The organism is Streptococcus intermedius SK54 = ATCC 27335 (assembly GCF_000413475.1).
Taxonomy (GTDB): domain Bacteria; phylum Bacillota; class Bacilli; order Lactobacillales; family Streptococcaceae; genus Streptococcus; species Streptococcus intermedius.
Window position 1 is genome coordinate 172,627 of the sequence record NZ_ATFK01000006.1, and the last position, 42,237, is coordinate 214,863.

Consider the following 42,237-nt stretch of genomic DNA (forward strand, 5'->3'; position numbering starts at 1 on the left):
TATATCCTTGATAAATGGGTGAATAAAATTAAAAATCATGAGTATGCAAATTTTTACTACAAATTTCTAGCTTATGAATATATTATTACGCTTCTTAGTTTTTCTTATTTATCTAAAGAGGAGCAAAAGAATTTTAAAGATCAGTTGCTTCAATATAGTTTTTTACTCCAATATAGAGATGATGTGAAATATAGATTGGCAGCGATGTCTATTAAACTATTTGGTGTTTCAATCTGCTCTTATCTATTAAGAAAATATCAAAATATTCGATTAAAACGGGGCCAGAAATGATTTCTTTTCTTTTATACTGCACTTTTATAATTTTAGGGATTCTTGTACCTAAAAATAAAATAATCTTTTTAATTCAATTATCTTTAATTTTTACTTTAGTTGCGTTTAATTATCAAGGATATGACATGTTAGAGTATAATTACATGTTTCAAGTTTTTGGTAAGGCAACTACCATTCCCATTGGTGGTGAATTTATATATAGATGGTTGATGCAGTTATTTTTTGCGAGAGGATTTTCGTTTTTTGATTTAAATCTTATTACATCTATCATTGCAACTATTATTATTGCATGGTTTATGCTTAAGCATACTAAGAGACCTTCTTTGGCAATGAGCATGCTTATGATTTATCCAATGTTTGATTTAGGAATTCAAAAACGTAATTATATTGCAATGGCTGTGATGCTAATTGCTCTTACAGAATTATTTGATGATAAACCGTTTTCTAAAATCAGATATTTTTTCTGGAATCTGCTTGCAATTGGATTTCATAGCACCTATTTGATTTATCTTCTTTATCCACTTTATAAGTTTATTTCAAAGTTTAATCCTAAAACAATCTTTTTCATTACTCTGGTCACAGGTGGAGTGCTCATTAATTTTGCTCCTAGTTTGGCAGGTATCTTTTTTGACAATGCTAAGGTTTCGTTGTATTTTTCAGACAATAGCATGAGACTTTCCCTTTTTAGTGCATTAGCATTTATTGTTGTACAAATTCTGTTTATGATATTTATATGGTATATGCAAAGAAGAGAGAAAACGGTGCTATCAAATTTAAGTAGAGACTTAATTTTGTACACGGGAATTCCATTACCGCTATATTTCTATAATTCTAATTTTATTCGACTTTTCCGGAATCTGCTTCCCTTGCATTATTTGGCGTTAGCTAATAGTAAGGAATTTTCGTATCCTACATTCCTCAATATGAAAGTACTGCCATTTTTATTTATTATTTATGAAATAGGTGTCTCTATATTATTTTATGCTATTTCTGGAGTGGGTTGGGAAAAGCTAATCGTTCCATTATTTAAGTATAACTATATATTTCAATTGATAGGTTAGGAAGTGTTATGAAAGATAAAAAGTGTTTATTAATCGTTCCTTATTTTGGTAAATTTAATAACTATTACCAATTATTTTTGAACTCTATAGCTAATTTACAGTCTTTTGATTTTTTAATCGTAACAGATGATAAACGTAAGTTCATAAATCCTCAAAATGTAACTTGCCTTTATATGAGTTTTGAAGATTTAAAGGAACGAATTGCTCAAAAAATGGGTTTTTCATATCCGTTGTCACACCCACAAAAACTGTGTGATTACAGACCAGTATATGGCGAGATTTTTGATGACTATGTTAAAAATTATCAATACTGGGGTTTCTGTGATATTGATTGTATCTATGGCGATTTGGATAAGTTAGTTGCTCCGTTAATGGAAGAGCATTATGATAAAATTTTTAATTTAGGCCATCTAACTTTGATAAAAAATGATCTTGCTAATAATAAATTATATAAAAAGTTTATTAATCCCCAAAACGGTGAATCTCCTATTTTTTCAACTGAAGTTGGAATGAAATTTGATGAAGAGTATGGCGAGTATAGCATCAATCGGCAATTTGTTAGAGAAAATAAATTAATCTATTCTCATCAATTGGGTGCAGATATTTACACAAAGGCAAATAGATTTTATCTACACGACTATGATTTTCAAACCAATAAGCACCAGCTGATAAAAGAAGAAAATCTTTTTGTTTATAGTAATGGCAAAGTATTTAATATACAGGTCTCAGATGATCAGATTGTTAAGCAGGAATTTGCATATATTCATTTACAAAAACGATTGATGACTGTAGCTATAGAGCTATCTAGTAAAGAATATAAGATTATTGGAAATAGATTTGAACCCTTGGAGATTCCATTAAACGAAATTACGACTACAAATTATAAAGATATTCGAAAGCAATCTTTCACCAACCATTATTTAAAATTACGCTTTAAAAATTTGAAAACAAAGATTAAACGATATATAAAACATAATACAAAATAGGAGTGTTTATTTGAAAAGGTTTATCCGGAATTTGTCATATTCTCTATCTGGCAATATATTGTCTATGTTAACTTCAACAGGGATATTGTTATTTTTGCCTAAAATTATGGGGATTGAAGATTATGGTTACTGGCAGCTTTATATGTTTTATCTGGTATATACGGGGTATTTATCATTTGGAACAAATGAAGGAGCTTTTATCAGATATAGTGGTAAAGATTACTCAGAGTTACCAAAAGAGTTGATTAGCTTTCAGTATCAATTTCTGTTGTTTATTAACATTGCTATTGGCTTTATCGGTTTTATTGCTCTATTCTTTTTTCAATTGAGCTTTACCAGACTTGTCACATTTTGGGCAGTGATTATTTCAACTATTTTAATTACACCGCGATATTTTTTGTGTAATATTTTGCAAGCTACTCATCACTTTAAAGAGAATACCCTTTCTGTGGTGGTTGAAAAAATAACTTTTTTAGTATTATTTGGTCTTCTCATTATTTTAGGAAAGCTTTCCTTGCTATCCTTATTGGTGATTGATATTTTATCAAAAGTTTTTTCTACTGCTTATATTTTCAATAAATTATCAGATAGTATTTTTCTTATAGTTAAGTTTAGTAAGGCCTCTTACTTAGAATTTAAATTAAATTTGATTCTTGGTATAAAAATAGTTATCTCTAATCTATCAGGGCTTTTAATAATTGGAATTCCAAGATTCTTTATTGAATTTTACTGGGGAGTTGTAGCATTTAGTAAAGTATCTTTAGTTGTAAGTTTTGCTAATTTAGTTATTACATTGATTAATTCGGTTGGATTTGTGTCTTTACCTTCTCTCGTAAAAGTCGATGAAAATCTTTTAAAAAAACTTTATCAACCTACAACTGAATTATTGTCTTTATTGTTAGGTGTGGTTTTAATTTTATATTATCCCCTTGCGTGGTTTATAAATTACTGGCTTCCAAATTATCAAGGGGCTATTTCCTATATGGTTTTTATTTTTCCTATTATTCTTTTCGAAAGTAAGATGGCTTTACTCTATAATACCTATCTTAAGATTTTTAGAAGAGAAGACTTTTTGATGTGGATTAATCTTTTTACAGTTTTTTTAACGCTAATATCCTGCAGTCTTTTATTACTATTAAATAATAGTATGCTTTTATTCTTTATTTTACCATTTATTTACTCTTGTAGATCCTTTTGTGTGGAATATTACATTCGTAAACTTGTTGGAAGCGGCTTTGCGTTTACGATAGTTTTAGATTTTCTGATTTCACTTATTTTTATGGGAATCAATTTATGTATAAGAAACGAAATGGCAATAGTAGTTTATATAACATTTCTTGTAGTAGTTTTAGGCATTGTTTTTAAAGAAGTGAGTAAATTATTTAGGCTTATTAAACCTGTTTAATATAAAATTTCTTTTAAAAAGTGATAGATTTTATTTTTTCTCTTTTGTTATAATGTTATGATAGCTAGATGTAATGTTTCTCCTTAATGGTAACCATAATGATAGGTAGGAATAAGGGATCAAAATATAAACTTACATTGGCGTAAAGAGAAATAATCGAGGCTAGGAAAAACTTCCTAAATAAAAAAACTTAAAATCAACGTTAACTTGATTTTAAGTTTTTTTATTATTTAATTTTGACTAGAAACGGAATTTTTCTTCAACCTCGATTATTTCTCAATATAGCAGGCAGTTAGATTATAATAACAACAGATTAATTTTCTTCTTTTTCTGTACGTTTTATTTCGATAACAGCCGGCAAGGTCAAAGCTTCCCAAAATTATTTAAGAGTAGTTTCAAATGCTTGCTTGGAAATATTTTGACTGCTTAATTTTCGTTCAATCAGGCGTTCATCTAGCTGAACAGAAAATGCTAATATAAAGGATTGACGGTCAATTACTTGCTTGTAGAGGCTGAGATAAATAGTGGAAATAGGTTTGCTATTTAACATAGTGAGTTATGGATGGGAAGTCTAGGATTTTGTTGCTAAAGAGTGGCTCTATTTGTTAGCAGTATAAATAGAATGAGCAGGGAGGATTAAGTAATATGTGTTTTTTGTGAATAATATTATAGTAAAAAAGAAATATTGCCGATATTTCATTATTTTTCTTTAACATAATGAAATGATAATTTCTATTTAAGAAAAATTTTAACTTCTCCTTACAGATAGTTAATAGGAGCTTGCTATACTTTAGTCAACCATTAAAAATAAATCAAAGGAGTAAATAATATGGTTGACAAAAATCATCGTCCAAATAATGAAAGATATACAAAATGGTCTATTCGCCGCCTGAGCGTAGGTGTGGCTTCGGTTGTTGTAGCAAGTGGGTTCTTTATTCTCATTAGTAATCCTGTAAATGCACAAGTTGGTTCGCAAAACAAGGTGGTGACAACAACCCCTTCAAATAGTCCGACAGACTTGCAAAAGCCGATAGTAGATGCTAATACAAAACAAACTGAAAAATTAACAACTGATAAGAAAGAAACACCAGATACAACGAAGCCGTCACAAGAACAAGCTGGCAAGGTAAATCAAACACCAGATAAGCAAGTTCAAGAGCAGAAAGAAGTTACAAAAGAAAACAAAGTAGGCAAAACAATTGCTGAGGTTGCTAAGGAAATTCAAAAAGCAACTGAAAAAGTAGTAAAAGAAGCTACTTCAAAGGAAGAGAAAGATTCTTCATTGGATCAAGTGAAGCAATCAGTTGCAGATAATATTAAAAGTAATATCAATGTTCCTGCCTCTTACCTTGATAATGCTACTTATCCAGGACCTTTTACAGCAGGTGTGAATCAAGTAATTCCGTATGAACTTTTTGGTGGAGATGGGATGTTAACACGTCTTCTCCTCAAATCATCAGATGGAGCGCCATGGTCTGATAATGGCACAGCAAATCATGTAGGCTTGCCTCCTTTTGCTAACATTCCGAAGGGTAAGTATTTTTATCAGGTATCGCTTGGAGGAAATGCTGCAGGCAAGCAAAATAAAGAATTGTTGGATCAATTGAAAGCGAACGGTACACAAAGTTACACCGCTACCGTAACAGTTTATGGTTCAAAAGATGGAAAAGCTGATTTAAGCAATGTCATTGCGACTCGTCAAGTGACGATTAACCTTAATAGTTTGAAATCTAAAGCAGACCCTTCATTAGAGCAAGCGAAGAAATCTATTTCAGAAAATATTAAAGAAAGTACGGATGTTCCGGCTTCCTTCTTACAGAATGCGAACCATCCAGGCCCATTTACAGCTGGTGTGAATGAAGTGATTCCGTATGAACTCTTTGGTGGAGATGGGATGCTAACGCGTCTTCTACTCAAATCCTCAAATGGAGCGCCATGGTCTGATAATGGCACCGCGAATCATGCAGGCTTGCTTCCGTTTGCAGGCATTCCAAAAGGCAAATATTTCTACCAAGTTTCATTAGATGGCAATGCAGCAGGCAAACAAGGTAAGGCGCTTTTAGACCAACTGAAGGCCAACGGAACTCATACTTATACTGCTACTGTTAAGGTTTACGGTGCAACCAAAGATGGCAAGGCCGACTTGAACAACGTGATTGCGACTCGTCAAGTAAAATTGAACTTAAATGGTACAACAACAGCAGACCAAATTAAGAAATCCGTCTCAGAAAACATTAAAGAAAGTACAGATGTCCCAGCGTCCTTCTTACAAAATGCGAACCATCCAGGACCATTTACAGCCGGTGTGAATGAAGTGATTCCGTATGAACTCTTTGGTGGAGATGGGATGCTAACGCGTCTTCTACTCAAATCCTCAAATGGAGCACCATGGTCTGATAATGGCACAGCGAATCATCCAGGTTTGTTGCCACTAGCAGGCTTGGGTAAAGGTCAATATTTCTACCAAGTTTCATTGGATGGCAATGCAGCAGGCAAACAAGGTAAGGCGCTTTTAGACCAACTGAAGGCCAACGGAACTCATACTTACACTGCGACCGTTAAGGTTTACGGTGCAAAAGATGGCAAGGCTGATTTGAACAATGTAATTGCGACTCGTCAAGTAAAATTGAACTTAAATGGCACAACAACAGCAGATCAAATCAAGAAATCTGTTTCAGAAAATATCAAAGATAAGATTGATGTTCCAGCAAGCTACTTGAAAAATGCAGTCTTTCCAGGACCATTTACGGCTGGGGTCAACCAAGTGATTCCATATGAACTCTTTGGTGGAGATGGGATGTTAACACGTCTTTTACTTAAATCTTCAAATGGAGCACCATGGTCTGATAACGGTAAGGCAAATCATCCAGGTTTGTTGCCACTAGCAGGCTTGGGTAAAGGTCAATATTTCTATCAAGTTTCATTGGATGGTAATGCAGCAGGTAAACAAGACAAGGAACTGTTAGAACAGTTAAAAGCCAATGGGACTCATTCGTATAAAGCAACTGTCACAGTTTATGGTGCAAAAGATGGAAAAGCTGATTTAAGCAATGTCATTGCAACCAAATCTGTCACAATTAACCTTAAAGGTGAAAAGAGAAATGATCCTTCAGGTCAAAAACAAGAAGGTCAAAATAATCAAACACCAAGTCAAGGTAAAGCAGCAGATCATAATGGTAATAAGCACTCAGCTAAAGGCGCAACACCTTCTGCGACATCTTCAAAAGGTGGACAAGCTAAAACGAGTAAAAAATCACTTCCTAATACAGGCCAAAAATCTTCTCTTGGTTTGACAGTTCTAGGGCTTCTTGGATTAAGTACAGCAGCTATTCTAGCACTTGTCGGCATGAAACGCAGAGAAAAGAAATAAATCTCGCACTTTGTGAGCGATAACGCTTGAATCAAGTATAGAAATAGTGTTATACTTTTTCATGGTATAACACTATTTTTTACAATAGAGGTAAGAAAATGGCAAAGAGAATTTTATTAGTAGATGATGAAGTAGAGATTACCGAGATTAACAAACGTTATTTAATACAGGCTGGTTATGAAGTGAATGTAGCGCATGATGGACAGGAAGCTTTAGAGATTTTTCAGAAATATTCGATTGATTTGATTATTACAGATATTATGATGCCCAATATGGATGGCTATGATCTGATTGGGGAAGTACAATACCTTTCTCCAGAGCAGCCTTTCCTTTTTATCACGGCTAAAACATCTGAGCCAGATAAGATTTATTCTCTCAGTATGGGGGCAGATGATTTCATCACCAAACCTTTTAGTCCGCGAGAGTTGGTGTTGCGAGTCAATAATATCCTACGTCGTATTCACCGTAGTATGGGAACGGAAGAAACACTGCAACTGGGTGATCTGGTGATGAATCACGAAACGCGCGAAGTAAGTGTTCATGATCGTCCGCTAGATATCACCATCAAATCGTTTGAGTTGCTATGGATTCTTGCTAATAATCCTCAACGTGTTTTTTCTAAAACAGAGCTTTATGAAAAGGTGTGGCAAGAAGACTTTGTGGATGACACAAATACGCTCAATGTTCATATCCATGCTTTGCGGCAGGATTTAGCGAAGTATAGTACTGAAAAAACGCCCACTATTAAGACTGTTTGGGGATTGGGCTATAAGATAGAGGTTTAAAATGAAATTAAAACACTTTATTATTGTGGGGTATCTCATTTCCACAACTATCACAGTTGTTGCAATTGTTTGGTCAGTCAATACCATGCTAATTGCAAGAAGTGATATTTACTTCATTATTGGAATCAGCATTTTAGCAAGTATTACAGGAGCATTAGTTAGTCTCCTTCTCTTGAGCCGCATTTTTCTATCTTTGGATAAATTAAAACAGCTCATCAAAGGTATACCGAATAAGAAATTTGAAACGGTAAATACTATTAAAAATCCAACTGAATTTAAAGAATTAGCAGATGCCTTTAATGAAATGTCAACGGATTTACAAAATACTTTTGCTTCTTTAGAAGAAAGCGAGAGAGAAAAGGGGTTGATGATTGCTCAGCTTTCGCACGATATTAAAACCCCTCTGACATCTATTCAAGGAACGGTTGAAGGAATGTTAGATGGTGTTATTACGGCAGATGAGCAGCAATATTATCTTAAAACCATTAGCCGTCAGACAGATCGGTTGAATAAGTTGGTGGAGGAGTTAAGCTTTATCACTTTGAATACGATGAGTCGGCCAGATGTACCGCTTGAAAAAGAAGAAATTTTTCTGGATAAGCTGTTGATTGACATTATGTCCGAATTTCAGCTGTTGATTGATAAAGAAGATCGAGACATTCAAATTTCTGTTCAGCCAGAATCAGCTAAAATTATGAGTTATTATGATAAGTTATCACGGATTATTCTTAATCTGGTCAGCAATGCTTTTAAGTATTCAGAGGCTGGAACAAAGTTGAGTATTGATGCAGTGGTTGAAAATCATCGGTTGAAAATTAGTGTTACAGATGAGGGACAGGGAATTCAGCCAAATGAACTAGAAAATATATTTAAACGGTTGTATCGCGTGGAGTCTTCACGCAATATGAAAACTGGTGGACACGGCCTAGGGCTTTATATCGCCCGTGAACTAGCTCATCAATTGGGTGGCGATATCTTTGTAAAAAGTGAATATGGACAAGGTAGCAGTTTTTCTCTTGTAGTAGATTTATAAAAAATAGAGCGAGATAGACTATGGGAATGAGTATTCCTGGTCTATCTCATTTTTTGTTGTTCAGATAAGATGACTTCAAAAAGCAGATTTCCGACTAAATTGAACATCAAACGTGAGCGTAGTTTTTCGCGCTTTTTGGGAGCATCATAGACAAAAATCATATGATCACTGATTTTAGAGAGAAGATGGTTTCCTAAAGTAGTAATTGTAAGAACAGTTGCCCCTTGTTCTTTTGCCTGTAAGATACTGTGGTTAACGTCTTTGTTGCTGCCACCGAGCGAGAAGACAATAATCACATCTTTTTGTGTGGCAATATCTTTAATCCTATCAATACTGTATTGCTCGAAGTAGTCATTAGACCAAATGTTGATAAGTTTTAGTTTTCGATTAAAATCAGTCATAGCCATATAGCTAGATCCTACTCCGATACAGAAGATCCGTCTGGCTTCGAGAATTTTGTGGGCAAAGATTTTAAAATCTTGTTCAGATAAGATGGATAGGGTATGTTCAAATTCAACATGGATTTGTTCTTTTAATTGTTCAAAAGAAGTGCGCTCTAACTTGGTTTGATTTTTTTTCAGCTCTTTTGATAAACGCAGATCATAACGTAATTCATTATAAGTTTGATAGCCTAACTTTTTACAAGCACGAATAACGGTAGATGAGGAGATGAACAATTCGTTGGAAATGGTTTTCAGCGTAAGAGATTCAATTTCTTTCTGACGCATGAGGTAGTCAATGACCTCTTGTTCGTTTACAGATAATCGATCATAGTGTTGTTTTAAATTTTTTAGAAACATATAGCCTCTTTCTAATTGTCGTTTAAAATAAAACGTTTTCTAGTAAAATTTTACCGAAATAGTAAAAAATAATCAAGATAGAAACTTCTGTTCAAAAAAGCGTTTTCAAGTTTATTTTTGTTAAAATGAGAACAGAAAACATAAGGAGTATAAAAGATGAAAGAGAAGAATAAATTTATCTCTGCCTTTGAGCAATTTGGACGCTCATTCTTACTCCCTGTTTCGGTCTTGCCCGGTGCAGGGATTATTCAAGGTATTGGTACAGCTTTTACCAATGAAAACACGCTTAAGATGTTCCCATTCTTGAACAATGCTATTTTTCAGTTTGTCATGAAATTTTTCATTGCGCTTGGTGGTACAGCTTTTAGCAACTTGCCTGTTATTTTTGCAGTCGGAGTTTCAGTTGGTCTTGCAAAACGGGAAAAAGGATCAGCAGCTTTATCTGGTTTGTTAGGTTTTCTTGTTTTGCACAACGTTTTGAATTTCTTGTTGAAAATCAGTGGAAGACTGGTCAATACTGCTAACTTATCAAGCGGTGCAGCCAAACTTGCCCTGTCAAATGCCATGCAGACAAAAGTCCTCGGGATTCAAACCATGGACCTCAGTGTGTTTGGAGGGATTATCGTTGGGGTTTCTGTCTACTTCATTCACAAGTGGGCTGTGAAGCAAGAATTGCCAACTATGATTGGCTTCTTCAGTGGACCACGTTTTGTACCAATTGTCACTATGGTGGCTATGTCCTTTGTGGCTATCGCAATTTTCTTTATTTGGCCAACTATTCAAGCAGGCATTAGCGCAGTGTCTATCCTCGTTTTGAAATCAGGTCCGATTGGTACTTTCTTATATGGATTGATTGAGCGGGCTCTCTTGCCGTTTGGTTTACACCATGGCCTCAACTGGCCGGTTCGTACGACAGAGCTTGGTGGTTCATGGACAATTGGTGGTAACCATGTCGTCGGTACGGTCAATGCCTACCTTGCTTCTTTAGCGGATTCTTCGATCAAGTCTATTGACCCATCTATTACGCGTTTCAATGGTGGTAAATTTGTTTACTTCATGTTCGGTCTTTCTGGTGCTGCTTATGCTATGTACAAGACAGCTTCTCCAGAAAAACGTAAAGTAGCAGGTTCGCTTCTCTTTGCAGCAGCTGGAACTTCATTCTTGACTGGTATTACAGAGCCAATCGAATTTACTTTCCTTTTTGTGGCACCAATGCTTTACGCTGTGCACGCTGTTTTGGCAGGTTCTGCTTTGTTTGTTATGCACATGCTGGGTGCTGGTGTAGCAACTCCTACCGGACATGGTTTCATTAACCTTGTAATCTACGGTGTGTTGCAAGGGCCTAAAACGCACTGGTGGCTCGTCTTCTTAGTAGGTATCCCTTATTTCTTCCTTTATTATTATGTTTTTAAATTTATGATTTTGAAATTCAACTTTAAGACTCCAGGTCGAGAAGATACGGATGAAGTCAAGTTGGCAAGTAAGCAAGAAGCGCGTGGTAAATACGGCTTGAAGATTCAAAATGTCGGTCAAGCAGCTCCGCAGGATACAGCACCTACTCCAGAAAAATCTGAAGGGAAAGAACTTAGCAAGCAAGAAAAAACGCACCAACAGGCTCTCGGTTTGATTGCAGCCCACGGTGGTCCAGAAAATATTGTTGATGTCAATGCTTGTATCACTCGTTTGCGGATTGATGTCAAGGACAAATCATTAGTGGATAAGGATACGATTGTCAACCAATATGAAGCACTTGGTTTTGCTGAAAATGGCATGCAAATGCAATCTATCTATGGTGCTTATGCCAATGTTCTCAAAATGGAAATCCAAGACATTCTAGGTTTAGAGGAATAGCCATGGCACATAAGATTCTATGTGTAACAGATTTAGACGGAACTTTTGTGAAAAATTCTGTTGATGTTAATTCAGTAGACTGGCAAGCTTATCAAAAGTTGACACGTTACAGTGACTTCGCTATTGCTACGGGTCGTTCTGTCAAGGAAATCAACTACATTACGCAACGTAATCAGCTTCATTTAAGCTATGCAATCGGCTTTAATGGCGCCATGATTGCTGAAAATGGGAATGTATTATTTTCTCAAACATTGGCGTCAGCAGATGTACAAGCCTTGTTAGACTACCTCAAAAAAGAAAAACTCGTTTTTGATGCACTTGATGGCGAGGAGAGAATTGGCAACTTTGACCATGAGGACAAGCGGCGTTTGTGGAATATGCCCATCCTTTGCTTAGAAAATCCTTATGATCTGGTTCGGCAACGTCAGATTTACAAGTTTAACATTCGTCCAGAAGCGGCGAAAACGTCTGTCTATGTAAAAGAATTAAAAGAACATTTTCCCCACTTAGAAGTCTATCAATCAGGGAGCACTCGCATAGAAGTGACTGCGAAAGATGTTTCAAAAGGTAGTGGTTTACAGCTTTTGAAAAAGCATTATCAACTAGTTGTGGCATTTGGCGACTCTGGAAATGACATTTCGATGTTTGAAAAATCCGATATTTCCTATTGTATGACACATGCCTCAGCCAATGTCCAAGCGGCTGCCACCTATGTCGTTGATAGCTTTGCAGACGCAGTCAAGCATTTGGAACAATTGCTGAGTTTATAAGCTTCAAATTTAGAATAAAAAAACAAAAGCAGACTAGAACTGATCTATTGTCAGTCTAGCCTGCTTTTTTACATGTGTTCAATCTGCAGTTTTAGTAAGAAGTCAAGAGCCTCGGTAGTGCAGTTCTTTTTTTCAATAGGAAAGCCAGTACTCTCCCCAATCAAGATATAAAAATCTTTCTTTGTCGCAATAACCTTGACAATATCATCATAGGTATAGCGGAATTCACCACGGATGTTTCTTGTGATAAAAGCCTCTTTGTCAAATATTAGAGTGACCTCCATGTTCTGCCATAAAGGATTCTTGCGATAAGACCTCTTTATACGAAACTTTAAGGCCAAGAAAGCTATCGGTAATAAAACAAAAATTTTAAATAGCACAATAAAAATGATATCTTGTTTCTCAGTCATCATAATCATGGGATATAGAAGAAGCCCTAGAATAACCACGATATAGATAATAAAACCTTTTCATCGTATGAGAATAGCCCAAGAAAATCTCTCATAAATCTCTTCAGTCAGAAGAGTTGTAATACGGATTGGGAACATCTTTTATAGGAGGTGAGTGATTTTTTCGTCTTTATCTAAAACTAGCACATCTGGCATGCTTAGGCCACACCAGAAGTTATAATCAATGCTGGAGTCAAATGCGCTTAGTAAAATGCAGATAAGGTTACCATGAGAGCTAATGATAATCTCTTCGTTTTGGTGTTTGCTTTCCAGTTCATGAAGAAGAGCTAAGGCTCGCTGTTGAGCTTGTTGATTTGACTCGCCACCGACAAGTGAAAATGTCGGTTGTGACCAAAGTTGCATGAGGCATTGTTCAAAATCTTGGTCGGCAATTGCTTGACTGCTTAGCTTTCGCTCTATTAGCCGTTTGTCGGTTTGAATAGCGAGTTTTAGACTTTGAGCTAAAGGCTCAACCGTTTGGATGGCTCTTCGGTAAGGACTGGAATAAATGGCGGTAATGGGTTTGTCTGCTAAAAATTCAATCTGTGCCAAGGATTCTCGCCCTTTGTCTGATAATGGTCGATTGATTTCATCAGGTGTATAGTTAGAATGCGCATGACGGATAAAATAGTAGGTGTTGTGCATAAGATAATTATAGCAAAATTTAAATCTCAATTCATTTTCTACCTATTTTCTACACTGCCTTTTCTGGCTTTGTCCACCTTTTTCGTGTTATAATAAGCCTATGGAAAAAAAGAACAAGTTATTATTAATAGACGGCTCTTCTGTAGCTTATCGTGCTTTTTTTGCACTGTACAATCAAATTGATCGTTTCAAGAGTCCATCGGGCTTGCATACCAATGCTATTTACGGTTTCCACCTCATGATCAATCATCTCTTGGAGCGCGTGCAGCCGACTCATATCTTGGTGGCATTTGATGCGGGGAAGACCACCTTTCGGACAGAGATGTATGCTGATTACAAAGGTGGTCGAGCTAAGACTCCGGAGGAATTTCGCGAGCAGCTGCCCTTTATTCGAGAAATGCTGCAGCACTTGGGCATTCACTATTATGATTTGGCTCAGTACGAGGCAGATGACATCATCGGGACTTTAGACAAGATGGCTGAAAAGACAGCTGTCCCTTACGATGTGACCATTGTCAGTGGTGATAAGGATCTGATTCAGCTAACGGATGATAATACTGTGGTGGAGATTTCCAAGAAAGGTGTGGCTGAGTTCGAAGAATTCACTCCAGCCTACCTGATGGAAAAGATGGGAATTAGTCCTGTTCAATTTATTGACCTCAAGGCTTTAATGGGTGATAAATCAGATAATATTCCCGGTGTGACTAAAATCGGAGAGAAAACGGGGCTCAAGCTTCTTTTAGAATATGGATCGCTGGAAGGTATTTATGATCATATTGACCAACTGAAACAGTCTAAGATGAAGGAAAATCTCATTAAGGATAAGGAAATAGCTTTCTTGTCTAGAAAGCTTGTCACTATTGACACTCAAGCACCCATTGAAATCGGTTTAGAAGATATTCTCTATCAAGGATCAGATATTAAACAACTAGGTAGATTCTATGATGAAATGGGCTTTAAACAATTTAAGCAAGCGCTAGAATCAGAAGTAGAGCCAGAAGAAATGGCTGATATTGCTTTTGAGGAAGTGATGGAAGTCCGACCAGAGATGCTTAGTGCAGACGATTTTTTCTATTTTGAGATGTTAGGGGATAACTACCATATAGACGAGATGGTTGGGTTTGCTTGGGGAAATGCCCAGAAGATTTATGTTAGTCAAGATGTTCGTCTTTTGCAGCAACCAATTTTCAAAGAATTTTTAGAAAATACAGCCTTGAAGGTTTACGATTTGAAGCGCTCTAAAGTCTTACTCAGTCGCTTAGGAATTGAACTTTCACAACTGGCGTTTGACAGTCGTTTAGCTAAGTATCTTCTTTCAACTGTTGACAACAATGAAATTGCAACGATTGCTAGCCTTTATGGCAAGACCAAACTTGATGAAGATGAGGTGATTTATGGAAAAGGAGCTAAGCGGGCACTGCCTGAAAAGCCTATTTTATTGAATCATTTAGCTAGAAAAGTCGCGGTTCTTGTTGAAACGGAACAACCTATGATAGATTTGCTGCGTCAGCACGATCAGCTTAATCTCCTGTACGAAATGGAGCAACCTTTAGCACTTGTACTTGCTAAAATGGAGATTGCTGGTATTAAGGTAGAGCGAGAAACATTGCAAACGATGCAGGTTGAAAACGAGAGAGTTCTGACTCAGTTAACACAGGAAATCTATGATTTAGCAGGGGAAGAATTCAATATCAATTCGCCTAAACAATTGGGAGGTATTCTTTTTGAAAAATTAGGGCTGCCAACGGCTTTTACTAAAAAAACGAAAACGGGCTATTCTACTGCGGTAGATGTATTAGAACGTTTAGCGCCGATTGCACCGATTGTTGAAAAGATTTTGGAGTATCGACAAATTGCTAAAATTCAGTCAACTTATGTCATGGGGTTACAAGACTGGATTTTGGCAGACGGGAAGATTCATACTCGCTATCTTCAAGATTTGACCCAGACAGGAAGGCTATCTAGCGTGTATCCTAATCTGCAAAATATTCCAATTCGTTTGGAGCAAGGACGCTTAATTCGGAAAGCTTTTGTGCCGGAGTGGAAGGATAGTGTTTTACTTAGTTCTGATTATTCGCAAATCGAGTTACGGGTTTTGGCGCATATTTCAGGCGACAAGCATTTAATTGAAGCATTCAGACATGGAGCTGATATTCATACTTCAACAGCTATGCGGGTTTTTGGTATTGAAAAGCCAGAGGATGTGACACCAAATGATCGCCGTAATGCTAAAGCTGTCAACTTTGGTGTTGTTTATGGGATTTCTGATTTTGGACTTGCCAACAATCTGGGGATTAGCCGTAAAGAAGCTAAATCTTATATTGATACTTATTTTGAACGCTATCCTGGAATTAAGAATTATATGGAAAATGTGGTACGAGAGGCTCGAGATCAAGGTTATGTAGAAACTCTCTTCCACCGTCGTCGGGAGATCCCAGATATTAATTCTCGTAACTTTAATGTTCGAGGATTTGCAGAAAGAACGGCTATCAATTCACCAATTCAAGGGTCAGCTGCAGATATTCTTAAGATTGCTATGATTCGGTTAGATCAAGCTCTGCGTGCTGGGCGATTTAAAAGTAGAATGTTGTTACAAGTCCACGACGAAATTGTACTTGAAGTACCCGCAAATGAATTGACTGCTATCAAAACGCTGGTTAAAGAGATTATGGAATCTGCTATTGAACTCTCTGTTCCGTTGAAAGCGGACGAAAGTGCAGGTGAGACTTGGTATGAAGCCAAGTAAGCGCAAGGTGTAAAGGCTGTAAACAAGGCGAGAACAGGAGAAAATTCGATGAAAGAGCGATGCTCCTAGAAGGGATTATCTATTTTCCCAGGCTTTAGCGCGTGTTTCGTTAAGGCACAAATGCTGTAAAACTATCCAATTTTATTATGAAGTAGGAGGAACCTTATGACATATCATTTTCAAAATCCTAGTGATGCAATTGTGAAGCATTATCTGAAAAATAGTCAGGTGATTGCTGTTGTCGGCTTGTCTGATCGAGTAGAAACGGTCAGCAACCGCGTGTCCATGGAAATGCAGAAGCGGGGTTATCGTATTGTCCCAGTTAATCCGCGTGCAGCGGGCGGTCGAATTTTAGGTGAGACCGTCTATGCTAACCTCAAAGATATTCCGTTTTCAGTGGACATTGTCGATGTTTACCGTCGCAGCGAGTTTTTACCGGATGTGGCGCATGATTTTCTGGAAGCAGATGCCAAGATTTTCTGGGCTCAACTGGGTTTGGAAAATGAAGAAGCGGAGCAGATTCTGCGGGCAGCTGGTCGGGATGATATTATCATGGATCGCTGTATCAAACGGGAACATACACGTCTGATTTTAGGAGAGTAAATGGCAACATTGGTGATTATCAGAGGTAATTCTGGTTCAGGAAAAACGAGTTTGGCAAAGAAATTGCAAGAATACTATGGCCGAAAGACGCTGCTCATTTCACAAGATATCGTTCGTCGTGATACGCTGAAAGAAAAGGTCAAGCCGGGCAATCTATCAATCTCTTTGACAGAAATGATCGCCCGCTATGGCTATGAGCGAGATTTGTTGGTTATCGTTGAAGGTTTTTATGAAACAGATATTTATGGGCAAATGCTAGAAAAATTGCATACTCTCTTTTATCCAAAAGTTCTATCTTACTATTATGATTTAACATGAAGAGACAGTTCGCTGTCACTAAACGAGGAACAAGAAAGCAGACTTTAGTCCAGCTGATATGAAACGTTGGTGGAAAGAATGTGATTTCTTGGGTTGGGAGAAAGCGATATTTACAGATCAGGTTTCGCTGGAAGATGCTTTTCAAAAAATTTCTAAAAATATCAATTTGTTATAAAAAATTAAGGTTGATTTAAGCTAACTTGGTTATACTATGTTTATCAAATGAAGACCTCCTAACTTTATTTGATAGAAATCCTAAACTTTTTCATAATAATCTCCCTAATAAAAGTCACCCATTGGTGGCTTTTTTCATGTAAAGTTTGCAATATAACACTTTAGCTGAATCACTTTACGAAAAATGGATACAACTCAAAAGACCTGAACAGTTCGTTCAAGTCTTTTGTTGGATTGCCAATTGTTTCACGCAAGAAATTAATAAAAAATTGGAGTCTGATCTTGTTCCTTTAGCACAGCTTCATAGAAAAGAGTTTGAGCTGTATAAACGTAGGGATAGACATAAATAGATGCGATCCCCAAAGTAATAGCAGTTAGCAAGTACCAGCCAATAAAAGTTAAATCAAGTACAAATCGCTTGCCTTTATATCCTTTCATCATCTGGCGGCTTGTACGAATAATTTTAAAGGCGCTCTCATAGCTCTGGTTTTCTAATGTGTCACAAAGAATAAATTCTACTTGCGAATAAGCGTAATATTGAGGAAGTGCAATAATAATACCGATTACCATCAAAATAAAACCGATGAGAATATAAAGTAACAATGTCCCAACAGTTGTCTGAAGTGCAGTATTTTGTGAGAGAGCTTGAGAATTGGGGAGGAGTTTTATGACGTTAAAACTAGCTAGAATCATCATGCCGCTTCCAATCCAGACGAAAACATTCCACAGAAATAGTAATACGCGTTTGAGCAAAAGTGTTCTGAAAACAGGACCAATTACTTTACTATCAAAAGTTCGAACTGAATCTGTAAAATGTATCTCTTGTCGTTTTCCGCGAACGACTTCAAGTAAGGTCCAAAAAGCAGCTGTTAAAAAGAAAGATACAATAAAACTAATTATGATTGGGAAAAAGGAACGATTGATTCCATGGATAACTGTATTTTTGATGCCATATTGTAAGATGTTATTAGACAAGTTATCTGAAGAATAATTGTAAATAACGGAAATAATTGCCGTTACAATCGGCACTAAAAAGAGGGAAGAGATTCCTTTTGTTTGCCGTTGGATATGACGAGCCTCTGATCGTAATTTACTTAAGTTCATATTTTCCTCCTATCTAGAGCATAGAACAACATTATACCATATTTTTTTAAGAGAAAGAAAAGTTTTTTATTGCTTTATCTTTCTTCTTTTTTTTGATAAAATCATACAGGATGTTGTGAGCAAGTGAAACTCACACACTATAGAATGAAGATCTGGGACTGTTTTTCCCAGCATCGGAGGTAAAAATGTCAGATTCACCGATTCAGTATCGTTTGATTAAAAAAGAAAAGCACACAGGTGCTCGCTTGGGAGAGATTATCACACCTCATGGGACTTTTCCGACGCCTATGTTTATGCCGGTTGGGACCCAGGCGACAGTCAAGACCCAGTCACCAGAAGAGCTCAAGCAAATGGGCTCTGGTATCATCTTGGCCAATACTTACCATCTCTGGCTGCGGCCGGGCGATGAGCTGATTGCTCGTGCGGGTGGGCTGCACAAGTTCATGAACTGGGATCAAGCTATTTTAACAGATAGCGGTGGTTTTCAGGTTTATTCTTTGGCAGATAGTCGGAATATTACAGAAGAGGGGGTGACTTTCAAAAATCACCTCAATGGTTCCAAGATGTTCCTATCGCCAGAGAAAGCGATCTCTATTCAGAACAATCTAGGCAGTGATATCATGATGTCTTTTGATGAGTGCCCGCAGTTCTACCAACCTTATGACTATGTTAAGAAGTCCATTGAGCGGACTAGCCGTTGGGCAGAACGTGGCCTCAAGGCGCACCGCCGTCCCCAGGACCAAGGTCTCTTTGGGATTGTTCAGGGTGCTGGCTTTGAAGATTTGCGTCGCCAATCTGCTCAAGACTTGGTCAGCATGGATTTTCCAGGCTACTCTATTGGAGGACTGGCTGTTGGTGAGTCCCACGAAGAGATGAATGCTGTGCTAGACTTCACAACGCCTATGCTGCCTGAAAACAAGCCCCGCTATCTTATGGGAGTGGGAGCGCCAGATAGCTTGATTGATGGGGTTATCCGTGGCGTTGATATGTTTGACTGCGTCCTGCCGACTCGGATTGCCCGAAACGGTACCTGTATGACCAGTGAAGGACGTCTGGTTGTTAAAAATGCCCAGTTTGAGGAAGATTTCACTCCGCTTGACCATGATTGTGATTGCTACACTTGCAGCAACTACACGCGAGCTTATATCCGCCACTTGCTCAAAGCGGACGAGACCTTTGGACTCCGCCTGACCAGTTATCACAACCTCTACTTTTTGCTAAATCTTATGAAGAAGGTCCGTCAAGCTATCATGGATGACAACCTGCTGGAATTCCGTGAGGACTTTATTGAGCGCTACGGCTACAATAAATCCAGCCGAAATTTCTAAGAAGCTCCATTTGAAAGGAGAAGTCATGTCTGATGAAGAAAGTTTGCTGGAAAGATTGATAGTTTATCTGTCAGACGACCAAAACCATACCCTGCGTATTTATGGTCATGGTGCTTCGGGGAAATCAACTTTTGCTCGAAAACTACAGCTAGCTTTGGGTGAGGAACGAGTCAATCTGCTGGGAACAGATCCTTATGTAATTGCTGGGGAGTATCGAGATTTGCTGAGTTCCAAAGATTTTCCTCATCAAAAAGTAACGGCCTGTCTTCCAGTTGTTCATGAGCTCGGGAGTCTAAAGCGAGATATTTGCGCCTTGCAGTCTAGTCTGGATATTCTGACCATTGGCACAGCTTGGTCGCCTAGCTTACGTTTATCAGCCCGAAAGCCGATTTTAATAGTAGAAGGCATGTCGGCTGCCTTTTTGTCAGAAAATCTGTTTGATTTATCGATTTGTTTTTACACGGACGACGAGACAGAACTAGAGCGTCGCTTGGCTCGTGACACAGCTGTTCGCGGCCGCGATATGAATGGGGTTGCGGCTATGCACACCATCCCGTCGGCAGCAATATGACCACTACTATAAAGTATATCAGGATAAAGCGGACGTTCTTATCAGCCAGACTGGACAGGGTTTTAGAATAGATTAAATAAGCAATCGACTTGGGAAATAAATTCCAAGTTTTTTGTTATTACCTAGGGCTAATAAAATTTTCTATTTTCAATTTCTTGTTTTTTACTGAGGTAACAAAAGATTGATAAGAAAAGGGAACGGTTTCAAATAAAAAATCTCAAAAAATCTGCAAACCCCTTGCAATCAGTAAAGCTTTATGTTATTCTATTATGGTGCTGTGAAAAACAGTCTATAGCTTTGATGCAAGAGGTTGCGACACGCTCGGTTGCATTGCCACGTAATCGCCTGTCGGTTTTCTTGTGGAGCTAGCCTATTATCTTAAATAGACGAAAAAGGAGAAAAAGATGGCAAACAAAAAAATCCGCATCCGTTTGAAAGCTTACGAACATCGTACACTTGACACAGCGGCTGCAAAAATCGTAGAAACTGCTACTCGTACAGGTGCTGAAGTTGCGGGTCCAATCCCACTTCCAACTGAACGCAGCCTCTACACAATCATTCGTGCGACTCACAAATATAAAGACTCTCGCGAACAATTTGAAATGCGTACGCACAAACGTTTGATCGACATCATTAACCCAACTCAAAAAACAGTTGATGCTTTGATGAAATTGGATCTTCCAAGTGGTGTGAACGTAGAGATCAAACTTTAATCTAAAGTTTGATTTAAACTAGAGCATAAAAAACGCTCGTTAAAAACTTTTTGAAAAAAATTATAGAAAAGGAAACATTTTCTCATGACAAAAGGAATCTTAGGGAAAAAAGTGGGAATGACTCAAATCTTCACTGAAGCTGGCGAATTAATCCCTGTGACTGTTGTTGAAGCAGCTCCAAACGTTGTTCTTCAAGTTAAAACAGTTGAAACAGATGGTTACAACGCAGTTCAAGTTGGTTTTGACGATCTTCGTGACGTATTGAGCAACAAACCTGCTAAAGGACATGTAGCAAAAGCTAACACGGCTCCTAAGCGCTTCATTCGTGAATTCAAAAACATTGAAGGCTTAGAAGTTGGTGCAGAAATTACAGTTGACACTTTCGCAGCCGGCGATGTTGTTGATGTAACAGGAACTTCAAAAGGTAAAGGTTTCCAAGGGGTTATCAAACGCCACGGTCAATCTCGTGGGCCAATGGCTCATGGTTCTCGTTATCACCGTCGTCCGGGTTCAATGGGACCAGTTGCACCTAACCGTGTTTTCAAAAATAAACACTTGGCAGGTCGTATGGGGGGTAACCGTGTGACGATTCAAAACCTTGAGATCGCACAAGTTGTTCCAGAGAAAAACGTTATCCTTATTAAAGGGAACGTACCTGGTGCTAAGAAATCTCTTATCACGATCAAATCAGCAGTTAAAGCTGGTAAATAATAAGGAAAGGGGAAATCAGTCACAATGGCAAACGTAAAATTATTTGACCAAACTGGTAAAGAAGCCGGTGAAGTAGTTCTTAACGATGCAGTATTTGGTATTGAGCCAAATGAATCAGTTGTCTTTGATGTTGTTATTAGTCAACGTGCAAGTCTTCGTCAAGGAACTCATGCTGTCAAAAACCGCTCGGCAGTATCAGGTGGCGGACGCAAACCATGGCGCCAAAAGGGAACTGGCCGTGCACGCCAAGGTTCTATTCGCTCTCCTCAATGGCGTGGTGGTGGTACCGTATTTGGTCCAACTCCTCGTTCATACGCCTACAAACTTCCGCAAAAAGTTCGTAGATTGGCGCTTAAATCGGTTTATTCTGAAAAAATCGCTGAAAATAAATTCGTAGCTGTAGACAGCCTTTCATTTACAGCTCCAAAAACTGCTGAGTTTGCGAAAGTACTTGCTGCGCTTAGCATTGATTCAAAAGTACTTGTGATTCTTGAAGAAGGAAATGAATTTGCTGCATTATCAGCTCGTAACCTTCCAAATGTGAAAGTTGCAACTGCAACAACTGCAAGTGTTCTTGACATCGTAAATAGCGACAAACTTCTTGTTACTAAAGAAGCTATCTCTACAATCGAGGAGGTTCTTGCATAATGAATTTGTATGACGTAATCAAAAAGCCTATCATTACAGAAAGCTCAATGGCTCTTCTTGAAGAAGGTAAATACGTATTTGAGGTGGACACTCGTGCTCATAAGCTTCTTATCAAACAAGCAGTTGAAGCTGCTTTTGATGGAGTAAAGGTTGCAAACGTGAACACAATCAATGTAAAACCAAAAGCAAAACGTGTAGGGCGTTATACTGGTTTTACAAATAAAACGAAAAAAGCTATCATCACTCTTACAGCTGATTCTAAAGCAATCGAGTTGTTTGGTGCTGAAGCAGAATAATCTAAGGAGGAAATATCGTGGGAATCAGAGTTTATAAACCAACTACAAATGGTCGCCGTAATATGACTTCTTTGGATTTTGCCGAAATCACAACGAGCACTCCAGAAAAAACTTTGCTTGTTTCTTTGAACAACAAAGCCGGTCGTAACAACAACGGTCGTATTACTGTTCGTCACCAAGGCGGCGGACACAAACGCCACTATCGCTTGATTGATTTCAAACGCAATAAAGATGGTGTTGAAGCAGTCGTTAAAACAATTGAATACGATCCAAATCGTTCAGCGAATATCGCTCTTGTACATTACACTGATGGTGTGAAAGCTTACATCATCGCTCCTAAGGGCCTTGAAGTTGGCCAACGCATTGTTTCTGGACCAGAAGCAGATATCAAGGTCGGAAACGCTCTTCCGCTTGCTAATATCCCAGTCGGTACATTGATTCATAATATTGAATTGAAACCAGGTCATGGCGGTGAATTAATACGTGCTGCTGGAGCTTCTGCTCAAGTGTTGGGACAAGAGGGGAAATACGTTCTTGTTCGTCTTCAATCTGGTGAAGTTCGTATGATTCTTGGCACTTGCCGTGCCACGGTTGGTGTTGTCGGAAACGAACAACACGGCTTGGTTAATCTTGGTAAAGCAGGACGTAGCCGCTGGAAAGGCATTCGCCCAACAGTTCGCGGTTCTGTAATGAACCCTAACGATCACCCGCACGGTGGTGGTGAAGGTAAAGCACCAGTTGGTCGTAAAGCGCCATCTACTCCATGGGGCAAACCTGCTCTTGGACTTAAAACTCGTAACAAAAAAGCGAAAACTGACAAACTTATTGTTCGTCGTCGCAATGAGAAATAATTTTAAATTAGTTTTTAGAACTAGAAAATCCGCCAGCTCGGTAGCATGATATTAGTAGTGCAAGCCGCTGTGGTATAACATTTAAAGGAGAAAACAATAAAATGGGACGCAGTCTTAAAAAAGGACCTTTCGTCGATGAGCATTTGATGAAAAAAGTTGAAGCTCAAGCTAACGACGAAAAGAAAAAAGTCATTAAAACTTGGTCACGCCGTTCAACGATTTTTCCAAGTTTTATCGGGTATACAATCGCAGTTTATGACGGACGTAAACATGTTCCTGTTTACATCCAAGAAGACATGGTAGGTCACAAACTTGGTGAATTTGCACCAACTCGTACTTACAAAGGTCATGCAGCTGACGACAAGAAAACACGTAGATAAGAGAGGAGAAGGACATGGCAGAAATTACTTCAGCTAAAGCAATGGCTCGTACAGTGCGCGTTTCCCCTCGCAAATCTCGTCTGGTTTTGGACAATATCCGTGGGAAAAACGTTGCTGACGCAATCGCAATCTTGAAATTCACTCCAAACAAAGCTGCTGGCGTTATTGAAAAAGTACTCAACTCAGCAATTGCTAACGCAGAAAACAACTTTGGTTTGGAAAAAGCAAACTTGGTAGTATCTGAAGCTTACGCAAATGAAGGACCAACTATGAAACGTTTTCGTCCACGTGCGAAAGGTTCAGCTTCACCAATCAACAAACGCACTAGCCACATTACAGTGGTTGTTGCAGAAAAATAAGGAGGTAAAATCGTGGGTCAAAAAGTACATCCAATAGGTATGCGTGTCGGTATCATCCGTGACTGGGATGCCAAATGGTATGCTGAAAAAGAATACGCGGATTACCTTCATGAAGATTTAGCAATCCGTAAATTCATTCAAAAAGAATTGGCTGACGCAGCTGTTTCAACTATCGAAATTGAGCGCGCAGTAAATAAAGTTAATGTTTCACTTCATACTGCTAAACCAGGTATGGTTATCGGTAAAGGTGGTTCAAACGTTGATGGACTTCGCGCAAAACTTAACAAATTGACTGGTAAACAAGTTCACATCAACATTATCGAAATCAAATCACCAGATTTAGATGCTCATCTTGTTGGTGAAGGTATTGCTCGCCAGTTAGAGCAACGTGTTGCTTTCCGTCGTGCTCAAAAACAAGCTATCCAACGCACTATGCGTGCAGGTGCTAAGGGAATCAAAACTCAAGTATCAGGACGTTTGAACGGTGCAGATATTGCTCGTAGCGAAGGATACTCAGAAGGAACTGTTCCGCTTCACACTCTTCGTGCGGATATCGATTACGCTTGGGAAGAAGCTGATACTACTTACGGTAAACTGGGTGTTAAAGTCTGGATCTACCGTGGAGAAGTCCTTCCAGCTCGTAAAAACACTAAAGGAGGTAAATAACCAATGTTAGTACCTAAACGTGTTAAACACCGTCGCGAATTTCGCGGTAAAATGCGCGGTGAAGCTAAAGGTGGAAAAGAAGTAGCGTTTGGAGAATACGGTCTTCAAGCAACTACTAGCCACTGGATTACCAACCGTCAAATCGAAGCCGCTCGTATCGCTATGACGCGTTACATGAAACGTGGTGGTAAAGTTTGGATTAAAATTTTCCCTCATAAGTCATACACTGCTAAGGCTATTGGTGTGCGTATGGGATCTGGTAAAGGTGCACCAGAAGGTTGGGTTGCACCAGTTAAACGTGGAAAAATCATGTTTGAAATTGCTGGTGTTCCAGAGGAAGTCGCTCGTGAAGCACTTCGTCTTGCAAGCCACAAACTACCAGTTAAAACAAAATTCGTAAAACGTGAAGCAGAATAAGGAGAAAGCATGAAACTTAATGAAGTAAAAGAATTTGTTAAAGAACTTCGTGGTCTTTCTCAAGAAGAACTCGCGAAGCGTGAAAATGAATTGAAGAAAGAATTGTTTGAACTTCGTTTCCAAGCTGCAGCAGGTCAGTTAGAACAAAGTGCACGCTTGAAAGAAGTAAAAAAACAAATCGCTCGTATCAAAACTGTTCAATCAGAAGTTAAATAATAGACTAGGGAAGGAGAATTTCAATGGAACGCAATAATCGTAAAGTTCTTGTCGGACGTGTTGTTTCTGACAAAATGGACAAAACCATCACAGTTGTAGTTGAAACTAAACGTAACCACCCAGTCTATGGTAAACGTATTAACTACTCTAAGAAGTACAAAGCACATGACGAAAACAACGTTGCCAAAGAAGGCGATATTGTTCGGATTATGGAAACTCGTCCGCTTTCAGCTACAAAACGCTTCCGTCTTGTAGAAGTGGTAGAAGAAGCTGTCATTATCTAATCTTACCTGAAAGGAGAAAACTTAAATGATTCAAACAGAAACTCGTTTGAAAGTTGCTGACAACAGTGGTGCTCGCGAAATTTTGACAATCAAGGTTCTTGGTGGTTCAAAACGCAAATTCGCTAGCATTGGTGATGTCATCGTCGCATCTGTAAAACAAGCTACTCCTGGTGGTACGGTTAAAAAAGGTGACGTTGTAAAAGCGGTTGTCGTTCGTACTAAATCAGGTGCTCGTCGTCAAGATGGTTCATACATTAAATTCGACGAAAATGCAGCAGTGATTATCCGTGATGATAAAACTCCTCGCGGAACCCGTATCTTTGGTCCAGTTGCACGTGAATTGCGTGAAGGTGGCTTCATGAAGATTGTGTCACTTGCTCCAGAGGTACTTTAATAAAGAACAAACTAAGTCCCCTGTCTTTGGCTAGATAGGGTGCCCATCAGGGCGTAAGAAATCAAAGGAGAAACCAATGTTTGTAAAAACTGGCGATAAAGTTCGCGTGATTGCTGGCAAGGACAAAGGCGTTGAAGCCAAGGTCGTTGCCGCGCTTCCAAAAGTGAATAAAGTGGTTGTTGAAGGTGTAAACATTATCAAGAAACACCAAAAACCTAATAATGAGAACCCTCAAGGTGCTATTGTAGAAAAAGAAGCGCCTATCCATGTATCAAATGTCCAAGTCTTGGATAAAAATGGTGTTGCAGGACGTGTTGGCTACAAGTTTGTAGATGGCAAAAAAGTTCGTTACAATAAAAAATCAGGCGAAGTGCTTGACTAATCACGAAGGAAAGGAGAAGTATAATGGCAAATCGTTTAAAAGAAAAATATCTTAATGAAGTAGTACCTGCTTTGACTGAAAAGTTCAACTACTCATCTGTTATGGCTGTGCCGAAAGTGGATAAAATCGTTTTGAACATGGGTGTCGGTGACGCTGTGTCAAATGCTAAAAACCTTGAAAAAGCTGCTGAAGAATTGGCTCTTATCTCAGGTCAAAAACCACTTATCACTAAAGCTAAAAAATCAATCGCCGGCTTCCGTCTTCGTGAAGGTGTAGCGATTGGTGCAAAAGTTACTCTTCGTGGTGAACGTATGTACGAATTCTTGGATAAATTGGTTTCAGTTTCACTTCCACGTGTGCGTGACTTCCACGGTGTTCCAACAAAATCTTTTGATGGACGCGGAAACTACACACTTGGTGTGAAAGAACAATTGATTTTCCCAGAAATCAATTTTGATGACGTTGATAAGACTCGTGGTCTTGATATTGTTATCGTAACAACTGCTAACACTGACGAAGAGTCACGTGAATTGCTTACAGGCCTTGGAATGCCTTTTGCAAAATAATATAGGAGGTAAAACAAATGGCTAAAAAATCAATGATTGCTAAGAACAAACGCCCAGCTAAGTTCTCTACGCAAGCTTATACTCGTTGTGAAAAATGTGGCCGTCCACATTCCGTTTACCGCAAGTTTAAACTTTGCCGTGTTTGCTTCCGTGAATTAGCATACAAGGGACAAATCCCTGGCGTTACCAAAGCATCTTGGTAATTTAAGATATCAAGGGCGTCAAAACTCCAAGTGAAAATAGAAAACTTGACGAAGAAACTGAAGTTTCTAGGAAAGTTTATCTTTTTCACACAGAGTTTAGCCCGGGTTCAGTTGGGCTTGCCAATTTGAACACGAGCTACAGCTTTGGCAAAAAAGACCAATTTTCTTTGGAGCATCGCTCCTGCATCAAATTGCCTATTTTTGCTCTTGCTGTTACGCTCTTTGTATCATGTATTAACTAGCAAGTGCAACTTGCAAACTACTAGTAAGAGGAGAAAATTTAAATGGTTATGACTGATCCAATTGCAGACTTTTTAACACGTATTCGTAATGCGAATCAAGCAAAACACGAAGTGCTTGAAGTACCTGCATCAAACATCAAAAAAGGGATTGCTGAAATTCTTAAACACGAAGGTTTTGTAAAAAATGTTGAGTACATTGAAGATGACAAACAAGGGGTCATTCGTGTATTCCTTAAATACGGTCAAAATGGTGAAAAAGTTATTACTGGTTTGAAACGTATTTCAACACCAGGACTTCGTGTTTACAAAAAACGTGAAGATCTTCCAAAAGTCTTGAACGGTCTTGGGATTGCTATTATCTCAACGTCTGAAGGTTTGTTGACGGACAAGGAAGCGCGTCAAAAGAATGTAGGTGGAGAAGTAATCGCCTACGTTTGGTAAAATCAAGATACAGAGCTCGTAAAGAACAAAGCAAAATTAGGAAGTTGGGGCAGTTTGTTTGCGAACAAACCAACTTATCTATTTTGCACAGTTCTTAGAGCGTGTTCAATTTAGCTATTGAACTCAATAAGTATCTTTTAACCCCGTGAAAACTAGTCGCACTGCGGCTTGATAATCTAACAGGAGAAAAATAACATGTCACGTATTGGTAATAAAGTTATTCCATTGCCTGCTGGTGTCGAATTGACAAACAAAGACAATGTTGTAACTGTAAAAGGACCTAAAGGAGAACTCACTCGTACGTTCTCTAAAGATATCGATATTCGAGTGGAAGGAACTGAAGTAATTCTTCACCGTCCAAACGATACAAAAGAAATGAAAACAATCCACGGAACAACTCGTGCTCTTTTGAACAACATGGTTCATGGTGTCTCAGAAGGTTTCAAGAAAGAACTTGAAATGCGTGGGGTTGGTTACCGTGCTCAACTTCAAGGAAAAAAACTTGTGCTTTCAGTTGGTAAATCTCATCCAGATGAAGTAGAAGCTCCTGAAGGTATTGCTTTTGAACTTCCAAATCCAACAACTATTGTTGTGAGTGGAATTTCAAAAGAAGTAGTAGGACAAACTGCTGCTTATATTCGTAGCTTGCGTTCTCCTGAACCATACAAAGGAAAAGGGATCCGCTACGTTGGTGAATTCGTTCGCCGTAAAGAAGGTAAAACTGGTAAATAATGTTATATGGTTGTTCTTCAACCAAAATATTGATTTCCAAATTTGTGCTTAGGCATACAATAAAATTAAGAGGTGAAAATTGTGATTTCGAAACCAGATAAAAACAAAGTCCGCCAAAAACGACACCGTCGTGTTCGCGGAAAACTCTCTGGAACTGCTGATCGCCCACGTTTGAACGTTTTCCGTTCTAATACAGGCATCTACGCTCAAGTAATTGATGACGTAGCGGGTGTAACGCTCGCAAGCGCTTCAACTCTTGACAAAGAAGTTTCAAAAGGAACTAAGACTGAACAAGCCGTTGTTGTTGGTAAACTCGTTGCTGAACGTGCAGTTGCTAAAGGTATTTCTGAAGTGGTGTTTGACCGCGGTGGATATCTCTATCACGGACGTGTAAAAGCTTTGGCTGATGCAGCTCGTGAAAACGGATTGAAATTCTAATAGGGAGGACACTAGAAAATGGCATTTAAAGACAATGCAGTTGAACTTGAAGAACGCGTAGTTGCGATTAACCGTGTTACTAAAGTTGTTAAAGGTGGACGTCGTCTTCGTTTTGCGGCTCTTGTAGTTGTCGGTGACCGCAATGGTCGTGTAGGCTTCGGTACTGGTAAAGCTCAAGAAGTACCAGAAGCAATTCGCAAGGCAGTTGAAGATGCGAAGAAAAACTTGATTGAAGTACCAATGATTGGTACAACTATTCCTCACGAAGTTCTTTCAGAATTCGGTGGAGCGAAAGTATTGTTGAAACCAGCTGTAGAAGGTTCTGGGGTTGCTGCTGGCGGTGCTGTTCGTGCCGTTATCGAATTGGCAGGTGTGGCAGATGTAACATCTAAATCACTTGGTTCTAACACTCCAATCAACATTGTTCGTGCAACTGTTGAAGGTTTGAAACAATTAAAACGCGCTGAAGAAGTTGCTGCTCTTCGTGGTATTTCAGTTTCTGACTTGGCATAAGAAAGGGGATCATATGGCTCAAATTAAAATTACTTTGACTAAGTCTCCAATCGGGCGTATTCCGTCACAACGCAAAACTGTTGTAGCACTCGGACTTGGCAAATTGAACAGCTCAGTTATTAAAGAAGATAACCCTGCAGTACGCGGAATGATTACTGCAGTATCACATTTGGTAACTGTTGAAGAAGTGAAATAAGTAATAATTTTGCTATCAAAACTTTAAATTGAAATAAATTAGGGGATGAGACATTTTTCTCAGCCCCTAAAACTAAATATATGTATAGGCGAGTTTATACTGAGGACACCTTTTCCTCAGTATAAGCGCTAGCATTTTACAAAAGAGGAGAAAATAATAATGAAACTTCATGAATTACAACCTGCTACAGGTTCTCGTAAAGTTCGCAACCGTGTTGGTCGCGGAACTTCATCTGGTAATGGTAAAACTTCTGGTCGTGGTCAAAAAGGGCAAAAAGCTCGTAGTGGTGGTAAAGTTCGTCTTGGTTTTGAGGGCGGACAAACACCATTGTTCCGTCGCATGCCAAAACGTGGTTTCTTAAACATCAATCGTAAAGAATATGCAATTGTCAATCTTGATCAATTGAATGTTTTTGAAGATGGAACAGAAGTAACTCCAGTTGTTCTTGTTGAAGCAGGAATTGTAAAAGCTGAAAAATCTGGTGTTAAGATTCTTGGTAATGGTGAATTAACGAAGAAATTGACTGTTAAAGCAGCTAAATTTTCTAAATCAGCCGAAGAAGCTATCACTGCTAAAGGTGGTTCAGCGGAAGTCATCTAAGTGGGGTGACCTATGTTTTTTAAACTATTAAAAGATGCATTAAAAATTAAACAAGTTCGTTCTAAAATTCTATTTACAATTTTCATTGTATTAGTATTTAGAATTGGAACGACGATTACTGTTCCGGGTGTTAATGCCAAAAGCTTGCAAGCTCTTAACGGGCTTTCCTTCCTAAATATGCTCAGTCTTGTATCAGGTAATGCTTTGCGGAATTTTTCAGTTTTTGCATTGGGAGTTAGTCCTTACATTACCGCTTCCATCGTTGTTCAATTGCTACAAATGGATATTTTACCTAAATTTGTAGAATGGGGAAAACAGGGCGAGGTTGGACGAAGAAAGTTAAATCAAGCAACGCGCTATATTTCCTTAGTTTTGGCATTTGTTCAATCTATTGGTATTACAGCAGGTTTCCATACCTTATCGAGTGCAAAATTAGTAGCAACACCTAACTGGCAAACGTATTTGCTAATTGGCTTTCTTTTAACAACGGGTTCTATGATTGTGACCTGGTTAGGGGAACAGATTACAGATAAAGGGTATGGTAATGGTGTTTCTATGATTATCTTTGCAGGTATCGTAGCAGCAATCCCAGGAATGATTAAAAGTATATATGTAGACTACTTTGTTAATATACCGAGCAGCCGTATTACTTCATCTATCATTTTTGTTACTATTCTGATTATAGCCGTTTTACTTATTGTTTACTTTACAACATTCGTTCAACAGGCAGAATATAAAATTCCAATTCAGTATACAAAGATTGCTCAAGGGGCGCCTTCTAGTTCGTATCTTCCTTTAAAAGTCAATCCGGCTGGTGTTATTCCGGTTATCTTTGCAAGTTCAATCACAGCTGCACCTGCAGCTATCTTCCAATTCTTGACAGCTACAGGCCACAACGCACAGTGGGTTCGAGTGGCACAGTCCTTGTTTGCAACCACAACGGCAAGTGGAATTGCGATGTATGCGCTCTTGATTATTTTGTTTACATTTTTCTATACATTTGTACAAATCAATCCAGAGAAAACAGCAGAAAATTTGCAAAAGAGTGGTGCTTATATCCATGGTGTACGTCCTGGTAAAGGTACAGAGGAATACATGTCCAAGTTGCTTCGTCGTTTGGCAACAGTTGGTTCACTTTTCTTAGGCTTTATTTCGATTTTACCGATTTTGGCCAAGGATTTGTTTGGATTGACAGATGCTGTTGCTTTGGGTGGTACTAGTTTGTTGATTATTATTGCGACTGGTATTGAAGGAATGAAACAACTTGAAGGTTATCTTCTAAAGAGAAAATATACTGGCTTTATGAATACAACAGAATAGAAATAAAGTAAAGATAGATAGTTTACTTGAAAAGCAATTTGCGTTAAGTAACGAACGCAATAGTTGATGGTGAAAATGAATTTTTGTTTTTTATCATAAATTGACTATGTTGCGGGGTGGGAGAGCAAATCGAAAATCATAGATTTTCTGAAGCCTGTCCCACTCTTTCTATTTTGTCTAAAAACAAAAAAGGAGAAGGATTATGAATCTTTTGATTATGGGCTTGCCAGGTGCAGGCAAGGGAACACAAGCGGCCAAAATCGTTGAGGAATTTGGTATTGCGCATATCTCAACAGGGGATATGTTCCGTGCAGCTATGGCTAACCAAACTGAAATGGGTGTACTTGCTAAATCATATATTGATAAAGGCGAATTGGTACCTGATGAAGTGACCAATGGAATTGTTAAAGAACGATTAGCACAAGCTGATATCAAGGAAAAAGGCTTTTTGTTAGATGGGTACCCACGGACTATTGAGCAAGCTCATGCGTTAGATGAGATTTTGACTGACCTTGATCTTGTTTTGGATGGTGTTATCAATATTGATGTAGATCCGAATAGTCTACTAGAGCGCTTGAGTGGACGGATTATTCATAAAAAAACGGGGGAAACTTTCCATAAAGTATTTAATCCACCAGCAGATTATAATGAAGAAGATTATTACCAACGTGAAGATGATAAACCAGAGACTGTGAAACGTCGCTTGGATGTTAATATCGCTCAAGGAGCACCAATTATTGAACATTATCGTTCTCAAAATTTGGTTTATGATATTCGAGGGAATCAAGAGATTGGTGACGTATTCAAAGACATTGAAAAAGTCTTGATGAATTTGAAATAAAAGCGTTTTTCGAGCTTGCAATATTTGACAAGTAGTGATACAATAAGTTAGTCTGACTTATAATTGTTACCTCTGTATTCAGAGGGACAAATCGAAATTTAGGGGGTGCTTTTGCGTGGCAAAAGACGATGTGATTGAAGTTGAAGGCAAAGTAGTCGATACAATGCCGAATGCAATGTTTACGGTTGAACTTGAAAATGGACATCAGATTTTAGCAACAGTTTCTGGTAAAATTCGTAAAAACTATATTCGTATTTTAGCGGGAGACCGTGTTACTGTCGAGATGAGTCCGTATGATTTGACACGTGGACGGATCACCTACCGCTTTAAATAATCGAAATACTTGGAGGGATAAGAAATGAAAGTAAGACCATCGGTCAAACCAATTTGCGAATATTGTAAAGTTATTCGTCGTAATGGTCGTGTTATGGTGATTTGCCCCGCAAATCCAAAGCACAAACAACGTCAAGGATAATAGAAAGGAGAAAAAATGGCTCGTATTGCTGGAGTTGATATTCCAAATGACAAACGTGTAGTTGTTTCACTCACTTATGTATACGGCATCGGTCTTCCAACATCTAAGAAAATTTTAGCAGCTGCTGGAGTTTCAGAAGATATCCGTGTGAAAGATTTGACATCTGATCAGGAAGATGCAATCCGTCGTGAAGTGGATGCAATCAAAGTGGAAGGTGATCTTCGCCGTGAAGTAAACTTAAACATCAAACGTTTAATGGAAATTGGTTCATATCGCGGAATCCGTCATCGTCGTGGACTTCCTGTTCGTGGACAAAACACTAAGAACAATGCTCGCACTCGTAAAGGGAAAGCTGTTGCGATTGCTGGCAAGAAAAAATAATATAAGGAGGTAAAAAGTCTTGGCTAAACCAACACGTAAACGTCGTGTGAAGAAAAATATCGAATCTGGTATTGCTCATATTCACGCTACATTTAACAACACTATTGTTATGATTACTGATGTGCATGGTAACGCAATTGCTTGGTCATCTGCTGGTGCTCTTGGATTTAAAGGTTCTCGTAAATCTACACCATTTGCTGCCCAAATGGCATCTGAAGCTGCCGCAAAATCTGCACAAGAACACGGTCTTAAATCAGTTGAAGTTACTGTTAAAGGTCCAGGTTCTGGTCGTGAGTCAGCTATTCGTGCTCTTGCTGCCGCTGGTCTTGAAGTAACAGCTATTCGTGATGTGACTCCTGTACCACACAATGGTGCTCGTCCTCCAAAACGTCGCCGTGTATAATCATAAACCTTTACACTGCTTTTCGTTTAAGAGGGAGTAACTAAATGATTGAGTTTGAAAAACCAAATATAACAAAAATTGATGAAAATAAAGATTACGGCATATTTGTAGTAGAGCCACTAGAACGTGGTTATGGTACAACGCTGGGGAACTCACTTCGTCGTGTACTTCTTGCATCTCTGCCAGGTGCGGCAGTAACGTCTATCAATATTGAAGGTGTATTGCACGAATTTGATACAGTTCCAGGTGTCCGTGAAGATGTGATGCAAATCATTCTAAATATTAAAGGAATTGCTGTAAAATCTTACGTCGAAGGCGAAAAGACAATTGAACTGGATGTTGAAGGTCCTGCAGAAGTTACTGCTGGCGATATTTTAACAGATAGTGATATTGAAATTGTAAACCCTAATCATTATCTTTTTACAATCGGTGAAGGAGCTAGCTTAAAAGCTGTCATGACTGTAAATACAGGTCGTGGTTATGTGCCGGCCGATGAAAATAAAAAAGATGATGCCCCAGTAGGAACGCTTGCGGTAGATTCAATCTATACGCCAGTGAAAAAAGTTAATTACCAAGTTGAACCAGCTCGCGTTGGTAGCAATGATAGTTTCGACAAATTAACTCTTGAAATTATGACGGACGGAACGATTATTCCTGAAGATGCTTTGGGGCTTTCTGCACGTATTTTAACAGAACATCTAGATTTGTTCACTAATTTAACTGAAATGGCCAAATCTACTGATGTAATGAAAGAAACAGAGAAAGTTTCAGATGATCGTGTATTGGATCGTACAATTGAAGAATTAGATTTGTCAGTTCGTTCATACAATTGTTTGAAACGAGCCGGTATCAATACAGTATTTGATTTGACAGAAAAAACTGAGCCTGAAATGATGAAAGTAAGAAACTTAGGACGTAAGAGTCTTGAAGAAGTAAAAGTAAAACTTGCAGATCTCGGTCTTGGATTAAAAAACGATAAATAAAGGAGGAAAACATGGCTTACCGTAAACTAGGACGCACTAGCTCACAACGTAAAGCAATGCTTCGCGATTTGACCACTGACTTGATTATCAATGAAGCAATTGTTACAACAGAAGCTCGTGCTAAGGAAATCCGAAAAACAGTTGAAAAAATGATTACTTTGGGTAAACGTGGTGATTTGCACGCTCGTCGTCAAGCAGCTGCTTTTGTACGTAATGAAATTGCATCAGAAAACTATGATGAAGAAACAGAAAAGTATACTTCAACTACTGCTCTTCAAAAATTATTTTCTGATTTAGCTCCGCGTTATGCAGAACGTAATGGTGGATATACTCGTATTCTTAAAACTGAACCACGGCGTGGAGATGCAGCACCAATGGCAATCATTGAATTAGTGTAATTTTTATCAATTTTGTTGAGTGTTATGATGATGGAGTAATATTACTCTTAGTCTAGCTCTGGTCTACCGCTAGGATTTTTCCTAGCGGAAACACTCATCTTATGATAATAAACGTAGACGCTTGTTTACGAAATTGCTTTTATGCGAAAAGCAATTTCGTAAGCAGGCGTTTTTTGTGAACTGTAATAGATGATGAGAAGCTCGAAAAAGGGCCATATTGTGTTTTCCTTTTTAATGTTTAGCGTGATGAAAATATACTTCTTAAAATTTAAAAGGTTTTGAAAGCTAAACCCCTGACGTTTGATGTCTTTGCTAAGCATTGTTTTGACTTCTAGTTTAGCGTTAGAAGTAAGGAAGTTCATGGCATTAGTAATATGGTTTTGATAACTTTGCTAATATTTTTAGATTCTCTGGAAAATTTGAAGAAGCTTCGTATCATTGTTTGTATTTAGTTATTGAGGATTATACTGATTTTTTGAGTTTCATAATCCTGAACAATAAAAGTTAGCTTGGCTTTCTGATAAGAGAATATCAGTACAATAGGCTACTTTTGTTTAAACTGAATGTGGTTGAGTTTACGATAACAGTAGACGTTGAAGAGTCTAAAAGTTAGAAGCGATGCTAGGGGTTCTTTTTAGTAAGAACTGAGAAATCTTTTTCCTTAGCAGTTCTGAGATTGGGCAGTTTTTCTTAATGACATTGGTCTAGGAGATAGTTTGCTTTATGACAAATGACAAGTTTTACGCTGACATCTTCTCAATTAATACGGGTTCGTTCATCTCTAATCGGCCCCTATTTATCCCAGAAGTGTATCTTCTAGTCCTAAGGTTGTCAGAAAGCCCCAAATAGAAGTCAGAAGAGGGCGAAGTAGTTTTTTCTGTTTCTCTACATGATATCCTAAAGATGTAAATCTAAGGAAGGAGAAGAGGATATGGATTTCAAGGAGTTATATGAGAAAGTAAGGGGAATTGTGCTGAAGTGTCGGCGGGAATATTATGTCCATCTGTGGGAGCTAAGCGATTGGGATCAAGAAGGGATGATAGTCTTGTATGAGTTGGTAAGTTGCCACCCCTATTTGGTAGAGGAAGAAGCCCATCTCTATGTCTACTATAAGACAAAGTTTCGGAATCACATAAAGGATATTCTGCGCAAACAAGAAAGTCAAAAGCGCAAACTGGATCGCCAAGTGTATGAAGAGGTAAGTGAGATTGGGCACAAGTTAAGTCTGAAAGGTCTGTATCTAGACGAGTTGGTAATACTCCGCGATCAATTAAAGTCCTATCAAAAGCAACTGAGTCCCGCCAAGCAAGAGCAGTATGAGCGGTTACTGGCAGATGAAAGGTTCAAAGGCCGCCAAGCGATGCTTCGAGAGTTACGAACCTACTTAAAAGACTATGAGATGTAGCGTAATCAAGGGAAATATCAGAGCGTTAGAAAAAAAGATGAAAAAAGGTATTGACAAGAAGAGTAGTAGGTGATATACTAAGATAGTTGTCGCTTGAATGGCGATAAAGACCTTTGAAAACTGAACAAGACGAACCAATGTGCAGGCGACTGTTGAGAGACAGTCAGTCAAACATAAGCAAATAAATCTGTCAGTGACAGAAATGAGTGAAGACTCAAACTATAAATGAGAGTTTGATCCTGGCTCAGGACGAACGCTGGCGGCGTGCCTAATACATGCAAGTAGAACGCACAGGATGCACCGTAGTTTACTACACCGTATTCTGTGAGTTGCGAACGGGTGAGTAACGCGTAGGTAACCTGCCTGGTAGCGGGGGATAACTATTGGAAACGATAGCTAATACCGCATAAGAACATTTACTGCATGGTAGATGTTTAAAAGGTGCAAATGCATCACTACCAGATGGACCTGCGTTGTATTAGCTAGTAGGTGAGGTAACGGCTCACCTAGGCGACGATACATAGCCGACCTGAGAGGGTGATCGGCCACACTGGGACTGAGACACGGCCCAGACTCCTACGGGAGGCAGCAGTAGGGAATCTTCGGCAATGGGGGGAACCCTGACCGAGCAACGCCGCGTGAGTGAAGAAGGTTTTCGGATCGTAAAGCTCTGTTGTTAAGGAAGAACGAGTGTGAGAATGGAAAGTTCATACTGTGACGGTACTTAACCAGAAAGGGACGGCTAACTACGTGCCAGCAGCCGCGGTAATACGTAGGTCCCGAGCGTTGTCCGGATTTATTGGGCGTAAAGCGAGCGCAGGCGGTTAGATAAGTCTGAAGTTAAAGGCAGTGGCTCAACCATTGTAGGCTTTGGAAACTGTTTAACTTGAGTGCAGAAGGGGAGAGTGGAATTCCATGTGTAGCGGTGAAATGCGTAGATATATGGAGGAACACCGGTGGCGAAAGCGGCTCTCTGGTCTGTAACTGACGCTGAGGCTCGAAAGCGTGGGGAGCGAACAGGATTAGATACCCTGGTAGTCCACGCCGTAAACGATGAGTGCTAGGTGTTAGGTCCTTTCCGGGACTTAGTGCCGCAGCTAACGCATTAAGCACTCCGCCTGGGGAGTACGACCGCAAGGTTGAAACTCAAAGGAATTGACGGGGGCCCGCACAAGCGGTGGAGCATGTGGTTTAATTCGAAGCAACGCGAAGAACCTTACCAGGTCTTGACATCCCGATGCCCGCTCTAGAGATAGAGCTTTACTTCGGTACATCGGTGACAGGTGGTGCATGGTTGTCGTCAGCTCGTGTCGTGAGATGTTGGGTTAAGTCCCGCAACGAGCGCAACCCTTATTGTTAGTTGCCATCATTCAGTTGGGCACTCTAGCGAGACTGCCGGTAATAAACCGGAGGAAGGTGGGGATGACGTCAAATCATCATGCCCCTTATGACCTGGGCTACACACGTGCTACAATGGCTGGTACAACGAGTCGCAAGCCGGTGACGGCAAGCTAATCTCTGAAAGCCAGTCTCAGTTCGGATTGTAGGCTGCAACTCGCCTACATGAAGTCGGAATCGCTAGTAATCGCGGATCAGCACGCCGCGGTGAATACGTTCCCGGGCCTTGTACACACCGCCCGTCACACCACGAGAGTTTGTAACACCCGAAGTCGGTGAGGTAACCGTAAGGAGCCAGCCGCCTAAGGTGGGATAGATGATTGGGGTGAAGTCGTAACAAGGTAGCCGTATCGGAAGGTGCGGCTGGATCACCTCCTTTCTAAGGAAAATACGGAAGACATTGAGTTCGTTTTGTTTAGTTTTGAGAGGTCTTGTGGGGCCTTAGCTCAGCTGGGAGAGCGCCTGCTTTGCACGCAGGAGGTCAGCGGTTCGATCCCGCTAGGCTCCATTAGGATATGGAATTCACCTTTAGTTGATGATATCCTAAAGTAGCACATTGAAAATTGAATAACGATATCAAATAGTAACAAGAAAATAAACCGAAAACGCTGTGAATATTAATGAGTTTATGACTGAAAGGTCAAAATAAGGTTAAGTTAGTAAGGGCGCACGGTGGATGCCTTGGCACTAGGAGCCGAAGAAGGACGTGACAAACGACGAAATGCCTTGGGGAGCTGTAAGTAAGCGTTGATCCAGGGATGTCCGAATGGGGGAACCCAGCAGGTTGATGCCTGTTACCCATTTCTGTTAAGGGAATGAGGAGGAAGACGCAGTGAACTGAAACATCTAAGTAGCTGCAGGAAGAGAAAGCAAAAGCGATTGCCTGAGTAGCGGCGAGCGAAAGGGCAGAAGGGCAAACCGAAGAGTTTACTCTTCGGGGTTGTAGGACTGCAATGTGGACTCAGAATTTATAGAAGAATGATTTGGGAAAATCAGCCAAAGAGAGTAAGAGCCTCGTATTTAAAATAGATTCTGTACCTAGCAGTATCCTGAGTACGGCGGGACACGAGGAATCCCGTCGGAATCTGGGAGGACCATCTCCTAACCCTAAATACTCCCTAGTGACCGATAGTGAACCAGTACCGTGAGGGAAAGGTGAAAAGCACCCCGGGAGGGGAGTGAAAGAGAACCTGAAACCGTGTGCCTACAACAAGTTCGAGCCCGTTAATGGGTGAGAGCGTGCCTTTTGTAGAATGAACCGGCGAGTTACGATATGATGCGAGGTTAAGTTGAAGAGACGGAGCCGTAGGGAAACCGAGTCTGAATAGGGCGTTTTAGTATCATGTTGTAGACCCGAAACCATGTGACCTACCCATGAGCAGGTTGAAGGTGAGGTAAAACTCACTGGAGGACCGCACCAGGGCACGTTGAAAAGTGCTTGGATGACTTGTGGGTAGCGGAGAAATTCCAAACGAACTTGGAGATAGCTGGTTCTCTCCGAAATAGCTTTAGGGCTAGCGTCGACAGAAAGATTCTTGGAGGTAGAGCACTGTTTGGGTGAGGGGTCCATCCCGGATTACCAATCTCAGATAAACTCCGAATGCCAATGAATTATGGTCGGCAGTCAGACTGCGAGTGCTAAGATCCGTAGTCGAAAGGGAAACAGCCCAGACCACCAGCTAAGGTCCCAAAATAATTGTTAAGTGGAAAAGGATGTGGGGTTGCACAGACAACTAGGATGTTAGCTTAGAAGCAGCTATTCATTCAAAGAGTGCGTAATAGCTCACTAGTCGAGTGACCCTGCGCCGAAAATGTACCGGGGCTAAAACAATTTACCGAAGCTGTGGATACCTTTATAGGTATGGTAGGAGAGCGTTCTATGTGTGGAGAAGGTGTACCGCAAGGAGCACTGGAACGCATAGAAGTGAGAATGCCGGTATGAGTAGCGCAAGACAGGTGAGAATCCTGTCCACCGTAAGACTAAGGTTTCCAGGGGAAGGCTCGTCCGCCCTGGGTTAGTCGGGACCTAAGGAGAGACCGAAAGGTGTATCCGATGGCCAACAGGTAGAGATTCCTGTACTAGAGTATAGAGTGAAGGAGGGACGCAGAAGGCTAACTCAAGCGTGCGAATGGAAGAGCACGTCTAAGCAGTAAGGTGTGATATGAGTCAAATGCTTATATCTCTAACATTGAGCTGTGATGGGGAGCGAAGTTTAGTAGCGAAGTGAGTGATGTCACCCTGCCAAGAAAAGCTTCTAGCGATAATTTATACTCTACCCGTACCGCAAACCGACACAGGTAGTCGAGGCGAGTAGCCTCAGGTGAGCGAGAGAACTCTCGTTAAGGAACTCGGCAAAATGACCCCGTAACTTCGGGAGAAGGGGTGCTGATTTAGGTCAGCCGCAGTGAATAGGCCCAAGCAACTGTTTATCAAAAACACAGCTCTCTGCTAAATCGTAAGATGATGTATAGGGGGTGACGCCTGCCCGGTGCTGGAAGGTTAAGAGGAGTGCTTAGCGTAAGCGAAGGTATGAATTGAAGCCCCAGTAAACGGCGGCCGTAACTATAACGGTCCTAAGGTAGCGAAATTCCTTGTCGGGTAAGTTCCGACCCGCACGAAAGGCGTAATGATTTGGGCACTGTCTCAACGAGAGACTCGGTGAAATTTTAGTACCTGTGAAGATGCAGGTTACCCGCGACAGGACGGAAAGACCCCATGGAGCTTTACTGCAGTTTGATATTGAGTGTCTGTGCCACATGTACAGGATAGGTAGGAGCCAATGAGATCGGGACGCCAGTTTCGATGGAGGCGATGTTGGGATACTACCCTTGTGTTATGGCCACTCTAACCCGGTAGGTTTATCATCTACGGAGACAGTGTCTGACGGGCAGTTTGACTGGGGCGGTCGCCTCCTAAAGAGTAACGGAGGCGCCCAAAGGTTCCCTCAGATTGGTTGGAAATCAATCGCAGAGTGTAAAGGTATAAGGGAGCTTGACTGCGAGAGCTACAACTCGAGCAGGGACGAAAGTCGGGCTTAGTGATCCGGTGGTACCGTATGGAAGGGCCATCGCTCAACGGATAAAAGCTACCCTGGGGATAACAGGCTTATCTCCCCCAAGAGTTCACATCGACGGGGAGGTTTGGCACCTCGATGTCGGCTCGTCGCATCCTGGGGCTGTAGTCGGTCCCAAGGGTTGGGCTGTTCGCCCATTAAAGCGGCACGCGAGCTGGGTTCAGAACGTCGTGAGACAGTTCGGTCCCTATCCGTCGCGGGCGAAGGAAATTTGAGAGGATCTGCTCCTAGTACGAGAGGACCAGAGTGGACTTACCGCTGGTGTACCAGTTGTTCTGCCAAGAGCATCGCTGGGTAGCTATGTAGGGAAGGGATAAACGCTGAAAGCATCTAAGTGTGAAACCCACCTCAAGATGAGATTTCCCATGATTTTATATCAGTAAGAGCCCTGAGAGAAGATCAGGTAGATAGGTTAGGAGTGGAAGTTGTGTGAGCAATGGAGCGGACTAATACTAATAGCTCGAGGACTTATCCAAAAAGAAGTAATGAAGGCGAAACCAGTAAGGGTTGAGCTTGAGTACGATTTCATTGAGAATCAGCGTAGAAGGGATGATCTTGAGAAGATTTGAGAAGTTATTCAATTTTGAGTGTGTTACATACTCAGCAGTTAAGTGACGATAGCCTAGGAGATACACCTGTACCCATGCCGAACACAGTAGTTAAGCCCTAGAACGCCGGAAGTAGTTGGGGGTTGCCCCCTGTCAGATATGGTAGTCGCTTAGCAGGATAGGAAGTTAAAAGACTTTCTTTTTTGGAGTTTAACTCAGTTGAAATGGAGAGGGTATTATCATTTCAATCAGTGGATAGAGAAACAATGTTTCTTACTGCTAGCTGAGTTAATCTCACATTGGGAGTTTAGCTCAGCTGGGAGAGCATCTGCCTTACAAGCAGAGGGTCAGCGGTTCGATCCCGTTAACTCCCATTTCTTAAGCGGGTGTAGTTTAGTGGTAAAACTACAGCCTTCCAAGCTGTTGTCGCGAGTTCGATTCTCGTCACCCGCTTTGAACAGAGGTGTTCATAC

Annotated in this window: 46 protein-coding genes, 3 tRNA genes, 3 rRNA genes and 3 pseudogenes (1 of these 55 only partly in view); 50 read left to right on the forward strand and 5 right to left on the reverse strand. The window is 39.8% G+C overall.

What is annotated here, in order from left to right:
- From HMPREF1654_RS08735 to HMPREF1654_RS08750, 4 genes are all read left to right on the forward strand, one after another.
- Nucleotides 1-291, forward strand: the end of a protein-coding gene (locus HMPREF1654_RS08735; protein ID WP_003075237.1) for a glycosyltransferase. The gene continues 687 nt to the left of window position 1, outside the view; only the last 291 of its 978 coding nucleotides appear in the window; its start codon lies off the left edge, out of view; the stop codon is at nt 289-291.
- Nucleotides 288-1,352, forward strand: coding sequence for an EpsG family protein (locus tag HMPREF1654_RS08740; RefSeq protein ID WP_003075235.1), 1,065 nt, complete (start codon nt 288-290; stop codon nt 1,350-1,352). Before HMPREF1654_RS08735 ends, HMPREF1654_RS08740 begins: the two co-directional genes overlap by 4 nt.
- An 8-nt stretch (nt 1,353-1,360) precedes the next feature.
- On the forward strand, nt 1,361-2,338 hold the full coding sequence (locus tag HMPREF1654_RS08745; protein ID WP_003077168.1) for a DUF6625 family protein: 978 nt from the start codon (nt 1,361-1,363) through the stop codon (nt 2,336-2,338).
- Nucleotides 2,339-2,402: 64 nt separating this feature from the next.
- Entirely contained in the window at nt 2,403-3,743 is a 1,341-nt protein-coding gene (locus HMPREF1654_RS08750; RefSeq protein ID WP_231840232.1) for a lipopolysaccharide biosynthesis protein, read from the forward strand.
- A 379-nt stretch (nt 3,744-4,122) separates the two neighbouring features.
- Here the strand turns inward: HMPREF1654_RS08750 and HMPREF1654_RS10085 are convergent, their stop codons facing one another.
- Complete coding sequence (locus HMPREF1654_RS10085; RefSeq protein WP_155115201.1) at nt 4,123-4,293, reverse strand: hypothetical protein; 171 nt, start codon at nt 4,291-4,293, stop codon at nt 4,123-4,125.
- A gap of 279 nt (nt 4,294-4,572) precedes the next feature.
- Between HMPREF1654_RS10085 and HMPREF1654_RS08755 the strand changes: the two genes are divergently transcribed.
- The 3 genes from HMPREF1654_RS08755 (at nt 4,573) to HMPREF1654_RS08765 (ending at nt 8,931) form a co-directional block, all read left to right on the forward strand.
- Nucleotides 4,573-7,113 (forward strand): SSURE domain-containing protein, encoded by a 2,541-nt coding sequence (locus HMPREF1654_RS08755; RefSeq protein ID WP_003077396.1) that lies wholly within the window; start codon nt 4,573-4,575, stop codon nt 7,111-7,113.
- Between the two features lie 98 nt (nt 7,114-7,211).
- A complete protein-coding gene (locus HMPREF1654_RS08760) occupies nt 7,212-7,898 on the forward strand; it encodes a response regulator transcription factor (RefSeq protein ID WP_003029545.1) in 687 nt (228 codons plus the stop codon).
- 1 nt (nt 7,899) lies between these two features.
- Nucleotides 7,900-8,931 (forward strand): sensor histidine kinase, encoded by a 1,032-nt coding sequence (locus HMPREF1654_RS08765; RefSeq protein WP_003075227.1) that lies wholly within the window; start codon nt 7,900-7,902, stop codon nt 8,929-8,931.
- Between the two features lie 41 nt (nt 8,932-8,972).
- Here HMPREF1654_RS08765 and HMPREF1654_RS08770 read toward each other — a convergent pair whose 3' ends face one another.
- Complete coding sequence (locus HMPREF1654_RS08770; protein ID WP_003075225.1) at nt 8,973-9,731, reverse strand: MurR/RpiR family transcriptional regulator; 759 nt, start codon at nt 9,729-9,731, stop codon at nt 8,973-8,975.
- 156 nt (nt 9,732-9,887) lie between these two features.
- Between HMPREF1654_RS08770 and HMPREF1654_RS08775 the strand changes: the two genes are divergently transcribed.
- Both HMPREF1654_RS08775 and HMPREF1654_RS08780 read left to right on the forward strand, forming a co-directional pair.
- Nucleotides 9,888-11,582, forward strand: a complete 1,695-nt coding sequence (locus tag HMPREF1654_RS08775) for a PTS transporter subunit EIIC (RefSeq protein WP_003075223.1) — start codon at nt 9,888-9,890, stop codon at nt 11,580-11,582.
- A gap of 2 nt (nt 11,583-11,584) precedes the next feature.
- A complete protein-coding gene (locus HMPREF1654_RS08780) occupies nt 11,585-12,352 on the forward strand; it encodes a Cof-type HAD-IIB family hydrolase (protein WP_003077278.1) in 768 nt (255 codons plus the stop codon).
- A 68-nt stretch (nt 12,353-12,420) separates the two neighbouring features.
- On the opposite strand, the pseudogene HMPREF1654_RS08785 reads toward HMPREF1654_RS08780, so the two are convergent.
- Nucleotides 12,421-12,900 (reverse strand): annotated as a pseudogene (locus tag HMPREF1654_RS08785) (YcxB family protein).
- A gap of 3 nt (nt 12,901-12,903) precedes the next feature.
- Nucleotides 12,904-13,446, reverse strand: a complete 543-nt coding sequence (locus HMPREF1654_RS08790; RefSeq protein ID WP_003077284.1) for a histidine phosphatase family protein — start codon at nt 13,444-13,446, stop codon at nt 12,904-12,906.
- 100 nt (nt 13,447-13,546) lie between these two features.
- Here HMPREF1654_RS08790 and polA point away from each other — a divergent pair, with 100 nt between their 5' ends.
- From polA to HMPREF1654_RS10265, 3 genes and pseudogenes are all read left to right on the forward strand, one after another.
- Complete coding sequence (polA, locus tag HMPREF1654_RS08795; protein WP_003077375.1) at nt 13,547-16,192, forward strand: DNA polymerase I; 2,646 nt, start codon at nt 13,547-13,549, stop codon at nt 16,190-16,192.
- Nucleotides 16,193-16,357: 165 nt separating this feature from the next.
- A complete protein-coding gene (locus HMPREF1654_RS08800) occupies nt 16,358-16,795 on the forward strand; it encodes a CoA-binding protein (protein ID WP_003077338.1) in 438 nt (145 codons plus the stop codon).
- Nucleotides 16,796-17,288, forward strand: a pseudogene (locus tag HMPREF1654_RS10265) (kinase). It begins immediately after the preceding gene.
- Nucleotides 17,289-17,545: 257 nt separating this feature from the next.
- Here the strand turns inward: HMPREF1654_RS10265 and HMPREF1654_RS08810 are convergent.
- Nucleotides 17,546-18,391: a DUF975 family protein gene (locus HMPREF1654_RS08810; protein WP_003075208.1), complete on the reverse strand. Its 846-nt coding sequence runs from the start codon at nt 18,389-18,391 to the stop codon at nt 17,546-17,548.
- A gap of 185 nt (nt 18,392-18,576) precedes the next feature.
- Between HMPREF1654_RS08810 and tgt the strand changes: the two genes are divergently transcribed.
- The 38 genes and pseudogenes from tgt to HMPREF1654_RS09000 all read left to right on the forward strand — a co-directional run bounded on the left by tgt (nt 18,577) and on the right by HMPREF1654_RS09000 (nt 42,217).
- Nucleotides 18,577-19,719, forward strand: a complete 1,143-nt coding sequence (tgt, locus tag HMPREF1654_RS08815; protein WP_003077263.1) for a tRNA guanosine(34) transglycosylase Tgt — start codon at nt 18,577-18,579, stop codon at nt 19,717-19,719.
- Between the two features lie 25 nt (nt 19,720-19,744).
- Nucleotides 19,745-20,366, forward strand: a pseudogene (locus HMPREF1654_RS08820) (uridine kinase family protein).
- A gap of 328 nt (nt 20,367-20,694) precedes the next feature.
- Nucleotides 20,695-21,003, forward strand: a complete 309-nt coding sequence (gene rpsJ, locus HMPREF1654_RS08825) for a 30S ribosomal protein S10 (RefSeq protein WP_002894478.1) — start codon at nt 20,695-20,697, stop codon at nt 21,001-21,003.
- 84 nt (nt 21,004-21,087) lie between these two features.
- A complete protein-coding gene (gene rplC / locus HMPREF1654_RS08830) occupies nt 21,088-21,714 on the forward strand; it encodes a 50S ribosomal protein L3 (protein WP_003029484.1) in 627 nt (208 codons plus the stop codon).
- A 24-nt stretch (nt 21,715-21,738) separates the two neighbouring features.
- Nucleotides 21,739-22,362 (forward strand): 50S ribosomal protein L4, encoded by a 624-nt coding sequence (rplD, locus tag HMPREF1654_RS08835; protein ID WP_003077138.1) that lies wholly within the window; start codon nt 21,739-21,741, stop codon nt 22,360-22,362.
- Nucleotides 22,362-22,658, forward strand: coding sequence for a 50S ribosomal protein L23 (locus HMPREF1654_RS08840; RefSeq protein ID WP_003075202.1), 297 nt, complete (start codon nt 22,362-22,364; stop codon nt 22,656-22,658). Before rplD ends, HMPREF1654_RS08840 begins: the two co-directional genes overlap by 1 nt.
- Nucleotides 22,659-22,675: 17 nt before the next feature.
- On the forward strand, nt 22,676-23,509 hold the full coding sequence (gene rplB / locus HMPREF1654_RS08845) for a 50S ribosomal protein L2 (RefSeq protein ID WP_003077244.1): 834 nt from the start codon (nt 22,676-22,678) through the stop codon (nt 23,507-23,509).
- Between the two features lie 101 nt (nt 23,510-23,610).
- Complete coding sequence (gene rpsS / locus HMPREF1654_RS08850; protein WP_000533765.1) at nt 23,611-23,889, forward strand: 30S ribosomal protein S19; 279 nt, start codon at nt 23,611-23,613, stop codon at nt 23,887-23,889.
- A gap of 14 nt (nt 23,890-23,903) precedes the next feature.
- Nucleotides 23,904-24,248: a 50S ribosomal protein L22 gene (rplV, locus tag HMPREF1654_RS08855; protein ID WP_003075198.1), complete on the forward strand. Its 345-nt coding sequence runs from the start codon at nt 23,904-23,906 to the stop codon at nt 24,246-24,248.
- A gap of 12 nt (nt 24,249-24,260) precedes the next feature.
- On the forward strand, nt 24,261-24,914 hold the full coding sequence (rpsC, locus tag HMPREF1654_RS08860) for a 30S ribosomal protein S3 (RefSeq protein WP_003077210.1): 654 nt from the start codon (nt 24,261-24,263) through the stop codon (nt 24,912-24,914).
- Nucleotides 24,915-24,917: 3 nt separating this feature from the next.
- Complete coding sequence (rplP, locus tag HMPREF1654_RS08865; RefSeq protein WP_003075193.1) at nt 24,918-25,331, forward strand: 50S ribosomal protein L16; 414 nt, start codon at nt 24,918-24,920, stop codon at nt 25,329-25,331.
- A gap of 9 nt (nt 25,332-25,340) precedes the next feature.
- Nucleotides 25,341-25,547 (forward strand): 50S ribosomal protein L29, encoded by a 207-nt coding sequence (gene rpmC, locus HMPREF1654_RS08870; protein WP_003075190.1) that lies wholly within the window; start codon nt 25,341-25,343, stop codon nt 25,545-25,547.
- 23 nt (nt 25,548-25,570) lie between these two features.
- On the forward strand, nt 25,571-25,831 hold the full coding sequence (rpsQ, locus tag HMPREF1654_RS08875) for a 30S ribosomal protein S17 (protein WP_000440801.1): 261 nt from the start codon (nt 25,571-25,573) through the stop codon (nt 25,829-25,831).
- A 25-nt stretch (nt 25,832-25,856) separates the two neighbouring features.
- The gene (gene rplN / locus HMPREF1654_RS08880; protein WP_003077360.1) at nt 25,857-26,225 is read left to right on the forward strand and encodes a 50S ribosomal protein L14; all 369 of its coding nucleotides are present in this window, start codon (nt 25,857-25,859) and stop codon (nt 26,223-26,225) included.
- Between the two features lie 76 nt (nt 26,226-26,301).
- Nucleotides 26,302-26,607, forward strand: coding sequence for a 50S ribosomal protein L24 (gene rplX, locus HMPREF1654_RS08885; protein ID WP_003026539.1), 306 nt, complete (start codon nt 26,302-26,304; stop codon nt 26,605-26,607).
- 23 nt (nt 26,608-26,630) lie between these two features.
- Nucleotides 26,631-27,173 (forward strand): 50S ribosomal protein L5, encoded by a 543-nt coding sequence (gene rplE / locus HMPREF1654_RS08890; protein ID WP_003075186.1) that lies wholly within the window; start codon nt 26,631-26,633, stop codon nt 27,171-27,173.
- 17 nt (nt 27,174-27,190) lie between these two features.
- A complete protein-coding gene (locus tag HMPREF1654_RS08895; RefSeq protein WP_001085697.1) occupies nt 27,191-27,376 on the forward strand; it encodes a type Z 30S ribosomal protein S14 in 186 nt (61 codons plus the stop codon).
- A gap of 284 nt (nt 27,377-27,660) precedes the next feature.
- Nucleotides 27,661-28,059, forward strand: a complete 399-nt coding sequence (gene rpsH, locus HMPREF1654_RS08900) for a 30S ribosomal protein S8 (RefSeq protein WP_003077265.1) — start codon at nt 27,661-27,663, stop codon at nt 28,057-28,059.
- A gap of 195 nt (nt 28,060-28,254) precedes the next feature.
- Nucleotides 28,255-28,791: a 50S ribosomal protein L6 gene (gene rplF, locus HMPREF1654_RS08905; RefSeq protein WP_003077152.1), complete on the forward strand. Its 537-nt coding sequence runs from the start codon at nt 28,255-28,257 to the stop codon at nt 28,789-28,791.
- Between the two features lie 81 nt (nt 28,792-28,872).
- Complete coding sequence (gene rplR, locus HMPREF1654_RS08910; protein ID WP_003040651.1) at nt 28,873-29,229, forward strand: 50S ribosomal protein L18; 357 nt, start codon at nt 28,873-28,875, stop codon at nt 29,227-29,229.
- 18 nt (nt 29,230-29,247) lie between these two features.
- Entirely contained in the window at nt 29,248-29,742 is a 495-nt protein-coding gene (gene rpsE, locus HMPREF1654_RS08915) for a 30S ribosomal protein S5 (RefSeq protein WP_003075180.1), read from the forward strand.
- Nucleotides 29,743-29,755: 13 nt separating this feature from the next.
- Entirely contained in the window at nt 29,756-29,938 is a 183-nt protein-coding gene (rpmD, locus tag HMPREF1654_RS08920; protein ID WP_002894509.1) for a 50S ribosomal protein L30, read from the forward strand.
- Between the two features lie 159 nt (nt 29,939-30,097).
- On the forward strand, nt 30,098-30,538 hold the full coding sequence (gene rplO, locus HMPREF1654_RS08925) for a 50S ribosomal protein L15 (RefSeq protein ID WP_003075177.1): 441 nt from the start codon (nt 30,098-30,100) through the stop codon (nt 30,536-30,538).
- Between the two features lie 12 nt (nt 30,539-30,550).
- Nucleotides 30,551-31,858 (forward strand): preprotein translocase subunit SecY, encoded by a 1,308-nt coding sequence (gene secY / locus HMPREF1654_RS08930; RefSeq protein WP_003075174.1) that lies wholly within the window; start codon nt 30,551-30,553, stop codon nt 31,856-31,858.
- Between the two features lie 202 nt (nt 31,859-32,060).
- Nucleotides 32,061-32,699 (forward strand): adenylate kinase, encoded by a 639-nt coding sequence (locus HMPREF1654_RS08935; RefSeq protein ID WP_003075167.1) that lies wholly within the window; start codon nt 32,061-32,063, stop codon nt 32,697-32,699.
- 115 nt (nt 32,700-32,814) lie between these two features.
- The gene (gene infA, locus HMPREF1654_RS08940) at nt 32,815-33,033 is read left to right on the forward strand and encodes a translation initiation factor IF-1 (RefSeq protein ID WP_001029883.1); all 219 of its coding nucleotides are present in this window, start codon (nt 32,815-32,817) and stop codon (nt 33,031-33,033) included.
- Nucleotides 33,034-33,057: 24 nt separating this feature from the next.
- Nucleotides 33,058-33,174 carry a 50S ribosomal protein L36 gene (gene rpmJ / locus HMPREF1654_RS09890; protein WP_001808836.1) on the forward strand — a complete coding sequence of 39 codons (117 nt, stop codon included), beginning with the start codon at nt 33,058-33,060 and terminating at the stop codon, nt 33,172-33,174.
- A 15-nt stretch (nt 33,175-33,189) separates the two neighbouring features.
- Nucleotides 33,190-33,555 carry a 30S ribosomal protein S13 gene (gene rpsM, locus HMPREF1654_RS08945; RefSeq protein WP_002262317.1) on the forward strand — a complete coding sequence of 122 codons (366 nt, stop codon included), beginning with the start codon at nt 33,190-33,192 and terminating at the stop codon, nt 33,553-33,555.
- A 19-nt stretch (nt 33,556-33,574) separates the two neighbouring features.
- Nucleotides 33,575-33,958 carry a 30S ribosomal protein S11 gene (rpsK, locus tag HMPREF1654_RS08950; protein WP_001118385.1) on the forward strand — a complete coding sequence of 128 codons (384 nt, stop codon included), beginning with the start codon at nt 33,575-33,577 and terminating at the stop codon, nt 33,956-33,958.
- Nucleotides 33,959-34,002: 44 nt separating this feature from the next.
- Nucleotides 34,003-34,941, forward strand: coding sequence for a DNA-directed RNA polymerase subunit alpha (locus tag HMPREF1654_RS08955; protein WP_003077134.1), 939 nt, complete (start codon nt 34,003-34,005; stop codon nt 34,939-34,941).
- A gap of 11 nt (nt 34,942-34,952) precedes the next feature.
- On the forward strand, nt 34,953-35,339 hold the full coding sequence (gene rplQ / locus HMPREF1654_RS08960; protein ID WP_003075160.1) for a 50S ribosomal protein L17: 387 nt from the start codon (nt 34,953-34,955) through the stop codon (nt 35,337-35,339).
- 931 nt (nt 35,340-36,270) lie between these two features.
- Nucleotides 36,271-36,744, forward strand: coding sequence for a hypothetical protein (locus HMPREF1654_RS08970; protein ID WP_014829824.1), 474 nt, complete (start codon nt 36,271-36,273; stop codon nt 36,742-36,744).
- A 221-nt stretch (nt 36,745-36,965) separates the two neighbouring features.
- A 16S ribosomal RNA gene (locus tag HMPREF1654_RS08975) occupies nt 36,966-38,521 on the forward strand.
- A 56-nt stretch (nt 38,522-38,577) separates the two neighbouring features.
- Nucleotides 38,578-38,650 (forward strand) — tRNA-Ala (locus HMPREF1654_RS08980).
- Between the two features lie 141 nt (nt 38,651-38,791).
- Nucleotides 38,792-41,692 (forward strand): 23S ribosomal RNA (locus HMPREF1654_RS08985).
- A gap of 131 nt (nt 41,693-41,823) precedes the next feature.
- Nucleotides 41,824-41,939: ribosomal RNA gene (rrf, locus tag HMPREF1654_RS08990) — 5S ribosomal RNA — on the forward strand.
- Together the 16S, 23S and 5S rRNA genes with 3 tRNA genes alongside form the textbook arrangement of a ribosomal RNA operon.
- 126 nt (nt 41,940-42,065) lie before the next feature.
- A tRNA-Val gene (locus HMPREF1654_RS08995) sits at nt 42,066-42,138 on the forward strand.
- Between the two features lie 8 nt (nt 42,139-42,146).
- Nucleotides 42,147-42,217: transfer RNA gene (locus HMPREF1654_RS09000), tRNA-Gly, on the forward strand.
- Nucleotides 42,218-42,237 lie beyond the last annotated feature (20 nt).

Excerpts from the sequence above, each read along its gene's own strand:
- HMPREF1654_RS08740 (WP_003075235.1), top strand. The coding sequence starts at position 288 with ATGATTTCTTTTCTTTTATACTGCACTTTTATAATTTTAGGGATTCTT.
- HMPREF1654_RS08745 (WP_003077168.1), top strand. The coding sequence starts at position 1,361 with ATGAAAGATAAAAAGTGTTTATTAATCGTTCCTTATTTTGGTAAATTT.
- HMPREF1654_RS08750 (WP_231840232.1), top strand. The coding sequence starts at position 2,403 with ATGTTAACTTCAACAGGGATATTGTTATTTTTGCCTAAAATTATGGGG.
- HMPREF1654_RS10085 (WP_155115201.1), bottom strand. The coding sequence starts at position 4,293 with ATGTTAAATAGCAAACCTATTTCCACTATTTATCTCAGCCTCTACAAG.
- HMPREF1654_RS08755 (WP_003077396.1), top strand. The coding sequence starts at position 4,573 with ATGGTTGACAAAAATCATCGTCCAAATAATGAAAGATATACAAAATGG.
- HMPREF1654_RS08760 (WP_003029545.1), top strand. The coding sequence starts at position 7,212 with ATGGCAAAGAGAATTTTATTAGTAGATGATGAAGTAGAGATTACCGAG.
- HMPREF1654_RS08765 (WP_003075227.1), top strand. The coding sequence starts at position 7,900 with ATGAAATTAAAACACTTTATTATTGTGGGGTATCTCATTTCCACAACT.
- HMPREF1654_RS08770 (WP_003075225.1), bottom strand. The coding sequence starts at position 9,731 with ATGTTTCTAAAAAATTTAAAACAACACTATGATCGATTATCTGTAAAC.
- HMPREF1654_RS08775 (WP_003075223.1), top strand. The coding sequence starts at position 9,888 with ATGAAAGAGAAGAATAAATTTATCTCTGCCTTTGAGCAATTTGGACGC.
- HMPREF1654_RS08780 (WP_003077278.1), top strand. The coding sequence starts at position 11,585 with ATGGCACATAAGATTCTATGTGTAACAGATTTAGACGGAACTTTTGTG.
- HMPREF1654_RS08790 (WP_003077284.1), bottom strand. The coding sequence starts at position 13,446 with ATGCACAACACCTACTATTTTATCCGTCATGCGCATTCTAACTATACA.
- polA (WP_003077375.1), top strand. The coding sequence starts at position 13,547 with ATGGAAAAAAAGAACAAGTTATTATTAATAGACGGCTCTTCTGTAGCT.
- HMPREF1654_RS08800 (WP_003077338.1), top strand. The coding sequence starts at position 16,358 with ATGACATATCATTTTCAAAATCCTAGTGATGCAATTGTGAAGCATTAT.
- HMPREF1654_RS08810 (WP_003075208.1), bottom strand. The coding sequence starts at position 18,391 with ATGAACTTAAGTAAATTACGATCAGAGGCTCGTCATATCCAACGGCAA.
- tgt (WP_003077263.1), top strand. The coding sequence starts at position 18,577 with ATGTCAGATTCACCGATTCAGTATCGTTTGATTAAAAAAGAAAAGCAC.
- rpsJ (WP_002894478.1), top strand. The coding sequence starts at position 20,695 with ATGGCAAACAAAAAAATCCGCATCCGTTTGAAAGCTTACGAACATCGT.
- rplC (WP_003029484.1), top strand. The coding sequence starts at position 21,088 with ATGACAAAAGGAATCTTAGGGAAAAAAGTGGGAATGACTCAAATCTTC.
- rplD (WP_003077138.1), top strand. The coding sequence starts at position 21,739 with ATGGCAAACGTAAAATTATTTGACCAAACTGGTAAAGAAGCCGGTGAA.
- HMPREF1654_RS08840 (WP_003075202.1), top strand. The coding sequence starts at position 22,362 with ATGAATTTGTATGACGTAATCAAAAAGCCTATCATTACAGAAAGCTCA.
- rpsS (WP_000533765.1), top strand. The coding sequence starts at position 23,611 with ATGGGACGCAGTCTTAAAAAAGGACCTTTCGTCGATGAGCATTTGATG.
- rplV (WP_003075198.1), top strand. The coding sequence starts at position 23,904 with ATGGCAGAAATTACTTCAGCTAAAGCAATGGCTCGTACAGTGCGCGTT.
- rplP (WP_003075193.1), top strand. The coding sequence starts at position 24,918 with ATGTTAGTACCTAAACGTGTTAAACACCGTCGCGAATTTCGCGGTAAA.
- rpmC (WP_003075190.1), top strand. The coding sequence starts at position 25,341 with ATGAAACTTAATGAAGTAAAAGAATTTGTTAAAGAACTTCGTGGTCTT.
- rpsQ (WP_000440801.1), top strand. The coding sequence starts at position 25,571 with ATGGAACGCAATAATCGTAAAGTTCTTGTCGGACGTGTTGTTTCTGAC.
- rplN (WP_003077360.1), top strand. The coding sequence starts at position 25,857 with ATGATTCAAACAGAAACTCGTTTGAAAGTTGCTGACAACAGTGGTGCT.
- rplX (WP_003026539.1), top strand. The coding sequence starts at position 26,302 with ATGTTTGTAAAAACTGGCGATAAAGTTCGCGTGATTGCTGGCAAGGAC.
- rplE (WP_003075186.1), top strand. The coding sequence starts at position 26,631 with ATGGCAAATCGTTTAAAAGAAAAATATCTTAATGAAGTAGTACCTGCT.
- HMPREF1654_RS08895 (WP_001085697.1), top strand. The coding sequence starts at position 27,191 with ATGGCTAAAAAATCAATGATTGCTAAGAACAAACGCCCAGCTAAGTTC.
- rpsH (WP_003077265.1), top strand. The coding sequence starts at position 27,661 with ATGGTTATGACTGATCCAATTGCAGACTTTTTAACACGTATTCGTAAT.
- rplF (WP_003077152.1), top strand. The coding sequence starts at position 28,255 with ATGTCACGTATTGGTAATAAAGTTATTCCATTGCCTGCTGGTGTCGAA.
- rpsE (WP_003075180.1), top strand. The coding sequence starts at position 29,248 with ATGGCATTTAAAGACAATGCAGTTGAACTTGAAGAACGCGTAGTTGCG.
- rpmD (WP_002894509.1), top strand. The coding sequence starts at position 29,756 with ATGGCTCAAATTAAAATTACTTTGACTAAGTCTCCAATCGGGCGTATT.
- rplO (WP_003075177.1), top strand. The coding sequence starts at position 30,098 with ATGAAACTTCATGAATTACAACCTGCTACAGGTTCTCGTAAAGTTCGC.
- secY (WP_003075174.1), top strand. The coding sequence starts at position 30,551 with ATGTTTTTTAAACTATTAAAAGATGCATTAAAAATTAAACAAGTTCGT.
- HMPREF1654_RS08935 (WP_003075167.1), top strand. The coding sequence starts at position 32,061 with ATGAATCTTTTGATTATGGGCTTGCCAGGTGCAGGCAAGGGAACACAA.
- rpmJ (WP_001808836.1), top strand. The coding sequence starts at position 33,058 with ATGAAAGTAAGACCATCGGTCAAACCAATTTGCGAATATTGTAAAGTT.
- rpsM (WP_002262317.1), top strand. The coding sequence starts at position 33,190 with ATGGCTCGTATTGCTGGAGTTGATATTCCAAATGACAAACGTGTAGTT.
- HMPREF1654_RS08955 (WP_003077134.1), top strand. The coding sequence starts at position 34,003 with ATGATTGAGTTTGAAAAACCAAATATAACAAAAATTGATGAAAATAAA.
- rplQ (WP_003075160.1), top strand. The coding sequence starts at position 34,953 with ATGGCTTACCGTAAACTAGGACGCACTAGCTCACAACGTAAAGCAATG.
- HMPREF1654_RS08970 (WP_014829824.1), top strand. The coding sequence starts at position 36,271 with ATGGATTTCAAGGAGTTATATGAGAAAGTAAGGGGAATTGTGCTGAAG.